Origin of the sequence: Cysteiniphilum marinum, assembly GCF_014857925.1 — a bacterium.
In the GTDB taxonomy this organism is placed as follows: Bacteria; Pseudomonadota; Gammaproteobacteria; order Francisellales; family Francisellaceae; genus Caedibacter; species Caedibacter marinus.
Map to the genome: position 1 here is coordinate 57672 of NZ_JACYVZ010000006.1, position 57671 is coordinate 115342.

General features: G+C 39.0%; 61 protein-coding genes, 4 tRNA genes and 1 riboswitch (2 of these 66 cut by a window edge). Of the genes, 22 read left to right on the forward strand and 43 right to left on the reverse strand.

All coding sequences use genetic code 11. The features are described from left to right. A protein-coding gene (locus IE867_RS05020) for an RHS repeat domain-containing protein (RefSeq protein WP_192483688.1) crosses the window boundary here: on the forward strand, positions 1-1259 show its 3' portion. 277 nt of this gene lie to the left of the window's left edge; only the last 1259 of its 1536 coding nucleotides appear in the window; its start codon lies beyond the left edge, outside the window; its stop codon occupies positions 1257-1259. Between the two features lie 98 nt (positions 1260-1357). Here the strand turns inward: IE867_RS05020 and IE867_RS05025 are convergent, their stop codons facing one another. The 5 genes from IE867_RS05025 to IE867_RS05045 all read right to left on the reverse strand — a co-directional run bounded on the left by IE867_RS05025 (position 1358) and on the right by IE867_RS05045 (position 6431). Continuing rightward, positions 1358-1708, reverse strand: a complete 351-nt coding sequence (locus IE867_RS05025) for a histidine triad nucleotide-binding protein (RefSeq protein ID WP_192483689.1) — start codon at positions 1706-1708, stop codon at positions 1358-1360. A 4-nt stretch (positions 1709-1712) separates the two neighbouring features. Further along, on the reverse strand, positions 1713-3377 hold the full coding sequence (gene ubiB, locus IE867_RS05030; protein WP_192483690.1) for a ubiquinone biosynthesis regulatory protein kinase UbiB: 1665 nt from the start codon (positions 3375-3377) through the stop codon (positions 1713-1715). Then, positions 3370-3990: an SCP2 sterol-binding domain-containing protein gene (locus tag IE867_RS05035; protein ID WP_192483691.1), complete on the reverse strand. Its 621-nt coding sequence runs from the start codon at positions 3988-3990 to the stop codon at positions 3370-3372. Before IE867_RS05035 ends, ubiB begins: the two co-directional genes overlap by 8 nt. A 9-nt stretch (positions 3991-3999) precedes the next feature. Continuing rightward, on the reverse strand, positions 4000-4758 hold the full coding sequence (ubiE, locus tag IE867_RS05040) for a bifunctional demethylmenaquinone methyltransferase/2-methoxy-6-polyprenyl-1,4-benzoquinol methylase UbiE (RefSeq protein ID WP_192483692.1): 759 nt from the start codon (positions 4756-4758) through the stop codon (positions 4000-4002). Positions 4759-4874: 116 nt separating this feature from the next. Continuing rightward, complete coding sequence (locus IE867_RS05045) at positions 4875-6431, reverse strand: ATP-binding protein (protein ID WP_192483693.1); 1557 nt, start codon at positions 6429-6431, stop codon at positions 4875-4877. 292 nt (positions 6432-6723) lie between these two features. Here IE867_RS05045 and IE867_RS05050 point away from each other — a divergent pair, with 292 nt between their 5' ends. Continuing rightward, entirely contained in the window at positions 6724-7248 is a 525-nt protein-coding gene (locus tag IE867_RS05050) for an outer membrane beta-barrel protein (protein ID WP_192483694.1), read from the forward strand. Positions 7249-7281: 33 nt separating this feature from the next. Here IE867_RS05050 and IE867_RS05055 read toward each other — a convergent pair whose 3' ends face one another. The 4 genes from IE867_RS05055 to IE867_RS05070 form a co-directional block, all read right to left on the reverse strand. Then, positions 7282-8151 carry an outer membrane protein gene (locus tag IE867_RS05055; RefSeq protein ID WP_192483695.1) on the reverse strand — a complete coding sequence of 290 codons (870 nt, stop codon included), beginning with the start codon at positions 8149-8151 and terminating at the stop codon, positions 7282-7284. A gap of 86 nt (positions 8152-8237) precedes the next feature. Further along, on the reverse strand, positions 8238-8438 hold the full coding sequence (locus IE867_RS05060; protein ID WP_192483696.1) for a DUF378 domain-containing protein: 201 nt from the start codon (positions 8436-8438) through the stop codon (positions 8238-8240). A gap of 129 nt (positions 8439-8567) precedes the next feature. Next, positions 8568-9911, reverse strand: a complete 1344-nt coding sequence (gene rimO, locus IE867_RS05065) for a 30S ribosomal protein S12 methylthiotransferase RimO (RefSeq protein WP_192483697.1) — start codon at positions 9909-9911, stop codon at positions 8568-8570. A gap of 21 nt (positions 9912-9932) precedes the next feature. Then, entirely contained in the window at positions 9933-10748 is an 816-nt protein-coding gene (locus IE867_RS05070; RefSeq protein ID WP_192483698.1) for a carbon-nitrogen hydrolase family protein, read from the reverse strand. Between the two features lie 256 nt (positions 10749-11004). On the opposite strand from IE867_RS05070, the gene IE867_RS05075 reads away from it, so the two are divergent. After that, positions 11005-11451 (forward strand): hypothetical protein, encoded by a 447-nt coding sequence (locus tag IE867_RS05075; protein WP_192483699.1) that lies wholly within the window; start codon positions 11005-11007, stop codon positions 11449-11451. On the opposite strand, the gene IE867_RS05080 is transcribed toward IE867_RS05075, so the two are convergent. From IE867_RS05080 to ubiG, 5 genes are all read right to left on the reverse strand, one after another. Further along, positions 11448-12650: an amino acid permease gene (locus IE867_RS05080; protein ID WP_192483700.1), complete on the reverse strand. Its 1203-nt coding sequence runs from the start codon at positions 12648-12650 to the stop codon at positions 11448-11450. The two genes, IE867_RS05075 and IE867_RS05080, sit on opposite strands and share 4 nt — an antisense overlap. A gap of 119 nt (positions 12651-12769) precedes the next feature. Continuing rightward, positions 12770-13714 (reverse strand): hypothetical protein, encoded by a 945-nt coding sequence (locus IE867_RS05085; RefSeq protein WP_192483701.1) that lies wholly within the window; start codon positions 13712-13714, stop codon positions 12770-12772. Positions 13715-13770: 56 nt separating this feature from the next. Further along, positions 13771-14538: a hypothetical protein gene (locus tag IE867_RS05090; protein ID WP_192483702.1), complete on the reverse strand. Its 768-nt coding sequence runs from the start codon at positions 14536-14538 to the stop codon at positions 13771-13773. Further along, positions 14514-15212: an HAD family hydrolase gene (locus IE867_RS05095; protein WP_192483703.1), complete on the reverse strand. Its 699-nt coding sequence runs from the start codon at positions 15210-15212 to the stop codon at positions 14514-14516. Before IE867_RS05095 ends, IE867_RS05090 begins: the two co-directional genes overlap by 25 nt. Continuing rightward, complete coding sequence (ubiG, locus tag IE867_RS05100; protein WP_203249919.1) at positions 15175-15876, reverse strand: bifunctional 2-polyprenyl-6-hydroxyphenol methylase/3-demethylubiquinol 3-O-methyltransferase UbiG; 702 nt, start codon at positions 15874-15876, stop codon at positions 15175-15177. Before ubiG ends, IE867_RS05095 begins: the two co-directional genes overlap by 38 nt. 341 nt (positions 15877-16217) lie before the next feature. Between ubiG and IE867_RS05105 the strand changes: the two genes are divergently transcribed. The 9 genes from IE867_RS05105 (at position 16218) to IE867_RS05145 (ending at position 27778) form a co-directional block, all read left to right on the forward strand. Further along, positions 16218-18533 (forward strand): putative bifunctional diguanylate cyclase/phosphodiesterase, encoded by a 2316-nt coding sequence (locus tag IE867_RS05105; RefSeq protein ID WP_192483705.1) that lies wholly within the window; start codon positions 16218-16220, stop codon positions 18531-18533. A gap of 59 nt (positions 18534-18592) precedes the next feature. Then, complete coding sequence (gatC, locus tag IE867_RS05110; protein ID WP_203368603.1) at positions 18593-18880, forward strand: Asp-tRNA(Asn)/Glu-tRNA(Gln) amidotransferase subunit GatC; 288 nt, start codon at positions 18593-18595, stop codon at positions 18878-18880. An 11-nt stretch (positions 18881-18891) separates the two neighbouring features. Then, a complete protein-coding gene (gatA, locus tag IE867_RS05115; protein ID WP_192483707.1) occupies positions 18892-20343 on the forward strand; it encodes an Asp-tRNA(Asn)/Glu-tRNA(Gln) amidotransferase subunit GatA in 1452 nt (483 codons plus the stop codon). Then, positions 20340-21758 carry an Asp-tRNA(Asn)/Glu-tRNA(Gln) amidotransferase subunit GatB gene (gene gatB, locus IE867_RS05120; protein ID WP_192483708.1) on the forward strand — a complete coding sequence of 473 codons (1419 nt, stop codon included), beginning with the start codon at positions 20340-20342 and terminating at the stop codon, positions 21756-21758. Before gatA ends, gatB begins: the two co-directional genes overlap by 4 nt. Before the next feature lie 85 nt (positions 21759-21843). After that, positions 21844-22434: a DUF4230 domain-containing protein gene (locus IE867_RS05125; RefSeq protein WP_192483709.1), complete on the forward strand. Its 591-nt coding sequence runs from the start codon at positions 21844-21846 to the stop codon at positions 22432-22434. Between the two features lie 6 nt (positions 22435-22440). Next, positions 22441-23259 (forward strand): SDR family NAD(P)-dependent oxidoreductase, encoded by an 819-nt coding sequence (locus IE867_RS05130; RefSeq protein ID WP_192483710.1) that lies wholly within the window; start codon positions 22441-22443, stop codon positions 23257-23259. 16 nt (positions 23260-23275) lie between these two features. Continuing rightward, complete coding sequence (locus IE867_RS05135) at positions 23276-24661, forward strand: hypothetical protein (RefSeq protein WP_192483711.1); 1386 nt, start codon at positions 23276-23278, stop codon at positions 24659-24661. Positions 24662-24728: 67 nt separating this feature from the next. Next, entirely contained in the window at positions 24729-25106 is a 378-nt protein-coding gene (locus IE867_RS05140; protein ID WP_192483712.1) for a RidA family protein, read from the forward strand. Between the two features lie 161 nt (positions 25107-25267). Then, positions 25268-27778, forward strand: coding sequence for a hypothetical protein (locus tag IE867_RS05145; protein ID WP_192483713.1), 2511 nt, complete (start codon positions 25268-25270; stop codon positions 27776-27778). Positions 27779-27896: 118 nt separating this feature from the next. On the opposite strand, the gene IE867_RS05150 is transcribed toward IE867_RS05145, so the two are convergent. Together IE867_RS05150 and IE867_RS05155 are read right to left on the reverse strand one after the other, a co-directional pair. Further along, positions 27897-29180: an AmpG family muropeptide MFS transporter gene (locus IE867_RS05150; RefSeq protein ID WP_192483714.1), complete on the reverse strand. Its 1284-nt coding sequence runs from the start codon at positions 29178-29180 to the stop codon at positions 27897-27899. After that, positions 29173-29313, reverse strand: coding sequence for a hypothetical protein (locus IE867_RS05155; RefSeq protein WP_192483715.1), 141 nt, complete (start codon positions 29311-29313; stop codon positions 29173-29175). The genes IE867_RS05150 and IE867_RS05155 overlap by 8 nt, the downstream gene beginning before the upstream one ends. Before the next feature lie 207 nt (positions 29314-29520). Here IE867_RS05155 and IE867_RS05160 point away from each other — a divergent pair, with 207 nt between their 5' ends. After that, on the forward strand, positions 29521-31221 hold the full coding sequence (locus tag IE867_RS05160; RefSeq protein WP_192483716.1) for a lytic polysaccharide monooxygenase: 1701 nt from the start codon (positions 29521-29523) through the stop codon (positions 31219-31221). Positions 31222-31247: 26 nt separating this feature from the next. On the opposite strand, the gene IE867_RS05165 is transcribed toward IE867_RS05160, so the two are convergent. Further along, the gene (locus IE867_RS05165) at positions 31248-31586 is read right to left on the reverse strand and encodes a P-II family nitrogen regulator (protein ID WP_192483717.1); all 339 of its coding nucleotides are present in this window, start codon (positions 31584-31586) and stop codon (positions 31248-31250) included. A 78-nt stretch (positions 31587-31664) separates the two neighbouring features. Between IE867_RS05165 and IE867_RS05170 the strand changes: the two genes are divergently transcribed. From IE867_RS05170 to IE867_RS05190, 5 genes are all read left to right on the forward strand, one after another. After that, positions 31665-31919, forward strand: coding sequence for an accessory factor UbiK family protein (locus tag IE867_RS05170; RefSeq protein WP_192483718.1), 255 nt, complete (start codon positions 31665-31667; stop codon positions 31917-31919). A 5-nt stretch (positions 31920-31924) separates the two neighbouring features. Beyond that, positions 31925-33433 (forward strand): YifB family Mg chelatase-like AAA ATPase, encoded by a 1509-nt coding sequence (locus tag IE867_RS05175; RefSeq protein ID WP_192483719.1) that lies wholly within the window; start codon positions 31925-31927, stop codon positions 33431-33433. Between the two features lie 21 nt (positions 33434-33454). After that, a complete protein-coding gene (locus tag IE867_RS05180) occupies positions 33455-34369 on the forward strand; it encodes a lysophospholipid acyltransferase family protein (protein ID WP_192483720.1) in 915 nt (304 codons plus the stop codon). Continuing rightward, a complete protein-coding gene (hemE, locus tag IE867_RS05185) occupies positions 34366-35406 on the forward strand; it encodes a uroporphyrinogen decarboxylase (protein WP_192483721.1) in 1041 nt (346 codons plus the stop codon). The genes IE867_RS05180 and hemE overlap by 4 nt, the downstream gene beginning before the upstream one ends. 272 nt (positions 35407-35678) lie before the next feature. Next, positions 35679-37385 (forward strand): NAD-dependent malic enzyme, encoded by a 1707-nt coding sequence (locus tag IE867_RS05190; RefSeq protein WP_225629963.1) that lies wholly within the window; start codon positions 35679-35681, stop codon positions 37383-37385. A gap of 323 nt (positions 37386-37708) precedes the next feature. Here IE867_RS05190 and IE867_RS05195 read toward each other — a convergent pair. The 7 genes from IE867_RS05195 to IE867_RS05225 all read right to left on the reverse strand — a co-directional run bounded on the left by IE867_RS05195 (position 37709) and on the right by IE867_RS05225 (position 41458). Beyond that, positions 37709-37797 (reverse strand) — tRNA-Leu (locus IE867_RS05195). A 12-nt stretch (positions 37798-37809) separates the two neighbouring features. Further along, positions 37810-37883: transfer RNA gene (locus IE867_RS05200), tRNA-Cys, on the reverse strand. Positions 37884-37886: 3 nt separating this feature from the next. After that, a tRNA-Gly gene (locus IE867_RS05205) sits at positions 37887-37961 on the reverse strand. Positions 37962-38061: 100 nt separating this feature from the next. Next, positions 38062-39411, reverse strand: coding sequence for an ATP-dependent protease ATPase subunit HslU (gene hslU / locus IE867_RS05210; protein WP_192483722.1), 1350 nt, complete (start codon positions 39409-39411; stop codon positions 38062-38064). 21 nt (positions 39412-39432) lie between these two features. Then, positions 39433-39987, reverse strand: coding sequence for an ATP-dependent protease subunit HslV (gene hslV / locus IE867_RS05215; RefSeq protein WP_192483723.1), 555 nt, complete (start codon positions 39985-39987; stop codon positions 39433-39435). A gap of 143 nt (positions 39988-40130) precedes the next feature. Further along, entirely contained in the window at positions 40131-40487 is a 357-nt protein-coding gene (locus IE867_RS05220) for a phosphomannose isomerase type II C-terminal cupin domain (protein ID WP_192483724.1), read from the reverse strand. Positions 40488-40531: 44 nt separating this feature from the next. Continuing rightward, positions 40532-41458, reverse strand: coding sequence for an ROK family protein (locus tag IE867_RS05225; RefSeq protein ID WP_192483725.1), 927 nt, complete (start codon positions 41456-41458; stop codon positions 40532-40534). A 461-nt stretch (positions 41459-41919) separates the two neighbouring features. Here IE867_RS05225 and IE867_RS05230 point away from each other — a divergent pair, with 461 nt between their 5' ends. Further along, complete coding sequence (locus tag IE867_RS05230) at positions 41920-43323, forward strand: sugar porter family MFS transporter (protein ID WP_192483726.1); 1404 nt, start codon at positions 41920-41922, stop codon at positions 43321-43323. A 7-nt stretch (positions 43324-43330) separates the two neighbouring features. On the opposite strand, the gene crcB is transcribed toward IE867_RS05230, so the two are convergent. Further along, entirely contained in the window at positions 43331-43717 is a 387-nt protein-coding gene (crcB, locus tag IE867_RS05235; protein WP_192483727.1) for a fluoride efflux transporter CrcB, read from the reverse strand. A gap of 189 nt (positions 43718-43906) precedes the next feature. Beyond that, positions 43907-44002: riboswitch (Fluoride riboswitch) on the reverse strand. 151 nt (positions 44003-44153) lie between these two features. Here crcB and IE867_RS05240 point away from each other — a divergent pair. Next, positions 44154-44852: a response regulator gene (locus IE867_RS05240; protein ID WP_192483728.1), complete on the forward strand. Its 699-nt coding sequence runs from the start codon at positions 44154-44156 to the stop codon at positions 44850-44852. A 2-nt stretch (positions 44853-44854) separates the two neighbouring features. After that, positions 44855-45868: a phosphate regulon sensor histidine kinase PhoR gene (gene phoR, locus IE867_RS05245; protein ID WP_192483729.1), complete on the forward strand. Its 1014-nt coding sequence runs from the start codon at positions 44855-44857 to the stop codon at positions 45866-45868. Here phoR and IE867_RS05250 read toward each other — a convergent pair. From IE867_RS05250 to rplM, 14 genes are all read right to left on the reverse strand, one after another. Next, entirely contained in the window at positions 45865-46203 is a 339-nt protein-coding gene (locus IE867_RS05250) for an aspartate 1-decarboxylase (RefSeq protein WP_192483730.1), read from the reverse strand. The genes phoR and IE867_RS05250 overlap by 4 nt on opposite strands. A gap of 67 nt (positions 46204-46270) precedes the next feature. Next, complete coding sequence (locus IE867_RS05255) at positions 46271-48076, reverse strand: IS1634 family transposase (protein ID WP_192483731.1); 1806 nt, start codon at positions 48074-48076, stop codon at positions 46271-46273. 175 nt (positions 48077-48251) lie between these two features. Further along, the gene (locus IE867_RS05260) at positions 48252-48374 is read right to left on the reverse strand and encodes an aspartate 1-decarboxylase (RefSeq protein WP_275403209.1); all 123 of its coding nucleotides are present in this window, start codon (positions 48372-48374) and stop codon (positions 48252-48254) included. Further along, complete coding sequence (gene panC / locus IE867_RS05265; RefSeq protein WP_192483732.1) at positions 48371-49162, reverse strand: pantoate--beta-alanine ligase; 792 nt, start codon at positions 49160-49162, stop codon at positions 48371-48373. Before panC ends, IE867_RS05260 begins: the two co-directional genes overlap by 4 nt. A 198-nt stretch (positions 49163-49360) precedes the next feature. Next, entirely contained in the window at positions 49361-49840 is a 480-nt protein-coding gene (locus IE867_RS05270) for a 3-methyl-2-oxobutanoate hydroxymethyltransferase (protein ID WP_192483733.1), read from the reverse strand. Positions 49841-49842: 2 nt separating this feature from the next. Further along, the gene (locus IE867_RS05275; protein ID WP_203250116.1) at positions 49843-51057 is read right to left on the reverse strand and encodes an RNA-guided endonuclease InsQ/TnpB family protein; all 1215 of its coding nucleotides are present in this window, start codon (positions 51055-51057) and stop codon (positions 49843-49845) included. Further along, on the reverse strand, positions 51020-51664 hold the full coding sequence (locus IE867_RS05280) for an IS607 family transposase (protein ID WP_192483734.1): 645 nt from the start codon (positions 51662-51664) through the stop codon (positions 51020-51022). The genes IE867_RS05275 and IE867_RS05280 overlap by 38 nt, the downstream gene beginning before the upstream one ends. A gap of 43 nt (positions 51665-51707) precedes the next feature. Continuing rightward, entirely contained in the window at positions 51708-52082 is a 375-nt protein-coding gene (locus IE867_RS05285; RefSeq protein ID WP_192483735.1) for a 3-methyl-2-oxobutanoate hydroxymethyltransferase, read from the reverse strand. Next, complete coding sequence (locus IE867_RS05290; protein WP_192483736.1) at positions 52060-52824, reverse strand: Rossmann-like and DUF2520 domain-containing protein; 765 nt, start codon at positions 52822-52824, stop codon at positions 52060-52062. The genes IE867_RS05285 and IE867_RS05290 overlap by 23 nt, the downstream gene beginning before the upstream one ends. 150 nt (positions 52825-52974) lie before the next feature. Next, a complete protein-coding gene (locus IE867_RS05295) occupies positions 52975-53358 on the reverse strand; it encodes a hypothetical protein (RefSeq protein ID WP_192483737.1) in 384 nt (127 codons plus the stop codon). Positions 53359-53360: 2 nt separating this feature from the next. Continuing rightward, positions 53361-53765, reverse strand: a complete 405-nt coding sequence (locus tag IE867_RS05300) for a ClpXP protease specificity-enhancing factor SspB (protein ID WP_192483738.1) — start codon at positions 53763-53765, stop codon at positions 53361-53363. An 11-nt stretch (positions 53766-53776) separates the two neighbouring features. Continuing rightward, a complete protein-coding gene (locus tag IE867_RS05305) occupies positions 53777-54385 on the reverse strand; it encodes a glutathione S-transferase N-terminal domain-containing protein (RefSeq protein WP_192483739.1) in 609 nt (202 codons plus the stop codon). Between the two features lie 161 nt (positions 54386-54546). Further along, entirely contained in the window at positions 54547-54939 is a 393-nt protein-coding gene (gene rpsI, locus IE867_RS05310) for a 30S ribosomal protein S9 (protein ID WP_192483740.1), read from the reverse strand. Positions 54940-54954: 15 nt separating this feature from the next. Continuing rightward, a complete protein-coding gene (gene rplM, locus IE867_RS05315; protein ID WP_192483741.1) occupies positions 54955-55383 on the reverse strand; it encodes a 50S ribosomal protein L13 in 429 nt (142 codons plus the stop codon). Between the two features lie 260 nt (positions 55384-55643). Between rplM and IE867_RS05320 the strand changes: the two genes are divergently transcribed. Further along, positions 55644-55731, forward strand: a tRNA-Ser gene (locus tag IE867_RS05320). An 80-nt stretch (positions 55732-55811) separates the two neighbouring features. On the opposite strand, the gene IE867_RS05325 is transcribed toward IE867_RS05320, so the two are convergent. The 4 genes from IE867_RS05325 to IE867_RS05340 form a co-directional block, all read right to left on the reverse strand. Then, positions 55812-56987 (reverse strand): low temperature requirement protein A, encoded by a 1176-nt coding sequence (locus tag IE867_RS05325; protein ID WP_192483742.1) that lies wholly within the window; start codon positions 56985-56987, stop codon positions 55812-55814. A gap of 23 nt (positions 56988-57010) precedes the next feature. Next, the gene (gene rpmG / locus IE867_RS05330; protein ID WP_117001430.1) at positions 57011-57166 is read right to left on the reverse strand and encodes a 50S ribosomal protein L33; all 156 of its coding nucleotides are present in this window, start codon (positions 57164-57166) and stop codon (positions 57011-57013) included. Positions 57167-57195: 29 nt separating this feature from the next. Next, complete coding sequence (rpmB, locus tag IE867_RS05335; RefSeq protein ID WP_192483743.1) at positions 57196-57432, reverse strand: 50S ribosomal protein L28; 237 nt, start codon at positions 57430-57432, stop codon at positions 57196-57198. Positions 57433-57638: 206 nt separating this feature from the next. After that, positions 57639-57671 carry the end of an amidohydrolase gene (locus IE867_RS05340; protein WP_192483744.1) on the reverse strand. It continues 744 nt past the right edge of the window, so the window shows 33 of its 777 coding nt (coding positions 745-777); its start codon lies beyond the right edge, outside the window; it ends in the stop codon at positions 57639-57641.

Sequence of the window (57671 nt, forward strand, 5' to 3'; positions counted from 1 at the left end):
GAAATCATTTAATCAATACTCAAGACATAAATAATAACATTCAAAGTGCTTACTTAGGCAGCGATGTGCGTTATGTTGTTAATAATTTTCAGCAACATCCATATTACTTCTCAGTCGCGTCACATGGCACGACTAATTTATTACTCACACGATCAGCAAATATAAAACAAGTTTATAATTTCTCAAGCTATGGACAAAATCGCGTGCTCTTGAAAAGTAACTCACTAAAAACAATAAATCTTGTTCAACCATTGGCATATAACCCACTAACATATGATGGTGAATATCAGGATCCAGAGACAGGGTTTGTATATTTAAGAGCGCGATTTTATAACCCGCATGAAATGCGTTTTATGCAAAGGGATAGTTATAATTTACTAAATCGTTACAATGCATTTGATGATAACCCAGTGAGCAATACGGATCCTTCAGGACATTTATCTTTAGGCAAATTATCTTTATATTCATCAGTTGCCTCTATTGGTTTGGGGGTTATTGCACCGCTTATGATTTTACCCGAAGTTTTTCCTTATATTTACAGCTTAAGTGGTGCATTAAATATATTCTCAACAGGAATAGGCCTGATGAGTAATCATGCTACATCACATCTTTTGGGAAGTGCTATGGCTATGGGAGGTATGATGCTATCAACCTTTGGTATGATGAGTTCTTCATCTAGGGTAAACTTTGGCTTAAACTTACTTGACAATACCCTTGAAGGTGGCGCAATGCCATTAATGTCGTCAGATCAAGGTAGTATAAGTGCTAAAAAAATGGGTTATAGCGTGCTAGCAGCATTGCCAACAGCGATTTTCTTGGCGGGATCTTCCGCTTACCTATATCACAGTTTGGGGACGGAGAATATTGCTGATGAGAATAGTTTATGGAAAACGCTTCTCGCACCGGATGCTGGTTTAAAAGGATCTTCCACTGAACCTAACTTACTTCTATATGCCAAGCCGATGGTATTAGGCGGTATACGTACTGCGTCAGCTGAGTATATTAGAAAAGCGACCTTTTTCCCTATTTCTCAGGCACTTGGTGAGCATTATCAATATACTAAGACATCACTTGCTACGAATATGTTGCTAGGTGCTGTCGCTGGTGGCTATATGTTTAGCTCAATGGCATTTGTAAACAGGAATATCGTTGGCTCTGAGCAACAATTTTTTGGTGAACCAAGGAATAAGTTTTTATACAATTTCCTTGCATCTGGCTGGAGTGTGCAGTTTGGTTTACCAACCTTAGAATCTATCTAAATACAATATAGAAATTTTGGTTCCTCATTCAGGTGGACTAACTGTCCAAAATTGAGGGGGTACATCAGGTTTAGAAAAATTAACATTTGCTTAGGTGCTTAAGTATGTAGTAAAGCATCCTTTTTGGTAAAGCGCCCACCTAATATATGGTAATGTAGGTGAAAGACAGTTTGCCCGCCCGCTTTACCAGTGTTTACCAAAGTCTTAAAGCCTGCTTTAAGCCCTAATGTTTGTGCAATTTTAGGGATCGCTAGATTAATTTTACCAACAAGAGGAATATCCTCATCTTCAAGATGATTTAAACTATCAATATGCTTTTTCGGGACAACGAGTACATGGGCTTCAGCCACCGGAAAAGCATCATGAAACGCCAAAATATCAGCATCTTCATAGACTTTATTTGATTTGATTTCACCATTAATTATTTTGCAAAAAATACAATCACTCATTGATCTAATCCTTTTGTTTTGAGAAAAAAGTGTATAGTAACAGTGCCACACCAACCCCAGCAACAACAGCATAATGTTTGTCAATAAACTGATGCAAGGTGTTTAATAGCTCACCTTGAAACCCAGAGATAATACCAAGTGCGGTGAGTGAAATACCAAAGCCAATCATAACACCGTGGCGTTTAGAGTACTTAACCTGTTTGCTTTGATCTGGTGATGCTAAGCTATCACGCTTAGCCTGATTAACTTGGGCATTTAATAAGTCAAATAATAGCTCAGGTACTTCAGGCAAACGTTCACTCAAATCAGGAATGCTTGCCATTGAGCGTTTGACAAAGCCTTGCCAGCCAACACGGGTTTTCATCCATTTCTCTAAGAATGGCTTAGCCGTCGCCCATAGGTTAAGCTCAGGATAGAGATCTCGTCCCAAGCCTTCGATATTTAATAAAGTTTTTTGTAATAGTACTAATTGCGGCTGCACGGACATATTAAAGCGTCTAGCTACTTGAAATAGACGCATTAAGGTATAGCCAAATGAAATATCAGCCAATGGCTTTTCAAAAATAGGCTCACACACGGTGCGGATCGCCGATTCTAACTCATCAACACGGGTATCATGCGGAACCCAACCGGATTCGATGTGAAGCTCAGCTACCTTTTTATAATCACGATTAAAAAAAGCTAGAAAATTGCCAGCAAGGTAATGCTGATCCTCACGGGTAAGCGTGCCAACAATGCCAAAATCAATCGATATATATTTAGGATCTTGAGGGGTGGTTGCGTCAATAAAGATGTTGCCTGGATGCATGTCGGCATGGAAAAAACAATCGCGGAAAACTTGCGTATAGAATATCTCAACGCCACGCTCAGCTAAGAGTTTAAGATCAGTATTAAGAGATTTTAATGTGTCAATATCAGAGACAGGAATGCCCTTTATTTTCTCAATGGTTAATAGGTTACTTCGGCAATATTGCCAATACACTTCAGGCACGTAATGGATATGACTGTCTTTGAAGTTGCGTTTCAGTTGTGAGGCATTGGCAGCCTCGCGCTGTAAATCAAGCTCATCAAGAAGATTGCGACTAATCTCAGCTACGACCTCAACGGGACGCAAGCATCGAGTTGTTGGTACATAACGTTCAAGCATATGTGCAAGGGTTTTTAATAGCTCTGTATCCTGCACTAATACTTTTTCGATATTTGGACGCAAGACTTTGACCACAACTTCTTGACCATTGGCGAGCATGGCACTATGCACCTGAGCAATCGATGCCGATGCTAAAGGGTTGATGTCAAATTGTGTAAAAGCGTCACTAATCGGTTGCTGCAATGCCTTTTCAATCACTTTACGTGCATATTCGCCCGAAAAAGGCGGTACTTTGTCTTGTAGTTTCGCAAGTTCATTCGCAAGGTCATGTGGTAATAAATCGCGACGTGTGGATAGTGCTTGCCCAAACTTGATAAAGATAGGTCCCAACGTCTCCAGTGCTAAACGTAAGCGAGTACCGCGATCAAGCTTATTGCGTGCAAACCAATAATAAGGGTTAAAGATAAGCGTGATTTTAAGTACGCGCAATAAGGGTAAATCAGCCATCATCGTGGTGACGTTATATTTATTTAGCACGTAACCAATATAGATCAGGCGTAGCCATTTTTTAAGTTTAGTCATGCTGATCACCATTGGCATTAATGTAGCGAGTTATCTTGGTAGTGATGCGCTCTAGATCCTGTTTTAACAGCTGAATGTCACTGAAGAAGTCTTCGACTTCTTCTTTACATGGGAAAAGATCTTTTTCATATTGAATATACTCTCTGAACTCATGCGGCAGGCGCTCTTTACTTGTCATCAACCATGCTTTAATGACATCAAGTGGTTTAGCTAAAAAAGAATTCAGTGACGACGTTTGACCTGAAGTTAGTGTGAAGATCAGATCAGGGCGAATCGCTTTGAAGAAGTCGCGATAACACTCAAGCACATGCATATCACCAATGAACTTTGCTTCACCTTGCTGAATATAGCTTTGTGGATGTTGGCTTAATGCCATTGCGATTAAAGTTCCTGAGGTTGCTGTCAGTAGATTGGATGAATGAGTGCTTTCAGCTAATTCAAATATCAGCTTATCTTCACTGGGCTTAAAATAAAAACATAGGTTAAGATCATTAATAGCAATATAAAGAGACTGGTTGTTCAGCTTTTCGAGCAAATAGGTTTTCTGTGGATCTAAGCTAAGTACTTTATCGAGTATGAGATTGATAGATTTAATGATCATTTGTTCATTCATTTGATCACCTTAGTATTTAATACCCATATGTAGGGCGACAACGCCACCGGTCATATTCTGATAATCCACCTTATCAAAGCCCGCATTTAGCATCATCTCTTTTAGTGTGTCTTGATCTGGGTGCTTGCGAATAGATTCCGCAAGATAGCGATAACTATCGGCATCTTGGGCAATAAGCTGTCCCATAAACGGTAGAATTTTAAAAGAGTATTGATCATAAATCTCGCTTAATAATGGCAGGATTGGCTTTGAAAACTCAAGTACCAATAAACGCCCCCCCGGTTTTAATACGCGCTGCATTGAAGCGAGTGCCGCATCTTTATCGGTGACATTTCTCAGACCAAATGAAATCGTGATGCAATCAAATGTATTATCAGCAAAGGGTAAACACTCAGCGTTGGCTTGGACGTATTCGATATTGTCAACACAACCACGATTGGTTAATTTCTCACGACCAACATTTAGCATTGACGCATTGATGTCACTTAATACTACTTTGCCATGATCACCAACTTTTTGGGTAAATTGATAAGCCAAATCACCCGTGCCACCTGCTAGATCAAGAACTTTTTGACCTGACTTGATTGAGGCTTTTTGAATGGCAATTTTCTTCCATAAACGATGCACACCAAATGACATCACGTCATTCATAATGTCATATTTTGCTGCCACCGAATGAAAGACATCGGCAACCTTTTGCTGTTTGTCTTCCCAGTTGACTTCTTCAAAGCCAAAGTGCGTGGTTTGATCGTGTGATTTTTTATGCATAAGATAAATGAGCGAAGCTTATTATTGCTAGGCAGTATATACCCATAAGAAGCTATTTTACAGCGTTTCTTGGCTTGCTGTTGTGTGCTAGGTTATTGTTCATGTCAAATCTTTGATTATCTTTCAATAACCTCAAAACCATTGATTGTCCGTAAATTAGAGTCAAATGAAATGCCTACTTGGTAGATTGGCAACTCAAGATGAGTAAACTTCAATGCATAGTTTTTATCGATAATCTGCTGTACAGCTTTTGCTGCTAAGTCCTCACCTTGACTAACTTTAAACTCAAAAATAATAACCTTTTTACCTGTGATAATAATCGACATATCAATACGACCTTCAGAAGTATGATCTTCTAGTTTAACATCATAACCAAGGGCGGCAAAATAGCTATAAATAATCGCGCAATAATAACCTTCATAGCGATGTAATGGTGTTTTGCTATAGTAATCATAAGGAATGCTACTATAAAAGCTTTGAATGGCTTTAGCGAATTGCTGCCAATCATCGCTTAATAGTGCACGGTTAATGGCAAGCTGATTGGCAGTGGCATCTTCCTGAGTAATCCCAATTTTGGTCAGTTGTCTATTTAGGGCTGTTTTCACTTCAAAATTTGGATAGCCTAAACGATACCAAAGATCTTGACCAAAATAAAACTGCTCTTTTATCGTTAGATAGCCGCTTTGCAGCATTAATGCAGCAATTGGAGTATTGTTAACATCAATGCTATTTAACGCATCAGGCGTTGCTTCATAATTTTCAAGCTCAGGAATGATGTCACGGCGTTTGCTGATGAGCTTGATTAAAAAAGTGGGTGTGCCAGTTTCAAACCAGTAACTTTGATATTGTTGATTTCTGAAAAACAGCAAGATATCAAAAGGGTTATAGACTTTTTGCTTTTCAGAACCTGCAAAATTATAGCCGTTGTACCATGCTTTGAGTTTGCCCAGATCAATATCGTGTAGATAGTCATCAAAGGTTTTTTCTAACTCCTCTTGGGTGTAGCCACATAGATCAGCAAATCGTGATTGGAAGGAAATGTCCTCCAAGTTGTTTAAACCACTAAACAGGCTGACTTTAGAAAACTTAGACACTCCAGTTAAAAAGACAAAGCGTAAACAGGCATCGTTGTCTTTGATCACACTATAAAGTCCTTTGAGAATCTCGCGATTGCGTAGTGCTTTACTAGGCTCGCTAATGACATCAAGAATAGGTTTGTCGTATTCATCAACTAAGAATACAACGCGTTGATTATATTTTTGATATAAGGTTTTAATGAGCTGATCAAGTTGCAGATCATAGTGTGTACTGGTGTCTAGTTCAACGTCATAGCGCTGAGCATTATCACTTAGCTCACGACTAATCCATTGTAGTAAGGATTCTTCAGAAAACACGGCCCTAGATCGTCCAAAGCTAAAATGAACGACAGGAAACACTTCATTAAAATCCCATTTATCTTCTATGTATAAGCCTTTAAACAGTTCATGTTTGCCAAGAAACAGCTGCTTTAAGGTGTCAATAGTTAAGCTTTTACCAAAGCGTCGTGGGCGAGATAGAAAGTAATAGGCATCTTGTTCAATTAAATTAAGTAGATGCTTGGTTTTATCAACATAAATCATATTGGGTTGACGCATTTTCTCAAGGGTTGAGTAGCCAATCGGTAATTTTTTCATGCGTTATTATGTCTTTAGGTAAAACCATTACTGACATAGAGTGTAGCAAAGAACGCGTAACTTAGAAATAGTCATAGCTTGAGTTCTCTAAAGAGTCGTTTATGACAAAACTGGATTGCTATGCATTTAAAAATGCAATGTTATAATTTTAGTAAAGCAGAACCAATAAACAGATAAAAAGATACTAATGATCAATGATATAGAACAACTGATCAATTTATCCTTGATTTAATGAGCCTTTATATGCACAATGGCGCCTGTTCTTTAAATTGATATACAAGGATAGGTTGTTATGAGTACAAAGATTTTCGCTTATGTTTTTGCTGGCGCACTAGCGGTGACAAGCTGTAGCTATGCAAATAGTCAGTCAACACAAAATGAGCAAGCAACACGTACTGGTTTCTTTTTAGCGCCTGCGGTTGGTGTGTTAACAAATAGTGGCACAGGATATAAAACATCGCCAGAGTTAACGTTTAGCTTTGGATATAGTTTTAGTCCTTACTTTTCAATTAAGGCGGGCAGTATTCTGTTTGCAGCGCGGAGTGAAGACAGTGCGCAAAGTACAAAATTTAGTACTTATACACGAGCTGATGTAGTGTTTTCAATACCAACACAAACGCTTTTTACACCTTATGTACTTTTTGGCGTTGGCAAACTTAGTATGGTGCATACTGAGTTTGCATCAAATGTTGGTGTTGGTGTGGCTTATACATTAAGTCAAAACTTTGCTTTAACCGCAAACTATCGCAATATCATCCCAGCAAAAACTAGCGGGACAATGAATCTATTTGATATTGGATTTGTGCATTATTTCTAGTGGTGTTAATGAATCCCTTGGTCCCTTGAAGCGTTAGAAAATATAAGAAATACCGACTTGTAAAGTATTGACGGATAGTACTTTTGAGTTTGAGAAAAGGTGATCATATTCCAGATTTAAACCAATACCATTGGTAAATAGATAACCAGCCTCAGCGCCAATACGCGGAGCAATACTATTGCCGATGCCGTTTGTCGCTTGGCCAGTCGGTGTTGACTGACTGTTTCTAACATAAGCAACCCCTGCCTTGCCAGTCACATTAAAGCCAGATTGGAATAGATATTTAGCTCTAAGCATTGCATTTATATTCCAACTTTTATAATCTACCGAATCTTTTGAGACTTTACCATCATAGTTAAAGCCAAGCTCAAAACCAGCTAAGAAACCTTTGGTGAAATGCCAATCATAACCAGCCTTTAATCCACCTGAGGCTGAGTTGCCTTTGCTGCCAATATTGGACATCCCAACTGTGGCACCCATAAAGAATCCGGCAAACTCATAAGGCAAAATTCTTGGTGAAGGTGGTACTTTGCTATAGTTAAACTGATCAGGGAAAGTTAGATCATAAATAAGTTTCTTCGTGCGCGGGTTATAGATCTTAACATGCGTTGATGGCTGATTAATAACAACATAGCCTTGATCCCAGGAAATAATCGGTGCATCACCATCACCTAGCTGATCGACTAGAATCAACGGCATATTATGGTTTGTTACCGTTGGTGGAAATTTAATATAGGTTTTACCTTGATCGACAAAACCCAACATTGGTTTATAGGTCGAGTCTGAGGAGACCGTTTTGACATCAAAATTAAAATTTGTCGAAGGCAGAGAGACATCATCCGCCAACGCCGCACCCAAGCACGAAGTCACTAATAGTGAAGTAACAATGCTTTTTTTCCACATAATAAGATAGCTTCCATATCGCATAATTTTCTAGAGTATAGACACAATAGATAACGAGCTCAAACGGATTATGCCGAATTTCTGGATTATTTGGTTTTATAAATTTGTTTTAATAAGCTTAAGCAGTACAGTGATGCAAGGCCAATAATCACATAAGCGATTTTTTGCCAAGTTGGTGAGCTATGGAAAATGCTAGTAATCATATTGAAGTTAAAAACCGATGAAGTAAACCAGTTGAAGCCGCCGATAATCGTCAGTAGCATCAGTAATGTGTTTAAAAAGCGCATAATATCTCCTTATGGCGTTTATTAATAAAAAACAAACAGGTTTTTGTTTTGGAAACAACCTAACCTGTTTGCGATTTTAATTTAATTAATATATAAAAAACAGTGCTTCATTGCTTTAGCTATAGAAGTTTATTGCGAATTCGCCTTCAATCTTGCAAATAGATCATGCTCATTAGCAGCAAAAATCTCAACGTTTACGAACACACCTTTGGCAATACCTTTGTGATGATTAACATCTTCAATAATGACAACACCATCAACTTCTGGTGCATCGTATTGTGTGCGTGCTAATGCAATATTCTCATCATGACGAATCTCATCGATGATAACTTTCTGAATAGTTCCAATATGACGTTGCAACCGTTTAGCACTGATTTTTGATTGCACTGTCATAAAGCGTTCAAGGCGCTGTTGTTTAACCTCTTCTGGAACTAAATCAGGTAAATCGTTGGCTTTAGCACCTTCAACTTCAGAATAAGTAAAGCAACCCACGCGATCAAGTTCAGCTTCTTCTAGGAAGTTTAATAGCGTCATAAAGTCTTCTTCGGTTTCTCCTGGAAAGCCGACGATAAATGTACTGCGAATGGTAAGCTCAGGACAAATCGCACGCCAACGCTTAATCGCTTCAAGCGTGTTTGTCGCATTTGCAGGACGCTTCATCAGCTTTAAAATACGTGGCGAGGCATGTTGAAAAGGAATATCCAAATAAGGTGCGATTTTACCTTCAGCCATTAAGGAAATCACTTTATCAACATGTGGATAAGGATAGACATAATGCATGCGAATCCAAACACCTAAGGTTGATAAGGCACGCGCTAAATCGATAAAACGACTTTGGTAGATTTCATCATTCCATTTAGCCTCAGCATATTTGATATCAACACCATAAGCACTAGTATCTTGTGAGATGACCAAGAGCTCTTTGACACCTGCGTTAACAAGGCGTTTTGCTTCAAGCATGACATCATCAAGTTTACGTGAGCTTAGCTTGCCGCGAATATCGGGAATAATGCAGAAAGTGCAGCTATTATTACATCCTTCAGAGATCTTAAGATACGCATAGTGCCTTGGTGTAAGTTTTATACCCTGAGCAGGGACCAGTGAAGTAAAGGCATGATGTTCAATCGGCAGATTATCATGTACGGCTTTGACAAGGTTCTCATAATCTTGAGGACCTGAAATACCCAAAACATTAGGGTACTTCTCACGAATCATGTCTGATTTTTTGCCCAAGCAACCAGTCACTAAGACTTTGCCATTTTCATCAAGGGCTTCACCTATCGCCTCAAGCGACTCTTCAATAGCCGAGTTTAGAAAACCGCAGGTGTTTACAACGACCAAATCGGCATGGCTATAATCAGCAGCGATCTCATAACCGTCGGTTTTTAATTTTGTAATAATACGTTCAGAATCAACTAAATTTTTAGGACAGCCTAAGCTGACAAAGCCAATTTTTGGCATGGTTACCTGCATATAAATACCTTGAGCTTAATTTTATCTGCGGTATTGTAACTGGAATGGATTTTGATCAAAACAAATATTTTTAAAATATTTTGTATCAATCTCGGCATAGAGTAATTGCTCTCCCATTTCGATGCGCTGCGCAAGTTGTCCATTGTGATCAATAACCATACTATTGCCATGAAAAAGCAAATCTGCATCCTCATGAATGCCACTTTGATTAGCAGCAAGAATCATACTACTGTTTTCAAGCGCACGTGCTTTAAGAAGTGTCATCCAAGCATGCGCGCCCATATCTTGAGTAAATGCCGCACTCACTGCGAATATATCGGCACCTTGTTTCTTCAAGTAGCGAAAAACTTCAGGCAAAAATAAATCGTAAGTGGAAATCAAACCAATATTGGCAAACGGTGTTTTAATCACTTTAACCATTTCACCATATTCTTGATCTTGTAGTAAGCTATGCGTCCATTGAAAGGCACAAGGCAGGGTGGGCGCCAAATGATAATAGACTTCATATAAATCACCAGTACTATTATAAACGACACTTGCTAAATAGTATTTTTCTTTGCTGTACTCTGACACAATGGGGATGCCGCTGGCGATAATCCAAATATTATTATCATGACTTAATTTCTGTAGATAATCTTGAATACGTCCTTCGCCGAGAATCTCTTTATTGATTTCATAGTCTGATGAGTTCATTGACAACAGTGCACAGCGATCAGGAAAGATAATCAGTTTAGCACCACTATCAGCTGCGCGCTCAATCATCCGTTTCAAGCAAAGCAAGTTAACGCCAACTGCCATACATGCATTGATTTGAGCGATTGCAATCTTTGTCATCATATCCCTGCTGTCCTTAAAGCTATGGGGGTAGTATATAACTCAATCAAGCAACAATAAAGCAGTAGTTAAGCGCGCATTAAGATATTTTTTTGTAAAAAAGCAAAAAAGATAAAAAAGATAAAAAAGATAAAAAAGGGGGTTGCGTATTTTAATATGCTGCTATACTAAGGATAGGTAAGGTGTTAGCTGCGCTGGAAGCATAGGGCTAACAGGCGGCGCAGGGCCATGCGGCTAACCAACAATAGGAGGATGCGCTATGACTACGTCAATCGATCAATTGTTTACCAAGCAACAACGCATTCATTTCGACAGTTGCTGTCAGTATTTTGAATTAGCTTTATCTTATTTCGGCTATAACGTACAAGCGCAATGCTGCATTGATGACAAGAAAAAAGTTGTCCTTTATGCGGTGAATGTCTTTTACCAAGGGCAACAACGTCAGGTGTTTACCGCATTAACACTCGATGAATTCTACAAAAAAATGGAGTTAGTCTACCAGCTATATATGTATGCCAAAGATCATCAAACCGATTTTGATGAAGCTTTGGATTATTACCTTGACGAATATCAACAGTTTATTGCGGTTCAAGGTGAAATCGATGATTTACTTAACTGGCAAGACTTCATTGATGAAGAACTCGGAAAAACCAATAGCTATAGTTACGATATGGTCTTGAGTAGTGAGAACAGAACGTTGCATTAGAGTGTTGGTAATACATTAAATAACGTTAATATTTCAAGCAGAATCATCGCGCCAGCGATTAGTAAAATAATCCCAAGATAAGTTTTGCTTAGGAGGTGGTTTTTATTTTGACGCGTACGAATAACCCAAGTCATTGCAGCGGGCAATCCAATTAATAGAATTGCAACAAAAATGCTGGCGTAGCCTAATGCAATAATAAAGCCTTGAGGATAAAAAACAGCAAATAAAAATGGAGGCAAGAACGTAATCACGAAAACAGCTATTTTATTGATATGTGTTGGTCGTTGTAGCCGATATGTATCACGGTTAAAATCAAACAGTCCCAAAGTGACACCCAAAAAGGAGGTGGTTATTGCAACTGATTCAAATAAATAGGCAAAGCTACCAATATGTGTACTGTGGTAGCTGCCAACAATCCCTGCCGAGGTATTGCCACTTTGAATGATACTTTGGAAGCTTTCAGAGCCATAGATAGGAATCGATCCAAGTGTGCATAAGACCCATAGAAGATAAATGACTAAGGGAATAAAACTGCCAAAAATAATGGCTTTACGTAAAGTTGCACGATCAGAATTAACGTAACTGCGCAGTGTTGGAATGATATGATGAAAACCAAAGGAGGTGATTAAAATCGGGAATGTAATCCAGATAAAATTGAATGAACGTGTTTCAACATCAAGCAAAGTCTGCTGAATGCTTGGCACGATCGCAACAACAAAGGCGAAGAATGCCAGAAATTTAATAAGCATTAATGCCTTATTGGCATGATCAACGGCACGCGTGCCAATATAGACAAAAAAACCAAGAATCAAAATAAAAATCGCACTATTTACTGCATTAGGTAAATATAGTCCTACTCTATTTAAACCACTGGCAACAAGGTTGCCGCCACCTGCACTATAAGCTGCTGTTAACGAATAAAGTAATAATAGGTATGAAACCCATGTAATAAGTTGTCCTGTTTTGCCTAAAGTTGCATGTGCCATACGGCTAAAGTTCGTGCCATTTGACATGGCAAGATTAACTTCAGCTAACAGCAAAGCGGTGAGCATCATAACAAACCAAACAACGATCAAGAGCAAACTTGCTAACCAAAAGCCACAAGCAGCAACTGTAGCAGGAATGGCAAGCATCCCCGCACCAACACTTGTGCCAGTGATGATCATAGCAGAGCCAAATCCGCGTGAAGATAACGACATAATTATTTCTAATGGATAATCTAAGGTTCAGGCATTGTAACGATGAATCAAAGCTTCAGCAATGTTGTTAGTCATTGATTAATGGTTTCGTTGTTTAAGGGTAACCATATTGCTTACAATTACACGCCTACACTCACTGTATTAGTAATTGAACAGCTTAAATTAGCATTTGCATCACTTTGTGCAGTGCAATTAATCGGAAAGGATATTGTAGAGGTTCTTTTGCTATTAGCATTATTAGTGTTAGTCAACTGAACATATAAATTGGCAATGTAATATTTACTACCACTTGGCTGACCGGAGATTGTTTGGGGTGTGTAGCTGATATTAGTAATCGTTGATTTATCAGTAATTGTTACGGGTAGACTAAATGTTTGGTTACAATCACTAAAGCTGCTTGAAGTGCAAAATGAAATGCGGTTATAGGTTGATAAATTATAACTAATCTTAATGCTATTGCTGCTTGATGCTTCATTAAATGGGGAAATTCCATCGGCATTATTATTGATGTTAGCAATGGTATAAGTATAGCTTTCCTGTTGTGGGCTAAATTGTAATAGTGGGTTGCTTGTTGAAGTAGATGGGTAATAACCACCAGAGTAATTGTTATAAGGGTTGTTATAATTGGATGAGCTACTACTCGTACTGTCATTATTTTGATTTTTTGTTTGCGCAGCATCATCTGCAGATTTATCTTTATTGTCTTGTGTGCTTGGTTGTTGTTGCTTTTGTTGATCTTTATATCGATTTTTATACCCTTCCGGCATTGGTGCGCCACCGGGTAAGAAAATCGGACTATTCATCGCTTCACGATCCATTGGTGAATCAGTTTTCTCCACTTTTTTGGGGGTGTTTGGCACATCTTTTTGCCTTGTCTTTTGCAATGCTTGCACCTCACTCATCAGGTGGTTAAGCGTTTGTTGGTTTTGCATAAGTAAATCTTTAAGCAAAGGTTTAACCGGCAAGGGATCATTCTTATCTAACGACTTGGATGGATTAGCGTTAGCAAATACACCATGGCTAGCCACTAAGCTCAGCAATAAGATTAAATGTTTTCTATTCATAGCAGCAATGCAACAGATTTAAATTACATATGATTGTATAAGAAAAACACCACAGGTTAAAGTTTTGATGCAGATACACTTGTAAATAATAATGCAAACGACGAAACATAAATACTCTCGGTAAAAGGATTATCCACTTTTTTGATAAACTTTTTAACGCATAGCATTTGCTGTTTATGCAATGCAATCAAAGGTTTAAGTTGTTTCATTTGCGCCGCTGTAAGATTTAAATTTTGTTTCAACGTATGAATATATTGCATGAATTTATCCATTACTTGCTGAAAGTTTTCTTTCGTAATTTGTGGCGTGAGTGTATCGTTCAAGATAATATTGCGTGAAAAATGTTTGCCTATCATCAATATGTGACGCAATAACTCATCGATATGATTTAATGTTTTGATTTGCTCTAGTTCATTAAGCTGAAGTGCATGTGCTTTAAGTTTAGCAATACCAAGGAAGCTTTCACTTAGATCAAGGGAGTCTTGATAATTGCGACCTTCAGCAATCGTTTGTAAGGCATAATCCAAGTCACTTGATAAACATTCTTGTAATGTATCAAACTCAAAACTCTGATACAAAATAGTCAATAACGGATGGTCACGACGATCCTTTAGATTGGTTAAAGTCTGTTGCCACCATTGCAGTTTTTGCAGACTAGGATAGGGTTCTGAATATAGCTCAGATGCTTTCAGCCATTGATATTTTAACTGATCCAAGGCATAAAGAACTTTTGTTTTATCTTCCGAGCAATGGCGATAAGCATAGTAATAAATAGACCCTGCTTCTGGGGTGTTTTTGCTTAGACAAGCGTAGAGATAATCCACTGGCGTAATTGCTCCAAGTTTGAGATTTTCAAATCATAGTCATCATCATTCATCGCATTTGCTTCATAACCATAATCAGCAAAAATGCGATAGCAATGTGCGTGTTTGGCAGCTAACATATCTGGTTTGGTATCGCCGATATAAGCTGAATACTGTGGCATTTTATCAAGCGTTTTAAGTGCATGTATGATTGGCATAGGATGCGGCTTTTTATAAGATAAATCATCCGCGCAAATCACGATCTTAGCATTCTGATATTGTGGTACTTTAGCAATTACAGCTTCAGTTAGTTTACGCGTCTTACTGGTAACAATTCCCCAGTTAATCCGTTGCTCATGTAAAGTATTCATTAATTCATGCGCACCAATAAAGGGGTGCGTCATATCTGCTGCATGCTGTTGATAATGCATAAACGCATCATGCTTTAAGGTATTCAATTGCTCACGAGTAAGCTGCTCATTAATTTTTTTTAATAGAAACTCAACACCGCGACCGGCATGCTGCCTTAGCATGTCAGCATTAAAGTCAATCTCTAGATTATGATAGATAAAGGCATGCTTAATCGCATCAAAAATGCCATCTGATGAGTCAAGTAAGGTGCCATCAAGATCAAATAATAATAAATCAAGTGGGTATTTAGGACTCCTTGGTAAATGCGGCGATGTAGTTAACATCAGCATTACCTCCTAAAGATAGGTTTTTAGTTAATGGGTTATAATGTACACCTTTGATTTTAGTGGCTCGAAGTCCATATTTCCTGGCAGTATTAATCAGCTCCAGTGGTTTAATATACTTGTTATATTCATGCGTGCCTTTAGGGATAAGCCCCATGACATATTCCGCCATGACAATGGATAACGCAAAAGATTTTAGATTGCGATTTAACGTCGAGAAAAACACCCAACCACCTGTTTTACAGAGCTCTGCACATGAGCGAATCACACTCTCAGGGTCAGGCACATGTTCAAGCATTTCCATGCAGGTGACAATATCAAAGCTTTGCGGCTCCTCTTGTGCTAGATTTTCAACTGAGTCTTTTAAATAGCGAATGGCAAGCTTTGACTCTAATAGATGAAGTTTGGCAACACTCAAAGAGGCTTCAGCAAGATCCAAACCCGTAACGTTTGCATTTTTCTGAGCCATTGCTTCTGTCAAAATGCCACCGCCACAACCAATATCGGCAATACTTAATTGCGCCAAGTCGCCTGCACATTCTTCAATAAACTGCACACGCAAGGGATTGACTTGATGTAATGTGCGAAACTCACCATCCTCACACCACCATTGGTGCGCCAATGCACTAAATTTATTAATTTCAGCTTGATCAACATTCATGATAATTTATTGCTTCTAGGTTGCTGTGTTAGAACTTACGTCATCATAACAAACCGCGCTATTGTTGTGATATAAAAAATTACCAAATCACCAAATAGCTTACAACGAGGAAATTAGCTATGTAGATGATAAAAAATAAAGTGAGCTTCAATTGCCCCTCACCCGCGCAGCTTAAGCTGCACGACCTCTCCCGCATGGGGAGAGGTAATCGTTGCTGCAACTTAATTTTTCGATTATTAGTATATATGAAATGTTTAGCTGATTGCTCGAAAAATAAATTATTAGCGCAATACTGGGAAAACGATACAAGTAATGGTAACTGGCAGCGACAAGGATGATGGATTTTGAAGATATTTGAAAAACTTACAAAGCCAAAAAAAGCTAAAAGAATCAATGAAGAACGCAAGATCAATAAACTCATTGGTAAAAAAATTTTTTGGCGTGTCTTGATCAGCGCTATTGTTTTGCTTATCTTGGCATCTTTAACTGTTTTTGTTTTATCATTTTATCCTTTTTATCAGCAAACACAGCGCACAATTAATCATTATTATGAGGAAGTGTTAGACGGCTATGAAACAGAAGTTCAACTGTCTTTGTCAGAAGCACGAAGCGTTGCATTACAAATAAGTAGTCGAACACAAGCGGCATGGCTTACCGAGGAAATCCAGCGCAAATATCAATATGGTGATGCGATTATCGACGAGGTTAATGCCTTAAGACAAATTTTGGCATCTGCCCTTGTCTCGAGTGTTGCGTTACAATCAATACAACGCTTTGAAAGCAATGGACACTTACTGGTTGAAGTAGGTACCAAGCAACATCAAAGATTTGATAAGAAGGCACTTACGTTTGTCATTGGCAATGATGAGCTAACTGCAATCCTAACAAGTCCAGTTTACACACAAACTGGACAAGATCGAAAAATTATTGGTTACGATCGACTTTATTTCGACTTAAGTAAGCTATTGAATAAGTTTGAGTCTGAAAATCTGACACAGAAGCGTGATTTTTATTGGTTTATCAAGATTGGTGGCTCATGGCAGGCAGTAAGCTCAGGCTTTGCCAACAACCTCACAACATTGCCAAATGAAGTATTAACACAATTAAAAACACAAAAACATTCCAACCTCTTGATCCAAGATAAAAAATACTACTTTGAGCGCATTAATGGGCAGCAAGTATTGGCGTTGGGTGTCAACAAAAAAACAGTTGCCTCAAGTGTCTGGCGAAATTTATCACATATCCCATTGACAGTTCTTGGGTTCGTTGTTGTTTTCATTTTATTGTTATATCTTTTATTGCGCCCGATGCTCAATAAGGTCATTGTTGAGAACAGTCGATTTTATCAGTTGTTAAATGAAGATGAGCATACCTCCTTACCAAGTCGTAGGCATTTTGAAAGCGTATTTGAAAAAATCCTTATAGACGAGACAGCTAATAATAAGAAAGTTGCCTTACTACATATTGATATAGATCATTTTAAAAACATCAATGACAGCTTTGGCTACTATTTCGGTAATGTTGTATTACGTGAGATTGCCACACGCTTAAAGTCCAGTGTGCGCAAAAGTGACTTTGTTGCGCGCATTGGCGGTGACGAGTTTGTTGTTGTGCTTAAAGATATTCGCACACTTGATGACGTCAAATTAGTAATCAATCACCTGTTTGCAGTTGTTCACCAGTCAATTTTAGTCAACGATTACCCGATTAGCCTTAAAGCAAGCATAGGTGCAGCAATATCGCCAGAGCATGCGAGTGATCGTGAGACATTAATGCAATATACCGATATGGCAATCAGACACTGTAAAAAAGCCGGTGGCAACAGTTATTGTATCTTTAATGAAAGTATGGGTGCACGTTATTTCCGTCAACTTGAACTGGGTAAGCACTTAGCTAATGCGATAAAAAACAATGAATTTTACCTTATGTTTCAACCCATCATTCATTTAAATGATAAACAACAAATGCATTTTGAAGTATTGCTTCGCTGGCATAATCGTTATTTGGGTGAGGTGTCACCAGGTGAATTCATCCCTGTTGCCGAGGAGCTTAAGCTGATTGTTGAGCTAGGTGCATGGGTAATTCGCCAAGCATTTTACCAACTTTATCAGTGGCATGAAGATGAAACAATCACTCACAAACCAAGCATTTCAATCAATCTCTCAGCCGTACAAATCAATAACCCTTCCGTTTTGTTGGCATTTTTAGAGCACTTGATGGCGCAAATGCCTATCCCCAGTGAATATGTTACATTTGAAGTCACCGAAACGGTGATTATGGAAAATTTAGATAATACATCGCAAGTGTTAAATACCCTTAAAAATATGGGATTTAAAATATCCATCGATGATTTTGGTACGGGGTTTTGTTCGTTAAGTTATTTGATTCATGCACAGATTGATAACATTAAAATTGATAAAATTTTTATTGATGACATGTTAACCAATATCAATAGCAAGCTTATTGTCGAAAGCATTATCGATTTGAGTCAACGTTTAGGGAGTACTGTGGTTGCTGAAGGGGTTGAAACCATTGAGCAATATCAATTACTAAAGAAATTGCATTGTGACTATATTCAAGGCTACTATTTCAGCATGCCATTGTCAGCCTATGATGCAACTCACTTTATCGAGCACAAACCGCATCATCAATTGTTTTAGTTATCATTTAACGATGATATGATAAGCCTCATAACAAAAATCGCTTTGGAAACCAGTAAATGGCAATCTCGCAGCAGGAATTAAAGCACATTCTTATGCTTTCAAAACTCAGCGCCAAGCCGGAAGAGTTGGCACAATTTGAATATGATCTAAATAATATTTTTAATCTATTTGATCATCTTAAGTTAGTGGATACGCATGATATCAAACCCATGATTTCACCATTGCTAAGTCATTATCCAGAGCGTGATGATACGCCTCAAATGCAAAATCATACAGCAGACTTTGAGCGTATAGCTCCTGAGTTTACTAACCAGCATTTCATCGTGCCCAAAGTCATTGAATAAGAGGAAGTTTCGTGAGTATTTTAAAAACATTGCGTCAAAAGCTTGATGACAAAAGTGTAAGTGCTGTTGAGTTAACAACAACGTATTTAAAAGAGATAAAACATAAAAACAACTCATTAAGCGCCTTTATATCAGTCAATGAAACTAAGGCTTTAGCATATGCCAAAGAAATGGATGATTTAATTATCAAGGGCAAGGCAACACTGTTAACTGGAATTCCTATCGCACACAAAGATAATCTGTGCACTGATATTATGACTACCACTTGTGGATCAAAGATATTAAGCAATTATCAATCTCCTTTTAATGCCACAATAGTCGATAAGCTTAAAAATCAGGGTATGACACTGCTTGGTAAAACGAATATGGATGAATTTGGTATGGGCTCAACCAATGAGCATAGCTTTTTTGGTGCTGCTAAAAACCCTTATGATTTACATCATGTCCCAGGTGGTTCTTCTGGTGGTTCAGCCGCCGCCGTTGCCGCAGGACTCACCCCCTTTGCCACAGGCAGTGATACTGGCGGATCAGTAAGACAACCTGCTAGCTTCTGTGGTATTACAGGAATAAAGCCAAGCTATGGTACTTTATCACGCTATGGCTTGGTGGCTTACGGTTCGTCTTTTGATCAGGTTGGTGTGTTGGCGCATTATGCTGAGGATTGTGCTTATTTGTTACAAGCGATGTCCGGTAAGGATGAAAAAGATGGCACGAGTATTGCAACCGATCCGGATTTTTTTACTCAATCATTACAGCAAGATTTGACCAACCTAACCATTGGTGTTGATGAGCAATTATTATCAAAGCTCTCAGCTGAGGCACAAGCACTATTTCAGGAATGTATTGCCATTTACCAAAAGCAGGGTGCGAAGATCAAAGACATCCAACTGCCTGATTTACAAGCTGCTGTGTCAAGCTATTATGTGTTGGCACCGGCAGAAGCTGCCACAAACTTAGCACGCTTTGACGGGGTGCGTTATGGCTATCGCAGCGAGCATGCAAACACATTAGATGAACTATACATTAATAGTCGCACAGAAGGTTTTGGTGCCGAGGTCAAACGTCGCATTGTCATTGGTAATTATGTATTAGCAGCCAGTCAATACGATGCTTACTATCACAAAGCCCAGCAGGTGCGTGCTAAATTAAAACAAGATGTTGATATGATCTATCAAGATGTTGATATGATTCTTCTGCCAACAGCAGCAACGACCGCACCAAAACTAGGTGCACAAAAAGATCCTGTAACGACCTATTTGTCGGATATGTATACATTAATTGCTAATTTAACAGGAGCACCTGCGATTTCATTTCCTATTGGACAGATTGGGCATATGCCATTTGGTGCGCAACTGATGGCCAATAATTTCCAAGATCATTTATTATTGCAAGCAGTCTGTGCATTTCAACGTCAAACAGAATTTCACTTACCGCAGCAATTATTACAAGGAGTTGGTGTATGAGTTATGAAATGGTCATTGGGCTTGAGGTGCATGTTCAGCTTAAAACACAAGCCAAAATCTTCTCAAATGCGGCGACCCTTTATGGTCAAGAGCCAAATACACAGGTGAGCTTTCTTGATATCGCCTTACCAGGAACGCTGCCTGTTGTTAATAAGCAAGCTATCGATATGGCAGTGATGTTTGGTTTAGCGGTTGATGCAACAATTTCAAAAAACAGCTTTTTTGCACGCAAAAATTATTTCTATCCTGACTTGCCCAAAGGCTATCAAATCAGTCAATCTAATAATCCAATTGTGCAAAATGGTCAGCTTGAGATTACAACAAATAAGGGCATTAAAACCATTCGTATTGAGCGCGCCCACCTTGAGGAGGATGCGGGCAAATCAGTGCATGACTTTATTGGCGATCAAACCGGTTTAGATTATAACCGTGCTGGCACGCCACTATTGGAGATTGTGACACACCCTGATTTTCGTAGTGCCGAGGAGGTGATCTGTTATCTTAAAGATCTTCATCAACTGGTGCAGCATCTTGGGATTTGCGATGGCAATATGCAAGAAGGATCATTTCGCTGTGATGTTAATTTATCGATTCGTAAACCAGATGACAATCTTGGCACAAGAGCTGAGCTTAAGAATATTAATTCTTTCCGCTTTATCGAAAGTGCCATTCATTATGAGTATCAGCGTCAAGTCAATGTCCTTGATAAAGGTGGCATAATCACGCAAGAAACAAGGCTTTATGATCCGGATAATAATGAAACGCGCAGCATGCGCAGCAAGGAAAATGCTTTTGATTATCGCTATTTCCCTGATCCTGATTTATTACCTATTATTTTATCTAATGAAGAAATTGAAAGCATACATTCACATATGCCACTATTGCCAAAAGTGCGCCGTGAAACTTATGCTAAGATGCTTAATGCCGATGAGATCAACTTCTTAATGGATAACCCGCTCGTTGCGGATTACTATGATGCATTGGCAAAAAGTATTTCAGCAAAAACCGCATATAACTGGGTTGCTGTTGAGCTGCAAGCTGTGTTTAATCGCGCACAAAGCGCGTTTGATGCAAAGCGCGTGCCTGTTGAAATATTACTTGAGCTTATCGCATGTGTTGATAAGGACGAGATTTCTTTAAAGTCCGCCAAGACTGTACTACAAAACTATTATGATCAACCGCAGGCGATACAAACTATTATTGATCAGCTCGGTGTGCGCCAAAGCAATGATCTAGAATTCGTTGAAAGCTTGGTTGACGAGATACTTGCGCAAAACCCACAACAGGTGCAAGATTATCTCGCCGGTAACAAGAAGCTCTTGAGCTTCTTTGTCGGTCAGATTATGAAAAACAGTAGAGGCAAAGCAAATCCTAAGCAAGTGAACGAAATATTAAATAAGAAGTTGAATGAATAACTTCAGTATTTAAGGATATAAATGTGCGTATAAAACACTTGATACTATTAATCTTAACCATCATTTTATTTGTGGTATTGGTGCTATGATGCGTATTTTTTCTAAACTTACCTTAATTGTGATCTGTATTGCATTAGGTGCTAGTGGCGCTTGGTTTTATCAGCATTATAATGCGAGTGATAATGCAAAATTCTACCCAAGTATCGCCCAAGTCAAAACGATTAGCCAACTGGCAAGTCTGAGATTAGAACTTAGCCAAATTGAGCAGTTTGAAGATAAAGGTTGGTTTGTTGATACTCGAGCATCTTATTATATTTATGCTGCGGTTTTATTGGGTGCTGATCTTGAACATCTGCAAATCAATATCGATAAAACACGCAAAATACTGACAATCAAACTACCTTTACCAACTGTGTTGAGTATTGAGATTAACCATCAACGCTCACACTTGATTACCAAACAAGACTACACCTTTGGTGTCATTCCACGTTTAGGGGTGATCAATACCGATCCTAAAGATCAAGTGCCAGATAAGGCTTATTTGCTGGCACAGCAATCGATGCGTCAATTGGCAATGGGTGCTCAATATATCGCACAAGCACAAGTGCAAATCACACAAATACTACAAGAAATGTATCGACCATTTGACTGGAAAGTTAAAATTAATTGGAGTTAATTTATAATGGACAAACAAACGATATTGATTACTGGTTGCTCACATGGCGGCATTGGTTACGCTACGGCGAAATACTTAAAAACACAAGGTTATCGCGTTTTTGCCTCAGCAAGAAAGCAAGAGGATGTTGAAAAACTCACAGCCGAAGGCTTTGAAACTTACTTGATTGATGTGTTAGATGATGCGCAAATAGATGCTGCATTGGCCGATATTCTGCACAAAACCGGCGGCACATTAGATGTGTTATTTAATAATGCTGGTTTCTCACAAGCAGGTGCCCTAGAGGATATTCCAACAAAATACGTTAAAGAGCAGTTTAATACTAACTTCTTCGCACTTCATAATATCACATGCAAAGCGCTCAAAATTATGCGTAAGCAAGGTCATGGTAAGATTATTCAGCATGGCTCTGTCTTAGGGTTGGTATCACTTAAATATCGAGGGGCATATAATGCGAGTAAATATGCCATTGAAGGCTTGGTCGATACGATGCGTCAAGAATTAAGAGGCTCTAATATTCACATGACCATACTTAATACTGGGCCAGTTACCAGTAAAATCCGAGAAAACTCGATGAAAACCGTTAAAAATATTGAGCTTAAAAACTCGGTGCATTTAAGTGATTATAAAAAATTGATGTCAGGTAATCATAAACCCGTACCATTTAACGAAGAGGCCATTTCCGTAGCCAGGATTGTTGAGAAGATCCTTAAAGCGAAAAATCCCGCACCACGTTATAGCATCACCAAATTTACTAGTATTGCTAAACTCTTGAAATGGATGTTATCCAGTCGCGCACTTGAAAGCGTGTTAAGCAGATTTTAATAAAGGAATGCCATCGATGTCACCACAACGCGCTTTTTTGCTTAACTGTATACGTCACCCGAGTATTTTATATTTCTGTATTTTGCCGGTATATGTCCCTATTCGCGCATTAGCAGAAAGCATCTCAAGCTTTAACCAAGTTTTTAAAGATAACTTTGAACGTTTATATTTCTTCTCGGATATGTTGATTATTGGTGCGATTTTAGGACTCATTACTTGGCTTACCGTTATGCTGACAGAAAAGCTTGTCAAAGACGTCAAACAAAAATCAGATGCCTTAACAATGGTTGGATTTTTCTGCCCATTTCTATTGATGTTAACCACTTATATTTTACTCTCTGGACGCTTTGGCGGTGGTGTACTGTACATGACGATGGGGGTGCATTTCTTTTTACTATCGTATCTTGGTAATCAAGTTGTATTACATACTAAACGTTATCAACTTGTCGCAGAAAATTCACTTTCTAATGAGATCAAAAACAACCTGATGTCATTTATCGTCAATACCCTTGGGATTATCGTCACCATTTTATTTGTTGGCTTTTCCTTTTTAAATCTGCTGTTACCTTTCACCTTGGCAACTTCAATTTGTGGTGCTGTTTTTTACTACTTCCGTTTTGTGCGTGGCATTGAGTCCTTCAATATACAGGTGTTTTTAAAATGCCTACTATCCTTTGCGATAGGCGCATTATTAGCACTGTTGTGTGGTGCGTTAATGTACCGCTGGCATAATATCGCTGACGCGCTTGTCATTGTGATTATTGTTTTTCTAAGTATTGCCATTGCGATCAAAACCAAACCACGCTATGTCATGCTCTGTGTCAATGGTGCAAGTCAATACAGCATTGTTGTTTATGTGCTGATGTCATCGGTGTTGTTATTTTTGTTCAACGATCAACTTGCACAAATTTATCAAGCGGTTTATCCATTAGAGCCTGTATTTTCATTAATTGTCGTAATCATCGGATTGCGTCTTATTTTGCGCAAGAAAAGCCAAACAACTGATGCAACCATACGCCAGAATATCTTTTTATTTGGCATGTTGATGTTGCCGCTATTGTGGTGTTTTTACACCATTGGTTCAGCCAATATAGCTTGGGTATTACTTGCCGTTATCGTATTTTTTATTATTTATGCAATTGTCGAATATGTCGTCATGTTTAACCTAAGGCAAATCATCTTTACCAATCAATATTCAAATCAAACAAATACCCTATTAAGCACATATCTTAATATCTTGTATCAAGGATTTATTCCGGTGATTTATTTAAGCATTGCCTCGCTGCTACATCGCTACTCAATGATGACTTTTAAAGAGGTGTTGTTGTCTAGTTTGCTTATTCTTGTGCTATTGGTGATTATATTTAATTTCATCACACAGCTCACGTTACGAAAGTGCTAGTGCACGCGTTGACAATACGCTTGATTTAGACAAAATGAAATTGCTCTTAAAAACCTAAGGAATATTTATGAAAGAAGTCGTACAAACGAATAACGCACCACAAGCGATAGGTCCTTATGTGCAAGCAGTTAAGATCAATGGTATGCTCTACACCTCAGGGCAAATTGCCCTAAAGGCAAATGGTGAATTAGTTCGAGGTGATGTTACACTCCAAGCAATGCAAGTCATGCAAAATTTAAAAGCCGTTGTCGAAGCCGCCGGTAGCAGCATGGGCAAAGTGATTAAAACCACTTGTTTTATTAAAAACATGGATGATTTTGTTGCTTTTAACGAGGTTTATTCATCATTTTTTCGAGGGGTAACACCACCGGCACGCTCATGTGTTGAGGTCGCACGCTTACCCAAAGATGTATTAATTGAAGTTGAGGCGATTGCTGAGGTTTAATCAATTAAGTTTCTTTTTACTCCACTAAATCCATCTAATATTCAATTAAAGTTACTCATACTCTAGAATGCATTACAATCAATATCACGTATTTATTACGCGTTATTTGCTATTTGTTATACTCTATACTGCCCATGGAAACATCAAGATAGGACCTAAATATGACAAATATAACGCCACAACCAAAATCACTTGCCTTAAGTATTCTCTTAAGCTTAGGTGCTTTTAGCTATGCAATGAGTACCCCGCAGCCAATTGACTGTATTAGCGCCAATATCAACATTGATCAACCCAATGTAGCTACATATTATAAAGCTGTTGAGATTCAATTTACCAACCACTGCAGTCAGCCAGTTAATCTTAAAGATGCGTTGGTACAGTTTAAAGCTAATAGCACAGTGCAAAATGTTTGGGGTACTTGGAATTTTGTAAACTCCGATTCAAACCCACCAAGTAATCATAATGGCTTAGTAAGTTTTACCATTGCTAAAAACAAAGATGAAACCTTAAATATTAATCAATCATTTTCTGTTCAATTTGGATTGAACTTCCCATTAGCTGAATTAGCTAAAATCACTGACGCACAGATTTTTAGCAATGACGCTCCAGTAAGTGAAAATGGGAAAATAAGGTTTACCTTTAAATCCAACGCCCAACTTCAAGGTGCATCCAAAGTGACGCTTAGCCTTGCTGGAGAGCCGATCAGAACGCTAAATAATAGCAATTGGACAGCCGATCAAACCAGCTTAATTGATCATCTAGATTATGGTAACTATACCTTGAATGCCAACAAGATTGGCAATTGCACCGCCGTATTCTCACCAAGCAATGCTTTAACCATTAATAATGACAATATCAACTCGCTAAGTTTAAGTTATCAATGTACAACGCCTAGCGAACAAGGGAGCATCAAAGTTTCCCTACCGTCAGCTCCTTTAAGCGGCATTGGCAATCATACAACAGTAACGCTTACACACGATGGGCAAGCACAAACTAAAGTGCTTAACTGGAATAGTAGTTATACTTTTCAATCGCTAAGTTATGGTGATTACACATTACAATTTCAGTCTGTTAGCGATGGTAAAAACGTTGCCAATGCGACTGATCAATATGTTAGTATTAGCCAAAATCAGCAGCAGGTTAGCGTGACACCTCACTACCAAGTTTCACCACTTGTTACAGTTATTACACCTTTTACGGTTACTAGCGATCATGAAACCACCTTAGCACTCACGCTAAAAGATAATAACTACAAAACCACATTCAATTTCACGCGTCAAATCCCATCAGGCAACTCCACACAAATCCTTGAGCTTCCTGCCAATGACAGTTTCACTTTGTCAGTTAATGCCACAAGTGGTAGCGCTAGCGTTGATAAAACCCAGTTCAACACCTCTTCGGGCACCCAACAAAATGCCTTTAATGTCAATATTGTCAATCAACAGTCAAACTACGGAAAAATCACTTATCACGTTGGTTTTCCGGTGAGTGATTATGCGCATAGTGCAGAATCAATTGATCTTAGCGACTCTAAATTTGCACCACTGATATTATCTAATTATGTTGCGGGAGAGTTGCTAAATTATATGATAAAAGCACGTTATCCAGAGTGGTCTATTGATAAGGACTATATCGCTGGATCTTTATTTGCACAACTTCTGCAGGAGAATATCAGTACTAGTAACTATCCCGGTGGATTGTTTATCAATAATGAAACAGCGCGAAAACAATTACTTAACGCAGGCCAAGGCGGACCATATCAACTCAATGACTACTCTAAACGCCTACCCAGCGTTGATGTTCCTGGATCCCTTGGACTCATTAACTATACAGTTCTACAGAAATCTTTAGGCTATAACATTGCATCGCAGGACAATGGTGCGCAAACTGGCTCAACAGGACCTGAAACACTTGATAATATTTATTTTGGACCGCTTGCTGCGGCTTATTTTCATTTAAATGATATTAATCGCATCGAGGTTAATAATAGCCCAACGTGGGGGCCGCAAGTACATAGTTGGAAAAAATGTGTGCAATCATTAAATACCAATCAATTTGCCTATTTTGATATGATTCTTAATGCTGCGTATAATGCAGGGACTTACTCTGATATTCTAGGCACGCTCATTGATCTTTGTGCGTATCCGCAAGAATTAAGCCAGTATTTGCCAAACTTGGCAAACTTCAGCTTAAATGACAGCGCGTATATCAATGCTTTTCAGCTACCTACGCTAGCGGATGGCTATAAACCAAAGAGCCTACCGCAGTGGTATAAGGGCACGACATTCATTCTTTATCCGCGACAAGTGCAATACTATATTGATCAACTAACTAACAACAATCAAACGCTGGCACAATATGGCTTGCAAGTTAACAACTCTTTCGCTTTTAGTATTGCACAATTACAAAAAGTCTTTGCGGAAAGTATGCACACATTAGCCTATGGTAAAACGGCGAGTGACTATCAATTTATCAGTATTGACAGTGCCAATGCAGCATTTACAAAAAGCATAGAGCAGAATGGGTTATCAAGTGCCATGATTCTGAACTTAAACAACAGCAATGATCGCCAGCAAATGTATCAGCTGCTGCATGATGCTTTTGCCTCATTAGAGCAAACACTAGGGTTTAAGTTTAATGCCACAACTGAAGAAAACTTTAACCAAGTGTGATAATTCGCTCGCTACGTAATGACCTATAAAAAAGCATCTCTCCCCTTGTGGGATTGCTCGTGCAGCTTAAGCTGCGCGGGTGAGGGGGATTAAAGTACGACTTACTCTTGATTCATGATTATGCATGCAGATTCGCCATTGAAATAATTTGCTTGCGTGCAAGCCATATACCAAGGGTGACAATACAGCCAAGAATAAAACTTAATAAAAACAATATTTCCCAACCGTAGCCTGCTTGAACATTACCTGCTAATGGTCCTACCAATACACGTCCTAATGAATCAATTGAGCTTAATACTGCAAATTGTGTTGCGGAAAAGCTTTTATTCACAAGACTCATAATCATTGCCACCAATACGGCAGTGCCCATCGCGCCGACCATATATTCAACTGCAACAGAGATGACCATTAAATAATAATTCTTCCCTTCAAATGCTAGCCACATATACATCAAGTTTGCCGCTGCCATCATAAAGCTAAATACTAAAAACGTGCGAAACAAACCAAACCCTTTGGCTAACATGCCACCTAATACTAGACCAATGAAGGTAAATATTAAGGCATTGGTTTTATACGATACGGCAATCGTGACCTTATCAAAGCCAAGCTCGGCAAAGAATACGGTATTAAGTGAAAATGCCAGTGCATCACTAAACTTGTAGAAAATAATAATCAATAGCACAACAACAGCTACTGCAAAGCCGCGACGGGTAAAGAAATCATAAAATGGCAAAACAACCGCATCGGCAAATGTTTTCGGGCGATTATCTACCGAGGCTTCTTTCGCTAAAAAAGTGCCGATCATTGCCGCTGCAAAAAATGGAATCAATGCAAATATACCGGTTTGCCAATTGTTATCAAAGTATTTAACCATGATTAATAGAAAAGCACCCGTGACCATCATCGCCACACGATAGCCTAATACTGAGATAGAGCTACCTAATGCACGTTCATCTTCATCTAACACTTCTGTTTGGTAGGCATTAATCGCAATATCTTGCGTTGCCGAGAAAAAGCAAATTGCCAAGGCAATGCCCGCGATAATTAATGGTGATTGTGCAGGTGAGAATTGACTCAATAAAAACACACAGACAATTAATAATAATTGCATTAAGAAAATCCAACTCTTGCGTCTGCCAAGAAATTTAAGGTTTACCTGATCAATCACAGGCGACCATAGATACTTTACAGTATATGGCAACGCCACTAACGTTAATAAGCCAATATCTTTAATGCTAATCCCTGCTTCGTGATACCAATAAGTAAGAGATGATGCTGTAAGCATTAACGGCAATCCTGACGAGTAGCCTAAAATAAACATCACTAACATTTTGCGACTTTTAAATAAACCGGCAATACTGTCTATGGTTGCGGCTTTTAGTTGTTGTGAAAAGCTACTCATTTGCTATCCAACCATTACTTAAAAGCATTGCGTTATTTTGAGTATGACCAAACTTTGTTTGACCTTGCTCCAAAAATTCAAGTATAACGTTATATGTCAATATAGGTGAAAAATTAAGCCATTTTATCATCATGCTCATATCCTTTGCTTATTCCACTTTAAATAATATATCGAAACTACTCGGTAAAAGATACTGTTAGAAGGTATTAGGATGCTTTTGATTTTCAGATTTCGCAAAGCTTGAAAATAAATATCCCTTATATCGCTATTAGTTCTTTCAATTTCACAGGATAGTTCTAATTTTATACAATTATGCTAAATTATTTTCTAGGAGTTACATATGAAATTACGTTCTATTTTTTTAGTGTCAAGTTTGGTGTTAAGTTCAGGTGCAGTGTTTGGGCATGGTGCTTTGTCCTTTCCAGAGAGTAGACAATGGCTTTGTACAAACGCTAATGGTGGTAATTGGAATGGTAAAAGTGGAGTAGCAGTCTGTAATCCAAATTTGTTTCCACTTGTGGGTGATCCAGAAGATGGTGATCAAAGTACTACTTGGCATTGGGTTTATTCTGATTGGAGTGGTGTTGCGCAAGGTGCCGCAGCGGGCTGGTCCGATGATGCGTCATATGCCGATGACCCAAGGGCGAAACATATCGCTATAATGGGAGGTGAAACAGCACCTATTTGTTCAGCAAACAAACATGAGTACAGAGCATTAGATGAAATATTATGGGCGCAAGACCAAGGTGATAATGTTTATCCTGTCAATATAAGCTCGGGTGACAATACATTCACTTATGCGGTAAGCGCGCCGCACAAAACATATGGCAAGGGCTATATTGATATTTATATTACCAAAGATAGTTGGAACCCAAATAAAGCATTAACTTGGCAAGATTTGGAGCCAAAGCCAATTTGTCACCATGTGCCGCCGACAGCTAATACGCCTTTGCAAGTTACATCCATACCTGGAGGCATTGGATATGAGGACTTCCATTGCCCTATTCCAGAATCTAAATCAGGTCAACATGTCTTGTATGCCGTGTGGCAAAGAGATGACAGTGCTGAAGCTTTTTATTCATGTTCAGATGTGGTCATTGATGCGAGCATGCCTCCTGCTCCAGAAAAAAAATGGGAAGTAATAGGAAGTGAATCAGATGAGACAAGATTACCCAATCTCAATGTGTCCATTGATGATACACTATCTTTAGAGGTGTGTGTTGACGATATGCACAATCATTGTGCCGTGACTACATTTAAGCCAAACGAAGCAGTTTTGGCTCATAATTGGCAGCAAGAACTAGCCAAAATATTTAATCGTGATAATGATTATAAGCATGATGTACAGATAGGTATACTAAGTGCAGATGGTGAAAATGTCGAAACAACATCACCGTCAGGCTACTATGTATATCAATTAAAATCTTCATCAGTAAACTATCAATGGCGTATTCAACATCATGCGGTAACGCCAGAACCAATTGAAAGTGTGTGGACCCCACTTTTAGGTAATGAGGGTAGTGCTGTTTTTGGTGCTCAATCAGAAAGTAGTTATAAACTAAATGATCAGCTTAACTTTAGATTATGGCGCAGTGATATCTTTGATTCTGGGCGCTTAGGCGGTTACAAAGAAGCGATTGAAGTGCCAATGGTGATTGATAACTTAGCAACATGGAAGTCACAGTATATTACTAAATTAAATAATGAATTACAGGCATATGGTGTTGTGATTGGTGTCTTACAAGATGATGATACGGTTAAGCCGGTTGAAGGTGGCGCTAATATGGTTTATATCAATACGGAGATTGAGCAGAGTAATCATATTGAGTACACTTGGCTTTTGGAGAATAAAGGACAAGTTTCACCTGAGCCAACACCGGATTTGCCAGAATGGCCAAATGGTATTGGCAGCTATCAGATGGGCAGTAAAGTCATTAGAAATGGTGTAACCTATACCTGTACTGGGCATGAAGGATGGTGTAATCAAAATGCTTATGATCCAGCAGGAGTATTTGGCGATGGCACCTGGGCTAAAGATTGATTAAATAAGATTTTAAATGTTTACATCTAAACTGCCTCAGTATTAGTTTCGCCGGTACGAATACGAATAACCTCCTCAAGATGGGTGATGGTGATTTTGCCGGCACCAATTTTATTTGCTTGATTTATTTTGATAATCCATTCGACAAAATCTTCTTTTTGCTCATCTTTGCAAATAACTTCTATTTTAATCTTTGGCAAAAAATCAACAGCATATTCAGCCCCACGGTAAAGCTCAGTATGACCCAGTTGACGTCCAAAGCCTTTAATTTCAGTGATAGTAATGCCCGTTGCACCAATCCTTAATAGGGCTTCGCGTGTGCGATCAAGTAAATGTGGTTTGATATAGGCTGTAATTAGCTTCATGCTCGAATTGATTTGTCAATTTAGCTGTCTATGCTACATTATGCACTATCTATTAGTAAAGCATTTAAGTGATTGAGCATGAAACTAAACAATAAAATAATCGATGATGTTGCCAGTAAGATTTCCAATGGCATTCCAAGTGGCTTAAAAACAGTGGCGAGTGAGTTTGAAAACAACTGCAAAAATGTTTTAAAAGCAAGCTTTGAGAAGTTGGATCTCGTCACGCGTGAGGAGTTGGATATTCAAAAAGAAGTGTTAGCAAAAACACGTTTAAAGCTTGAGGTGCTTGAGAAAAAAGTTGATGAGCTTATTGCTAAGCAAGGAAATAAGTAGCTGTTATGTCACTAGCTACGGTCTTTAGCCGCGCACAGTTGGGGGTGAATGCACCACAAGTAACTGTGGAAGTGCATTTATCGCATGGATTGCCGAGTTTGTCGATCGTAGGTTTACCTGAAGCCGCTGTTAAAGAGAGTAAAGATCGCGTTAGAAGTGCGATTATTAATTCAGGATTTCAATTTCCAAGTAAACGCATTACCATTAATCTCGCCCCTGCCGATTTGCCCAAGGAAGGTGGGCGCTACGATTTACCGATTGCTATTGGTATTTTAATTGCGTCTCAACAAGTTATAGCACCTGATATTGAGGATTATGAATTTGCTGCTGAGCTATCATTAAGTGGTAAATTAAGACCCGTAAAAGGGATCTTGCCGTTCGCCATTCAGAGCCTAAAGCATCAACGTAATCTTATCATTGCGGTCAAAAATGAAAGTGAAGTTGCCTTGTTACCAGATCTTCATGCTTATGCAGCTAATAGTTTGATGGATGTTGTTTTGCACTTATCAAAAACACAATTTATCAAAGAGGCACAACAAGCAGAAGATGTGCTGCCAAATAATGTATTTGAATTGGACTTGAGCGATGTTAAAGGTCAGTTTCAAGCTAAGCGTGCATTAGAGATTGCCGCAGCAGGTGGGCATAATCTCTTGTTTGTTGGGCCACCTGGTACAGGCAAGACGATGCTCGCATCGCGCTTTAATACCATCTTACCCAAACTTTCGATGGATGAAGCTTTAGCAACAGCAATGGTCGCGTCTATTAAAGGCGCTAGAGATGTTGCAGAGCATTTCTATCAGCGCCCATTTCGCGCCCCTCATCATACATCATCGGCAGTTTCTCTTGTTGGTGGTGGATCAAACCCAAAGCCTGGAGAAATCTCTTTAGCACATAATGGTGTGTTGTTTTTAGATGAGCTGCCAGAGTTTGACCGTAAAGTATTAGAGGTTTTACGTGAGCCACTTGAATCTGGCAAGATTGTAATCTCAAGGGCGAGTGCACAAGTTGAATATCCGGCTAAATTTCAATTAATTGCAGCAATGAACCCTTGCCCTTGTGGGTTTTTAGGTTCTCAACGTAAAGCATGCAAAGATACAGATATGCAAATAAAACGTTATCAACAAAAGCTCTCAGGTCCCTTATTAGATCGCATTGATCTGCAAGTTGAGGTGCTTGAGGTTGAGCATGATGATTTGGTTGCGGGTGCACAAGGCGAGCCAAGTCACGATGTCAAAGCGCGCGTGATTAACGCACGTGATCTACAAATCAAGCGTCAAGGGAAAATTAATGCCGAACTTCAAGGCAAGGAAATTGATCAATTTTGCATTTTAGGGGATAATGAGCGGCTGTTGTTGGCAGACGCCATTGAAAAGCTCGGTTTATCGGCAAGAGCATATCACCGAGTGGTTAAAATTGCGCGGACGATTGCTGATTTGGCAGCACAAGAGATGATTGCGAAGCATCATATTCAAGAGGCATTAAGCTATCGTAAATTTGAACGCTTTCAGCAATAAAATAAAAAACGGTAAAATGCGATGAAGAAAATAGGTGCTCAAGCCCTGATATTAATATTGTTTCTGTGGGGAAAGTTAAGTTTTAAAACAGCGCAGCGTATTGGTGCAATGATTGGGGTGTTACTTTATTTTTGTAAAAGCGATATGCGTCGAATAGCACGTATTAATATTGATAAATGTTTTCCTGAGCTCAGTAACTATCATAAGCGCAAGTTGGTTAAGAAAACTTTGCAACAAACCTGTATGACAGGAGCTGAAATGCCGGGAATTTTATTCAAAAACCCGCAAAAACTATTGAAACAAATTCAAGTGGTGCATGGCGGGGATGTCTCACAGCGTTTGTATGAAGAAGGGCGTGGCGTCATGGTTGTCGCACCTCATTTAGGCAGTTATGAAATTGCTTCGATGTATTATTCAAGTAAATATCCTTCGGCGATGCTATACACACCACCTAAGATAAAAACACTGGATAAGCTTATTCTGCGTGCGCGTTCGCGCTTATGTGAAAATATGTCACCTGCCAATCAAAAAGGTGTGAAAATGCTATTTAAAGCCATAGCAAAAAAGGAAGTGATTGCGATGCTAACCGATCAAGTACCGGTTGATGCGGGTGGTACCTATGTTGATTTTTTTGGTAACCCTGCCAAGACGATGAATTTCGCTGGAAAATTATATGAGCGTTACAAGCCTGCGGTTGTGTTAAGCTATGCCGTTAGAAATGCTGATGGCAAAGGCTTGACACTGTTTAATGAGGACTTAGAGCCTTTGATTAAGCACTATCAAGCAATTGATGGCGTTGAAGATCCAGTAGCTTATGCTTTTACCAAGCGATTTGAGGAAATTATTCGCCAATATCCAGAGCAATATCAGTGGACATATAAGCGATTTAAATATCACCCTGACGGGATTGATTATTATAAAAAGGATAAAAAATGAGAACATTATTTTTAGATGCCTTACAAGGCAAGCCTGTGACACAAACACCGATGTGGATTATGCGTCAAGCTGGACGCTATTTGCCAGAGTATCGCCAGACACGCGCCAAATTTAGTGACTTTATGCAGATGTGTCGCCATGCTGAGGCTTGTTGTGAAGTGGCTTTGCAACCTTTAGATCGTTATGATTTAGATGCATCTATCGTATTTTCAGATATATTAACCATTCCAGAAGCCATGGGGATGGATCTTAAGTTTGTCAGTGGTAAGGGACCAATCTTTTCCGCGCCATTGACAACTTTAACAGATGTTGAGGGCTTAGATGTTGAAGGTGCTATTGATAAATTGCATTATGTGTTTAATGCAGTTTCAACCACTAAAAAGGCGATTAAAGATCGTGTGCCTTTAATTGGCTTTAGTGGTAGTCCTTGGACGTTAGCTGCTTACATGGTTGAAGGGCAGGGTTCAAAACAGTTTACGCAATTGCGTAAGATGCTCTATAGCGCGCCAGAGCTTTTGCATAAGCTATTGTCTGATCTAAGTATTGTGATTATTAACTATCTGGATGAACAAGTAAAAGCAGGCGCTGATGCATTGATGATCTTTGATACGTGGGGTGGCATGTTAGCAGAAGGCAACTATGCAGCCTTTTCATTAAATTATATGCAAACGATCACAGCTGAGCTTAAAAAACGTCATCCGCATGTGCCAGTGACACTTTTTACTAAGGGCGGTGGATTATGGTTAGACCAGTTGATTAAAACCGACTGCGATGGTATCGGTATTGATTGGAGTATTGATGTAGCACGTGCAAGACAAGCCGTTGGCAATGAGTTTGCGCTGCAAGGCAACTTAGATCCTGCGGCACTTTATGGTAGTGATCAAAGTATTATTGACTCGGTAAAAAGCATTGTTATAAGTCAGGCACCATATAGTCGCTTTGTCTTTAATTTAGGACATGGCGTATATCCAGATATTTCACCGGATAAAGTTAAGGTAATGGTTGATGTTGTGCGTGAGTTTGGTGCTAAAGGCTAAGTGAATTAGCAATTAGAAATTTAAGTTAGAAAGATAGGCTATGACCATATTCCTGCTCCCTTTGATTGTGTAAGCGTTGGCTGAGCGTAAGTCGAAGCCTCTATGAAGTGTGATTTTCCAAGCTTCTCACACTTCGGCTGACGCTTAGTGCACCGCTTCGATTGATGCTCAGTGCATCGCTTCGACTTACGCTCAAGGTAGGGTGAGCACTTGTGGGTGAAATTTAGTCTCAGCCGAAAGATATAAATATAAAAAATAACTATAGAAGCATAATGATGAAGAAGATAAAAAGATTTGAATTTAAACGCAATCCTGAAAGCAATGAAATGTGGGTTGAAACTGATTTGCATGGTAAGAGTTTATTAACACTTGCATCTTTAAATAAGGGTACGGCCTTTAGCGAGCGTGAGCGTGAAGAATTTGGCTTATTAGGTAAATTGCCTTTCCAGATCGAATCTTTAGAAGAGCAAAAAACGCGTGCCTATCAGCAGTATAAATCTTTTAGAAGCAACATTGGGCGCTATAGTTTTTTAAAGAACTTGCACAATATCAACGAGACGTTGTTTTATCGATTAGTGCGCGATAATCTCAATGAAATGCTGCCAATTATCTACACACCAACAGTTGGTGAAGCGGTGATGCGCTATAGCGAGCAGTTCCTATCACCTCGAGGACTTTATATTGCTTATCCAGATCGCTACAAGATGCGTGAGATATTACGTAATCGCACTAACTCAGATATTGATATTCTTGTAGTTAGTGATGCGGAAGGCGTGTTAGGAATTGGTGATCAAGGTGTTGGTGGTATTGAAATACCAGTTGCTAAGCTTATGGTTTATACGCTGTGTGCGGGCATTAATCCTGGGCGTTATTTGCCGGTGTTTTTAGATGCAGGCACTAATAATAAAAAGTTGTTAGAAGATCCGTTGTATCTTGGTTGGCGTCATGAGCGTGTGCGTGGTGAGCAATATGATGAAATGGTGCAGTTATTTATTGAGGCAGTTCAAGAAGAAATGCCGGAGACATTTCTGCATTGGGAAGACTTTGGTCGTGACAATGCACGTAAAAATTTAGTGAAATATCAAAATGAAATCTGCAGCTTTAATGATGATATGCAAGGAACTGCGGCGGTCGCTTTAGCAGGTTTGATTTCAGCATCTAAACGCTCAGGCTTGAAGTTTAATCGTCAGAAATTTGTGATCTTTGGTGCGGGAACGGCAGGATTGGGTATTGCCGATGAGATTGTTGCAGCGCTTGTGCATTCGGGTTTGACAAAAGAAGAAGCTTATCAGCACTTCTGGTGTATTGATAAAGATGGGTTATTGATTGATGATCAGGATATGATGGACTTTCAACGCCCTTATGCTTGTACACGTGAATCAGTTAAAGGATGGGCTACGGATGACCAGGGACGAATTGTGTTGACAGAAGTGGTCAGGCAAGCGAAACCAACGACTTTAATTGGTTGCTCCGGTGTTGCTGGTGCATTTACGGATGATGTTGTTTTATCTATGGCTAAGAATAATGATCGCCCAATTATCTTTACCCTATCTAATCCAACGAGTCGTTGTGAGCGTGTGCCGCAGGATATCATTCGTTTAACGGAAGGGCGCGCACTTATCGCTACAGGTAGCCCATTTGATGATGTTGGTTATAAAGGTAAAGTTTATCGTATTGCACAGTCAAACAATGCCTTAGTTTTCCCTGGTATTGGCTTAGGCATCGTTGCGATTGCTGCGAAGCGCTTTACGGATAATATGTTATGGGCGGCATGTAAGGCACTAGCAAATTACTCAACCCAAGATGATGCATTATTACCAAAACTAAGTGAGGCATACAGTGTCAGTCGTCAGGTGGCATTTGCTGTAGCACGTCAGGCAATTGAGGATGGTGTTGCTGAAGATGTTGATGATATTTGGCGCAAGATAGATCAAGTGATTTGGGAGCCAAAGTATTATCCGTATTACTTTAAGTCGTAGTTTCTTTAAAGATTTCTTGCTTTGTATTTTTCGTGCTTTTGGCAAGTTGAATTTTGATAATAGCGAATGCGTTAAGAAACAATGAATAGTTTCATTGTTTTAGCAAATGAGCGCCCAAAGACTCTGTTAAGGGCAGATATTACCTGCAATTCAACTTGCCAAAATCTTCACAAACTACTTTGCAAGCAAACACCGCAAAACAACTTACGATGGGTATAGAGTTAACAGTGATTGTTACAATTTCAATATCTCTCGATGAGATCATGATTTAAATATGCGCAAAAATGTTTTGATTTTTAATATTTTGCATTGGGAAAATTTTATGGTGCCCGGGGCCGGAGTCGAACCGGCACGAGAGTTAAGTCTCGAGGGATTTTAAGTCCCTTGTGTCTACCAATTTCACCACCCGGGCAAAGACTTGTTCTGGAGGCTGAGACCGGAATCGAACCGGTGTCCAAGGCTTTGCAGGCCTCTGCATAACCACTTTGCTACCCAGCCAACTGGAGCGGGAAACGAGGTTCGAACTCGCGACCCCAACCTTGGCAAGGTTGTGCTCTACCACTGAGCTATTCCCGCAGAACAGGATCAGATTATAAGGGCTAAACCCCTAATGTCAATTGTATTTTTTGAGTTTTCATACGTTTATTGACGAATTTTTCTTAAGTGTGCAAATGCGCTACAGAATGTACTGACTTAGGTCGCGGTCTTTGACTAAACTTCCTAGTTTTTCATTGACGTAATCGCTGGTGACGCTAAAAGTTTTTTCAGTGCGATCAGAGGCATCAAAGGATACTTCTTCTAATAAGCGCTCAAGTACTGTGTGCAGGCGTCGTGCGCCGATGTTTTCAACTTCTTCATTAACGCGGAATGAAATCTCAGCAATGCGTCTAATAGCATCTTCTTCAAAGATGATCTTCACATCTTCAGTGCCTAATAGAGCAACATACTGTTTAATCAATGAATAATCAGGCTCTGTGAGAATGCGTACAAAGTCTTCAACTTCAAGTGACCTTAGCTCAACACGGATCGGCAAGCGTCCTTGTAGCTCAGGAATTAAATCTGATGGCTTGGCAACATGGAAAGCGCCTGAGGCGATAAACAAAATATGATCTGTTTTGATCATACCATACTTTGTGCTGACGGTTGAGCCTTCGACTAATGGTAATAAATCACGCTGAACACCTTCACGTGAAACATCACCTCCACGCTGATCTGACTTTTTACAGACCTTGTCAATTTCATCAATAAAGACAATCCCGTTTTGCTCAACGGCTTCGATTGCCTTAAGCTTAATATCATCTTCATTAACTAACTTGCCGGCTTCCTCATCTTGTAGTAATTTCAAGGCATCTTTAACTTTGATTTTGCGACGTTTCTTACGTTCATCACCCATCGATGAGAATAAACTTTGTAACTGATTGGTCATATCCTCCATGCCAGGAGGTCCCATGATGTTCATTTGAGGTGCTGCCATGGCGATGTCGATCTCAATTTCTTTGTCGTTAAGCTCACCTGCAGCAAGTTTTTTTCTAAAAAGTTGGCGGGTTGTATTTTCAGTTTTTTGTTCGACTTCAACTGGTTCATTGGCAAAGCCTACTTTGCTCTCACGTGCTGCCGGTAACAAGGCATCTAGTATACGTTCTTTTGCGAGCTCTTCAGCGCGTGCTGCGACTTTGGTTTTCTCTTGCTCACGATACATCTTGATGGAGATGTCTGCTAAATCGCGAATGATAGAGTCAACATCTTTACCAACATAACCTACCTCGGTAAATTTAGTCGCTTCAATTTTGATAAATGGTGCATTGGCAAGCTTTGCCAAGCGTCGTGCGATCTCTGTTTTACCAACGCCAGTTGGTCCAATCATTAAAATATTTTTAGGTGTAACTTCTTGGCGCATGCCATCTTCAAGTTGCATTCTGCGCCAGCGGTTTCTAAGCGCTATGGCAACTGCCTTTTTTGCATCTTTTTGACCGATGATAAAACGGTCTAATTCACTGACAATTTCTTTAGGTGTCATTTGCGACATGATTTCTATCCCCTTAGTAAATTATACGGCTGCTTTATTAGCAAGCTTTTCAATGGTTAAGTTGTGGTTAGTATAAATACAGATATCTGCGGCAATGTTGAGACTTTTCTTAACGATATCAGATGCCGAAAGATCTGTATTATCGACCAAGGCGTGTGCCGCAGCTTTGGCAAAAGCAGAACCTGAACCAATTGATAAAATACCTTTTTCATCAGCCGCCATAACATCACCAACACCTGAGATTAGAAGAGATTTGTTCTCATCAGCGACAATAATCATCGCTTCAAGCTTGCTCATCATGCGATCTAGGCGCCATTCACGTACCATCTCAACGGATGCACGCTCAAGGTTCCCTTGGTAAAAATCAAGCTTTTGCTCAAATTTTTCAAACAAGGTAAAAGCATCTGCTGTTGATCCAGCAAACCCTGTTAATACTTTACCGTTACTTAATTTACGTACTTTGATGATATTATCTTTTGCAACCGTATTGCCTAGTGTTGCTTGACCATCGCCGCCAATGACAACTTCATCGCCACGACGTACACATAAAATCGTAGTACCTTTCATTTCTAACATAGTTTCCCCGCTTAAATGATTGGGTTTATAAAAACATGATCGCTATAGATTGCGCTTAAGAAAAAAATTACAAGTTTTTATTTAAAAAGATTTAGCTGTATTTGAGAGGTTGGGCATTTGTCTTTGGTATCACTTAGTGCTAACTAACGGTTATAAATATCTTCCAATCGAACAATATCATCTTCGCCAAGATAATTTCCGATCTGTACTTCGACGATTTCACATGGAGAATCCGTTGTATTTTCCATGCGGTGGATTTCCTCTTTCTCAATATACACATGATCATTGGCGTGATACATTTTTTTGTTCTCACCAATGGTAAAAGTTGGTGAACCTTTAACAACGACCCAATGCTCAGCGCGTTTGAAATGTTTTTGCAAAGATAGTTGCCCGCCAGAGTTAACAGTAATAATTTTTACCTGATAGCCGCTTGCTAATTCAATTGTGCGATATGTGCCCCAAGGACGTTCATATACTTTACCTACTTCATTTATATCCATTTTAAAACCTTAATAATTACTTTATTCTGTATGTATGTGATTGATTATTCGACCTCAAGTGGTTTTTCTGCTCGCGTGACGCCTATGGCGGTACTAGCTAAAGCCAAAGCACCCATAATGCCAGCGTTATCTGCCAAAGCCGGCGGCACAATAATCGATGGGATACTATCACAATAGTCTTGATTCAGATAGCCATTGATTTTTGCTTTTACTTTAGTATGAATCTTCTCAAATAAGTGTGTCTGCTTCATGACACCTCCTCCTAAGATAATGCGCTTAGGCACAAAACACATCATATAGTTTACAAGTGCATATGATAGGTATTCGGCTTCTAGCTCCCAAGCGATATGATCATCTGCAAGATCTAGCGCTGAATCAACTTGCCAGCGTGTTTTCAAAGCAGGGCCTGATGCTAAGCCTTCTAAACAACGCTCATGATATGGGCAAATGCCTTTGAAATCATCCTGTGTTAAATCAACAGGGATATAAATATGTCCCATCTCAGGGTGAGCACTGCCGTGTGCTAACTGATTGTTGACGATAGCACCTCCACCAACGCCAGTGCCTACAGTTAGATAAATCAAATCACTGATTCCTTTGCCTACTCCCCAGCGATGTTCACCTAGTGCCGCTGCATTGACGTCCGTATCAAATACAACAGGTATTTGTAACGCATCTTCTAGTGTTTTAACGATATTATAATCTCGCCATGGCAGCTTGGGCGTATGTGTGATATGGCCATATGTTCTAGAGTTGATATCAGGGTCAATGGGACCAAAAGACCCACAACCAATCGCTTTAAGTGGGTATTTTTTCATATGCTCACGAAAAAAACCAATAACTTCGGGCATGGTCTCTTCAGGTGTGCTTGTTTTAATGCGAATGCGTTGTAGAATTTCTCCGCCATCAGTACCGACTGCACAGACAAACTTAGTGCCTCCAGCTTCAATAGCGCCTAAAAAATTATGCATAACTTGGTTACCTTTTTCTTTTTTACGTTGTGTTTGCAGAAAATTTACTCATGGCAAATATATCGCACTTTGAGTGCAGTTAACAAGCAAAGAACAGCCAAATAATCAGGAGAATGGCTTGGGGATAAAGGGTGTAAAGCAATCGTTAGAGATGGCAGCTTATGACAAATGATGGCTAATTATCGGGCTATGACCATATTACTGCCCACTTTGATTTTGTAAACGTTGGCTGAGCGTAAGTCGAAGCCTCTATGAAGTGTGATTTTTCCAAGCTTACCCTTCGACTTACGCTCAGGGTACGGTGAGCACTTGTGGGTGAATATTTAGTCTTAGCCAATTATCTTATGTAATAAATAAGTAATATATTGACAAAGTATGTAATTATTGATGCAATGCTGCGTTAACATATTTTTATCATTTATTACTTATCTCAACAAATGTTAAAAAACGGGGAGAATCCAATGACAGCTAATGTCAATGCAAAAAAAGAGTATCAAAAGCTCGTCTATATGATCTGCTTAATCGGCGCATTAGGCGGTTTACTATTTGGTTTAGACCAAGGGTTTATAGCCAACTCATTATCAACCATTGACCATGTTTATGGTTTAACGACACAGCAAGGCGAGCATTATTCAGCCGTTTTGGCATGGGGTGGGATTCTGGGCGCTTTGCTTAGTGGATTATTTGCGCGCGCTCTAGGGCGCAAGAGAGTGCTGGTTTTAGCAGGATTTCTATTCACTGCTTTTTCATTGATTTCAGCGTTTTTACCACCATTGTTCGTGCTTACAGCGTGTCGCTTTGGTTTAGGGTTTGCGGTCGGTATTGCCTCATTTACTGTGCCACTATATTTATCTGAGACTGCACCAAAAGCAATTCGTGGCGGTATGGCGACACTTTTTCAGTTAATGATTACCATTGGTATATTTTTAATTGCGGTCACAAATGTGTTTATTGCCAAGGCGTTAGGACATGTTGAGATCTCATTGTCTTTGATGTTTGGTGTGATTGTTGTATTTGCATTTGTCATGTTTCTAGGAAGTGTGTTCCTGCCGGAAAGCCCGCGTTGGCTATTGCTAAAAGGCAAAGAAGCACAAGCTGTTTCGGTGCTAAAGCGTGTACGCGCATCACAACAAGAAATTGATGACGAGGTTAATGAAATCAAAGAAAGCATTTCGGTCAATAAAGGTGTTGGCTTTAATATGCTTTCTAAAGGTTTCTTTTGGAAAGTGCTTATTGTTGGTGTGGTATTGCAGATGTTCCAACAGCTCGTTGGTATTAACATGATGATTTACTATGCGCCCACCATATTTGGCTATGCAGGTATGACGGGGATCATAGCGCTTCTTGCTATTCCAACGGTTAATATGATTTTCACTTTTCCAGCAATTAAATGGATTGAAAAGTGGGGGCGTAAGAAATTGCTTTATGTTGGTGCTGTTGTGATGATGGTGTCAATGTTTGCAGCAGGCTTTGCTTTTTTATCAATGGCAGGCAATGCATCACCTAGCGGACTATCAAAAACTGTTTTATTATTGTCAGCCGTTGTTTATATTTTTGGTTTTGCCTGTTCTTGGGGACCTGTTGCTTGGGTGATTTGTGCCGAGATTTTCCCATTAAAGGGACGTGAAATTGGCATGACCGTAACAACAATGGTTAACTGGACATTTGCAGGCGTTGTAATGGCAAATGCCTTAAGCTTTATGAAGTTTTATGGTAATGCCTCGATATTCTTTGTATTTGGTGGCTTTTGTATTTTAGCAATGATCTTCTTGAAGTTCTTTGTGCCAGAGACAAAAGGTGTCAGTCTTGAGCATATTGAAAAGAATTTAGAAAATGGTGTCCCACTTAAAAAACTGGGTGAATAAATAAAACCTAGTATTTCTCAACCAAATAAAAGCCGACAAAAACGGCAATCATCGAAATAAGAACACTCAGCATAATGTAAATAATGGCCTTTGACCATTCACCTTTTTGTAGGAGTGTTAAGGCATCTAGACTAAAACTTGAGAAAGTTGTAAATCCACCTAAGAAGCCGGTGATTAACAAGGCTCTAAAATGCGGTGTGAGAAAATGCTCAAGCAAGCGCTCTTTCTGAAAAAATGCTGCCAATGCACCAATGATAAGACATCCAAGGATGTTGACAATCAAAATGCCATGCGGAAAGGATTTGCCAAACACCTTGTAAATGAATTCAGATAAACCAAAGCGGCTGATTGAGCCTAAACCGCCACCTAAACCAACTAATAATAACGTTAACATCGTTGTAATTCTCCTTTAAGTTTGTATCATACCGCCCATAAGCCATTTTACAGCATTTCTGTCATTGAATTTTGTGCCCTTTTGGGTGATAGAGTCTTGCCAATAGTTCTAGCTATTCCCTGCAACTCTATCACCCAAAAGCATCAAAAACTTCTTCGACACCTAACACCGCAAAATGATTTACGAGCGGTATGTATAGACGTCATCAATCTTAAAGGATGGTTTAAGTGTTTGATTGAGATAATCATTTATACACTTTGGAAGAACGTCATTTCCTTGGCGTCAAACTATAACATAATAAACAATGAAATCAACATGCGTCAAAATGCTAATCCGTAAACCTATCCAGTATAATTTATCATAATAATATCACTGGAATCTATAGCATAGATACGTTAGCATTTTATGGTGAATCTAAGTAAGGCTTGATGATCATATGGCAAAAATACTAATTGTGGATGATGAACCACCTATACGGCAGTTATTGCAGTTGACATTAACTCGTCAACGATATGAAGTTGTGATGGTTGAAAATGGCGTGCAAGCGTTAGAAAGACTGATGAGTGATTCAAGTATTGATTTGGTTTTATTGGATTGGATGTTGCCAGATACCAGTGGCATCAAGCTCTTAGCGCAAATCAGACAAACGAAGCCACTTGAGAGCTTGCCTGTGATTATGCTAACAGCAAAAGCTGAAGAGGGTGATGTGTTAAGAGGGTTTGGCATGGGGGTTGATGATTATGTGACTAAGCCATTTTCGCCTAAAGAACTTATTATGCGCATTCAAGCCTTGTTAAAGCGGACAAAAGGGGTAAGTGATGATAAATCAAAACTTGTTTTTCGTGAGCTTAATGCTGATTTACAAAGTCATGTATTGAGTTATAAAGGCAAACTAATCAAATGTGGGCGACTTGAGTTTAAGCTAATAACCTATTTGATGCAGCATGCAGGGAAAACATTATCACGATCACGTATTTTAGATCATGTTTGGAGTGCGGATAAAGATATTACTGAGCGCACAGTGGATGTACATATTGCTCGAGTTAGAAAACTCTTAGCTCCTTTTCATTATGATATTTATTTGCGTGCAATTCGTGGTGAAGGTTATCAGCTAATTGATCAAGAGTTGGTGTGAAAATGATAGATGAGCATAATAAAATCGGGTTATTTTGGGCAAAGACCTTTGCGCAAGGTATTACTGATGCGGTTGTTATTGTTGATCAAGAAGGATCAGTGCAATGGTTTAATCAACCAGCTAAGAACTTCTTTCAATTATCAAAAGCACAATTAGCGCAAAATATCGCTGAGGTTTTTGAATTTCCTACTTTGTTGACCTATCTGCGGCAGAAAAATATGAGTACCTTCGAGTTGCCGTTACCCAAAACACCGGATCAAATATTATCTGTGGTGCTCATCCCCTATGATCAGCATTTTCTGCTTATTACTCAAGATGCCGGTTTTCGTCATCATATTGAGCGTATGCGTCAGGACTTTGTCGCCAATGTATCACATGAAATGCGCACACCATTGACGGTTATTCGTGGTTATTTAGAATTGATGCAGCCAGATGTTGCTGAGCATTTAAATGAATGGCTACCTTATTTTGAACAAATGCAGCAACAAATGATGCGAATTGAGTGGCTTATTGAGGATTTGTTATTGTTATCTAAAGTCCAAAGTCATCAGGTGCAAAAAGGTGAACTGGAAACTTTGAGTGTGGCGCCCATGCTCATTGAAATTATTGAATCGGCAAAAACACTAGGCACGGATAAGCATGAGTTTGTCATAGACATTGATGAAAGATTGTCACTTCAAGGCAATGAAAAGGAGATCAATAGCTGCTTTAGTAATTTGATTATCAATGCGGTGCGTTACTCCCCAAATGGTGGAAGCATTACGATTGCTTGGTATCAGGATAAACATGGCAAGCACTTTTATGTCAAAGATGAAGGCTTAGGTATTGAGCAAAAGCATATCCCGCGTTTAACTGAGCGTTTTTACCGTGTTGATAAAGGGCGCTCCCCAGAAACAGGAGGAGCTGGCCTTGGCTTAGCAATTGTCAAACACGTGCTTATTCGTCATAAAGCCTCATTAAGCATTCAAAGTGACCTTGGCAAGGGCAGCATGTTTCGTTGTGATTTCCCTAACTAATGATTAATGGATGAATCCAAATAACGTTTAATTTCAATCACATCATTTTGCTTATCAACAAAGACAAGGTGTGGGTTGTGATCTTTTAATTCATGCGCCTCATATTCAGCATAAGATGCAATAATAACGGTGTCTCCTGTAGCGACATGACGTGCTGCGGCACCATTTAAGCAAATCTCACCTTGACCACCTAAGATGACGTAGGTGGCAAAGCGTGCACCATTGTTACAGTTATAGATTTCAACACGTTCAAAAGGAATGAGATTTGCTTCTTTACCCAACTTGGTAAGCAGAATTTCTGAAACGTATACGGTATAAGGCTTTGCGCCATACATAAAGGTGAGTTAAGGCACTACGGATTTTTTGTGTTTTTTGATTTTTTGTGAAGATGTGATCGATGCGTTATAGCGTTTTGATGATCGGCTTTAATGGAATAGCTGGGGCATTACAAGCTTTATAAATCTTAGCCTGCTCGTGATTGGGCTTAGCTGACTTACGAATATGTAAGGTTTTCCCTTCTTTGGTTTGCATCGTTGTTGTGACGCGATAATGCGTGCTTAACTTTAACAAAACAGTCTCCCAACTATCGTGAATATCAACTTTCTTCAGCTGAAAGCGAATACAATGCAAAATATGATAGGCAAGTATACTAATAAAAATATGACCACTGATACGTGCTGTGGTTTGATGATAAACCGGACGCATCCCTAAGTCACTTTTTAATATTCTAAAGGCGGCTTCAATGTCATTGAGCGTGCGATAAGTTTGCCATATTTGTTGATTAGTTAAATGCGTTTGGTTGGTGCGAATGCAATAAATTCCTTTGTTTTTATTCGCTTTAGTTTCTTTGTCATGCCATGTCAATGATAAGGCATTTTCTTTGTTCGTATCTGCTATGAGCTCGAGCTCAAAATGACTTGCTACTTTGCTGTATTTTTCTTTTAACCTACCCAGTTTCTCGCAGACTTTATCATATTTCTTCGTACAACCTTTTTTACTTAACCCCGCTTTTACCTTTTCTAATTCTTCAATAAAACGTTGTTTAAATTTCTCATACATCGCACTGCCTTTGTTCTCCATCCCCTGCGAATGGCAATACAATTCCACTTCATTGCTCTCTGACGGCTTAACTAAATAGGTGGTGACTTGATTATCCGGATCTTCTTTGACAACAACGCCTGAAATGTCCTCTGGTAAGATCAAATTACGCTTACGTGATATCACCAAATACTTGTAACCATGCTCTGTCAACCATTGGATATTATCCTCTGTGGCAATACCTGCATCCATCACCACAATAGCCTCCTTGCTACAAGGTTTAACCATTTCCTCTAATGTCTTAGGTTCAGAAACATTTCCCTTAAACAACTGACTTTTTTTGATAAATCCAGAACCATCCAACACTAATGCTAAAGTCACCAGCATACAATCACTGCGCTTTTCTTTTGAACGTCCTAAAGCACTTAGCTCATTATCCAGTGATTGACCTTCAAAATAGGTGTTGGTTAAATCATAAAGCGTCACTATTTCTTCAAACTCAAACCATGTCCTCTCTCTTTGGTATAAGCCTTCTTCAATGGCATCTTTAGACTTTAACAGCACATCTGAAATACGATACAGACGATTTTTATGTAATGTGCTGAAATCGGTTTGTAGCACCTCATCTAGCGCACTTTTAGTTTTTAAAACTTCACAAGTCCTCACCTCGCTAGCAGGGTACAATGTGCGCGCTAGAATCGTTGCCAGTGCATCTTGGCATTCGCTATTGGATAAGCCACATGTGCTTAGAATCTGTGGCAAATGCAGATCTTGTGCTGCCTTGTGGACAAGGCTTTCGGCACCAATGCTTTTAATATCAGAGGATTCAACAGAGGAAATATCCACTTGCTCATAGTGTGACTCTACAGGTGATGTGTTAAATAATGCTTCACCATGTTTTTTAATGACAAGAGCGCTTAGACGACGTGCTTCTGCTTCGATATGATCATCAACATTCAATAGCGCGTGCTCAGCGCCATGCAATAAGTCTTTGATGCGATCAGTCAATAATGCCCATTCTGATTCATCAATAGTGGTATAGCTGCTGCCTAGATTTAGGAGTGTGATTTGGCGTACCTTACCATTTGCCATGCGCATTGTTTCAACTAGACGATAACTGTAATAGGTGACATCAGCGATAGTGCGTGTTTTTGTTTTGCGTATGTACATAAATCATGCAGTGCTATTTTGTGTTGAAGTGACTCTATCAGAGTTTGTAGGCATAAGCAATAGTAAATACAAATATTATGGCACTACAAAAGTGATTTTGGCATAAAATGAACGTAGGAATAGGGGTTTGATAATCTTAAAATTGCAAAAAAAGTTTAGTTTGGATGCATAATAATCAAAAATTTACCAACTTGGGTTTACAAAGCGCGCGATCAATACTGATTGAGCCGTAATAATTAAGGTTTGCTTCCGTGACGGTTGCCATATGGATTTTAGATTTTAATAGCGTGCGTTTCATATATGTTCCTTAGTCAGTTGGGTGATTTCAGCAAGTGGGAAATTATCAATAAAACGAATATCGTCAATCATCACTGCGGCAAAGCGGCGATTATCAATATCCTCTAGATAGTCAATGATAATGTGGTTGGCAATAAGTGTGTTTTTCACTTGCTCAATATCGTAATTCTGGCGAATCGTTTGGGCAAAATAGCCTGCCTTGTTGCGAGCGCTTTCATCTAGACGTAAATTTCTTGAGCTAAAAGCTAGTCCATCTTCTTCACGAATAATTGGGCAGCTAACGATGTTGGTTGTGATAAAGAAAGCTTGCGCCATGCCTTTGATCAGCCGATATTGTTGGTAATCTTTTTCGCCAAAGTAAGCATTATTTGCTTGGGCAATATTTAACAGCTTCATGACAATGGTCAGCATACCCTCAAAATGCCCAGGACGTGAGGTACCACAGAGTATTTGGCTTAAACTTTTCTCATTAATCTGATAGTTATAATTATCAGGGTAAAGCATCTCTTTGTCTGGCGATAATAGAAAGTCAACACCTTCCATCGTTAGTAAATCAACGTCTTGTTGCCATGTGTTTGGGTAATTGTCAAAGTCGTTTGGATTATTAAACTGTGTCGGATTGACAAAAATTGTCACCAATGTGTAATCATTATCTTGCTGGCTTTGCTTAATTAAACTCAAATGCCCTTTGTGCAGCGCGCCCATGGTCATTACAACACCTAGGGTTTTATCCGTTGCGATTTGTTGGCGTGCTGTTTGCCAAGAAGCGATATCATTAAAAATCTTCATTGGATTTCCTTAAGTTATTGGCGTTACGGACTTTTTCTATTTCAACACCCCGCCTCGTAAACTCGGCACCCCTCTTGCAAAGAGGGGAATATAAAATTACCGTTGCCTAATTCCCCTCTTTGCAAGAGGGACGGCAGTCGCAGGCTGACGAGGTGTTTATAAAGTCATAGTTTTCCTAAAGTGCGAAACTCCAGTAAGTTATGCAATTTTAATATCGTAACTTTCTTGCTTGTTAGGGTAGTCACCGCTTTGTACCGCATGATGATAAGCGTCAAATGCTGCTTTGATATCATTAAAGCCATTGAGAAAGTGACGCACAAATTTTGGTTGCAGGTTGCTGTTTAAGCCAAGCATATCTTGTAGCACAAGTACCTGACCATCAACATCATTGCCTGCCCCAATACCAATTACTGGAATGCTCAGCATTTGACTGATTTCCTTGGCAAGTTCATTAGGGACACACTCCATGACTAGACTAAAGCAGCCAATCTCTTGCAGTTGCAGCGCTTGTGCTTTTAAACTCTTGGCAGCTTCTTGATCTTTGCCTTGTACTTTATAACCTAAGCTATGTACTGATTGTGGCGTTAATCCAATATGCCCCATCACGGGGATGCCAGATTCAATAATATGAGCAATAACCTCTTGATGACCATTAACCGCTCCTATAAACTTACTCATACCTAACCATTATTATCTAAAGTTGAGCATGATGTTATATTCTTGCTTCGACATGGCATAGTTTCACTTATCACTACTGATAAGCCAGAGCTTTCCACTCCACAAGCTTGAGTTTCGGTCGAGCTGACCGTACATAGTAATTCTAAATTCTTAGCAGCATTATAATCACGATCATGCAAGGTGTTGCACTGCGGGCATATCCACTCTCTGACGCTTAATGTAAGATTATCATTCTTCCAATTGCATACATGACAGAGCTTACTTGACGGAAAGAACCTGTCAGCTACCGTGATTTCTGAGCCATACATTTGTGATTTATATTCTAACTGCCGCTTGAACTCATAGAATGATTGGTCGAGTATATGTCTTGCTAATTTTCGATTGGCTGACATACCTTTAATATTCAAATCTTCAAGCCCAATTTGATTATAATTTAGAACCGTCTCTGTTGTTGTCTTATGTAGGTAATCTTTTCTCAAATTAGATATTTGCAAATGAAGCTTTGCCAACTTCATTGATGCCTTTTTAAAGTTGTTGCTACCTTTCTTTTTCCTAGACAACTGTCGAGACAATCTTTTAAGTCTTGATAGCTTTTGTGTATGAGCCTTAACACCAGTATATGACTCACCTTTTGAGAAAGTTGCTAAGCTCTTAATACCTAGATCAATACCAACTGCACCGTGGTTTTTGCGTACATGGGGTAATTGTTCTGTATCAATGGTAAAAGAAGCAAACCAACGATCTGCTTTACGCGATATAACTAAAGACTTTATTTGACCTTGAAATCTTACTTCCTCAGTCATATTAACCCAGCCAAGATTTGGCACCTTAACTTTTTTGGCTAAAACTTTAACAGCATTCGGATTGGCAGCATCAGTGCCATTATCCACCCTAAACGAGTCTCTAACGCCTTTTTTCTTAAATCTTGGATAACCTGAACCTTGCTTAAAGAACCTTTTAAATGCCGTACCCAAGTCTTTAATTGCTTGTTGTGGCGCATTTTTAGTAACCTCAAGCATCCAAGGGTATTCTGATTTTTTAATCGAATTTAATTGTTTACGTAATGCTGTTTCAGATGGTTTGCCACCATCTCCGTATTGCTTCTTCCACTGATCAAGCGCCCAATTATAAGCAAAACGAGCGACACCACAGGCTTTCGCAAAGTGAGTCGATTGCTTATTATTTGGTTTCAGTTCGATCTGGTGCGCTAACAGCATCCGCAACGTCCTTTAAATTCTCAATTAACTTTTTGTTTTTCTTGCTTCTTGAGCCATAAAGACGCGCTGAAAATACTGTAATAATTTCCAACACATCCTTTGCCAAATCTTCTTCAAAGCTAGGCTCATCTCCTTGGTTGACAATGACAACTTCAACATTTTTCATTTCACAGATTGAAAAAACAAGCTCTGCACCAAACCTTAGCAACCGATCTTTGTGCGTTATCACTAAACGACCAATCTCACCAGTAAGGATTTTTTGAATAAGCTTTTTCAATCCCTTTTTGTTGTAGTTCATGCCACTGCCTAAATCAGCAAGTAGTTCAAATGTCCAACCTTTAGAGGCACAATACATTTCAAGCAGTTGCTTTTGTCTTTCTAAATCAGATTTCTGGTCATGACTTGAAACTCTAGCATAAGCAACAGTAAGCTTTGTTTGTGATTCACTTTTCTTGAGGTTTGGTTCAAGCACAGATATAGGGTAACGTCTTTGCCCACCTTTAGTGCGCTCAGATGTTATCTTGCCTTCTTTTTCCCACCTTCTTAAGGTGCTTACGGAAACACCGAGGTAATTTGCCGCTTCGCCTATGCTGTAAAACTTATCCATATTGGATAAGTATACACACTTTTAGGCAGGTTTGAAAGAGCTGTTAACTTACCCCTTCGATTTTAATAGCATTAGCACCACATTTAATGAGTCTATCGGCACAGTATATGGCATGAGCTATGCCTTGGCGTTGTGCCAGAAATGGCATATCAGCAATGATAAATTTATTAGGAGCACCTTTAACAACTGCTTGCGTCATAAAACACATCATATCAATTGTTGCATGGGTTGTGTCGGGGTACCCTAATTGCGTCATAACACCACTATCACCAACAAGCAACATGTCAATGGCCGTTTCATTTATGATTTGCGCGAAGGTGAAATCATAACAAGTCAGCATTGAGAGCTTTTGTTGTTTTTGCTTCTTGCTTTGCAGGTTATTAATGCCCGGTTTTTTAATTAGATTGTGCGTGCTCATATTTTTCTCCCATTTCGTTATCTAAATTTGTTTGATAGACGTCGACAAATGCTTGGTAAATTTTGACAAAAGCATCCTCTTCAAGTGCATCTAAGTTATGCTTAATTGTCTGTAAGTCTTGACGCTTTAAGGGGCCTGTTAGGGCATTGCTATAATCGCTGTCGATATTAAGCAGTGTTTGCTTAAGATAGGGTTTAAGGTCATTTAGTGATGCATTAAAGACCGTTGTCATTTCATTAAAAAACTTTTGCCATAAGAGAGTGGTAAAGTTATTTGCCATCACACAAAGTGCGTGATAATAGGCTTTTTTTGCTTGGGGGATTTGAATACATGGATTGGTTAATTGTGGGAAAATGGTGCTAAATGTTGGTGCATTATCCTCGCCAACAAACAACAAATTTTGGTAAAAATCAAGATCTTGAAACTCTGATGAAAATGTCATCAAAGGGTGATATGACAGGGCATGTTGGCTAACTAAAGCACCTGAGAAGTGCACGCATAACTTATCATTTAATCGGGGGTGATCATCCAAAAATGCATCTATCGCATCGTCACTAATTGCCAGAAGAATGATGTTGCTTTGATTTAATACATCTTCAGGAGAATCTGATTGCTGGCGATGCCATAGCGTGTGCGGGATATTTTTGAGCTTAAAATAAAATTGTATATGTCGCGCAAGTCGACCGTTGCCAATAATGCCATAGCTAGGATTGGCGCCTAATGAATGAGATACCTGTCGCATTGGATCAAGTTCCTTGTTGTCTGTGTTTTTATGTTTTATCAGTTTAAGTTGTTGCCGTTTGTATTTTCCCAATAAAGAGTAAAATCGCACGTTTAAAACTTAGGTGTTATTCTAGGATAACATTATGCTTGAAGCAATGGAGGTAGTAAGTTAGCTAGGTTTTTTCCAACGAAATGGGTCGTTATAATCTTTTTCCAGTTGATCGATATTTTTTTGCAAACGATCAAGGCAAAATTGCATGCTTTCTGGACGTGATAAGTTACGATTTGCAAGGCCACGGATCGTAATGCCAGCTTTTTCAATTGCCGGCATATTAAGTCCTTCAAGCAAAGTGTCTTCAATTTCTTTGTTTAATAAGCCATTGCGTTGTAGATTGGCGCTGGCAACGAGCTTTTCAGTGACTGAGGTTAAAGCAAATAAACGTTGTTCGCGTTGCATTAGAATGATCTTAAACTGTTTGCGCAAGCGAAATATGGTATAAAAGCAGATAATACTGCCAATGCCAAGTCCGATAAGAAAGCTATAATCTAACATGATTAAACCAGATGCAGCCCACCATTTCCTTTTTGTGCACTATTTTTTGAAGGGTTAACGTCATTATCATCACCCTCATTAACATCAATGCCATAACCAAACTCACGAGCATAAAGACCCTGTGCTGTCTCTCCAGCATAGAGCTCAAGAACTGCTTCAACAGGGATTTGCAATGACATCACTTCACCATCAAATGTCGCATCAAAGCGAATAAACTGATCATCACAGTCAAAACGCTCAATTGCCTCAGGGGCAATATTAAGCAATATTTTACCATCTTCATCGATATGACTTTCGGGCAGAACTACACCTTCATATTCGGTATCAACAAGTAAATAGGGCGTTAAATCATGATCGATCATCCAATCATAGGTTGCTTCAACTAGGTAAGCGCGTAACATTGCCATGGTGATATTCCTTATTGAGTTTTAATACTTTTTCTAAATGAATTGCGAGCAAATAAACGTTTTGCATACTTGATGAGCGGCATTGCTTTTTCAGGCAAGCGGATATCTAACTTAGGTAGGTTATATAGGATCACGGCGAGTGAGCAATCTGCAATGGTGAAGTCATCACCAAGTAAATAAGATTGTCGACTCAGGGTCGGAATCAATGAAAAAAGCGCCTTAAGTAGCGCAATCTTGTTGGCTTGTCGAATGTCTTCATTATCAGCATTTAACGCATTGATGAGATAAGGCATCCATTCGTTGTCAATTTTCTTGCATAACATACGTGCTTGGGCGCGTTCAAGTGGAAAGACAGACAATAAAGGAGGGTAGGGGAAGCGTTCTTCAAGATACTCAAATATGATGTTTGGCTCATATACAATTAGATCTTTTGTCATTAATGTTGGCACGCCACCATAAGGGTTAAGCTCATAAAGCTCTTCTAACTTACCTTCAGCAACAACATCAATAATATCTGCACTAATGTCTTTTTCTGCAAGAATCATTTTAGTGCGATGACAAAAAGGGTCATTACCGTTGGTATATAAAGTCATTGATGATCGTTTGTTTTGAGCAGACATTTATCCCAATTTTCCTTATTCAATATTAGCTTCAACATTATATACTACTGATCAGCCATTTTGCATCATAGAAGTCGTAGTAATAACAAAAAAGCCCCGCTGAGACTTCAGTTGGGCTTTTATAAATAAAATATATAAAAAGTAGAAAGTAAACGTGTTGATTAACGCTTAGAGAATTGACGTTTTCTACGTGCTTTTCTAAAGCCAACTTTCTTACGCTCAACTTTACGTGGATCACGCGTGATAAAGCCAGCATGGCGTAGTTCAGGCTTTAAGTTCTCATCAAAGTCAACTAAAGCGCGAGCAATACCTAAACGGATTGCGCCAGATTGACCCGTTTCACCACCGCCATGAACGTTGATTTTGAAGTCAAAGCTTTCTAGGTTGTTAGTTAAGTCAAGTGGCTGACGCACAACCATGCTTGCAGTCTTACGACCGAAGTAATCATCTAGTGGCAAACCGTTAACAACAATGTTGCCAGTGCCTTTTTTCATAAATACACGAGCAACTGAGCTCTTGCGACGACCAGTACCGTAATTGTATGCTTGAGTCATTTTCCTATCCTATTCTTATATTTCTAAAACAAGTGGTTGTTGCGCTGTATGCGGATGTGATTCACCTGCATAAACTTTTAACTTTTTGTACATCGCACGACCTAAAGGATTTTTAGGAAGCATGCCTTTAACAGCAGATTCGATCGCACGCTCTGGGTGTTGCGCGATTAGTTTCCCGAAAGAAACAGATTTAAGACCACCGATATAACCCGTGTGGTGGTAGTAAATTTTGTCTTTTTGCTTGTTACCAGTTACGGCAACTTTTTCAGCATTGATCACAACAATATAGTCACCTGTGTCTACGTGAGGTGTGTATTCAGCTTTATGCTTGCCACGAAGACGTCTTGCAATTTCAGTTGCAAGGCGACCTAAAGTTTTACCATTTGCATCGATCAAAAGCCATTCTCTTTTGACTTCATCACTCTTAGCGCTAAACGTTTTCATCTTTGTTACCTTAATATTTATTATTAACTACTCAGTTTTGCTAATTTCTGTGTGGGTTGTTACCAATCCCTAAAAATTTAAGCGTGGCGATTCTATCATAATGATTGGTTAAAAAGAAGTGCTAAGTTTGTGTTTTAGCTGTTTCCGGCATCTTTTTGAGTGAAAAATAGACGTTTAAATGATGTGAGTTAAAATTTTTCTAAAAAAACAAAAACACCTCTTTCTATTTGCAAAAATGCCGTTATAATTAGCCCTCGTTCGGAGAGATGGCTGAGTGGTCGAAAGCGGCGGTCTTGAAAACCGTTGACTGTAACAGGTCCGGGGGTTCGAATCCCTCTCTCTCCGCCATAAGTTTTTATATAATGCTCAAATATCTTACTCATCAATAAATTTAGGTTTTTAAGTATAAAACGTACCATCAATAATGGCTATAATTTATATGCACTCCCTATAAGATCGTTCTCGCTAATTAAATATTGATCAATATTATATTTCGGGATAAGCCAATAGACGTTTAGTATAATATAGATAAATAATCCTATGGACATGATTGCAAGAGAATATTCTATTCTAGAACATAACGAAGCGATTGCTGTAATAGATATGCATACCAGACTATTAAAAGCAATGCCAATTCTATACGGAGGGAACGCAATGATATATGGAATCTGTTTCCCTATATAAAATAAGGTCATCCCCACAATGCCCATTAATGCAAATGTTTTTTGATCTAAATCTCCTGTAATGGCATGGTGTATTAAAGTTGCCAAGAAGATAAGGCCGATATAGAAAGGCAAATGAGATAAAATCATGGTGTAGCCTGTTTTAAGCATATGTGCTTTCTCTAATCTGTGCAATGACCCAAAGAATATCCACCAAATTTGAGCAATCAAAATAAAGCAAATGGTAGCAGTTATGATTCGAGTCATACTGAATATATTTATATTTGAAAAAGAGTTGATAATACTAATGATGGATTCACCTAATATGATGAGTGCAAGTAAGCCTATTCTTTCTGCAATATGTTTTCGGTGTGCAAAAAATAAAGTGGATTCCTTTCTTAATCTAAGATGCAAGAAAATTTCAACAAGAATTCCAGAGTATAAAATAATAATTCTAAATGAACCATTGGCAAAAATAGATAACCCACTTATCACAGTGCCAAGTAGTATAATTTTTGAGATTTTATTTGCATATCTGCTTTGAAAATGAGTCTTACGTGATGATATAAAATATGCGCAACAAATGACCAGCCTCATCAAGAGATAGAAAATAAGAAAATAGGCAAAGTGTTTATTAAGGGCATCCTTAGTAAAATACATTTGCGAAATAACTAAACCCATTAATATGAGTGTGAGGATTTTTTGCCAATTAGCTTCTTGATCATAGCGATTAGAATAAAGTGTATAAGATGCCCATACCCACCATAAAGGGACAAATACAAGGAAAAAGAAAAAAAGTTGCTGAATTGATATATGGTTATGATCTGTGTGTGATAAGGAGTGGGATACAACTCCTATAACAGCAACAAAAACTAGATCAAAGAAAAGCTCTAGCCATGTGCTTTGCCGATTTTTAGCAAAGTAAAGTAGATTGGGTAACACGCAGATATAGAGGAGGGTAAAAATTATTTGATTTTAGCTTCTTTATAAAGAACATGTTGACGAACAACTGGATCAAACTTTTTGATTTCCATTTTATTTGGCATAGTACGCTTGTTTTTAGTCGTTGTATAAAAATGACCAGTGCCAGCGCTTGAAACTAATTTGATTTTATCACGCATATTAAATTACTCCTGAAGTATCTGGTGAATTAGAATTTTACGTTACGTGCACGTAAATCAGCTAACACAGAATCGATACCTTTCTTATCGATAATGCGCATACCTTTTGAGCTCACGCGTAAGCGAACATAGCGGTTCTCACTCTCAACCCAAAAACGGTGTGAGTGCAAGTTAGGTAAAAAACGACGCTTAGTTTTGTTCTGCGCGTGTGATACGTTGTTGCCAGTCATTGGGCGCTTGCCTGTAACTATACAAACTCTAGACATGTTATCCTCCAGTCAATTGCTGTAAATTAAATAGTTATAATTATTAAATTCTCAAGGGGCAACTTTATAGCAAAAAAATGACGCAAAGGCAATCAGAATTTATAACATACTTTCAATAAGCTGCCAGATCATGACAATTTGACGCGCATTCTATCATTGTCATTAGCGCCTTACAATTGCCAAGTGCTGGATATTTTAATTTGTGGTCAAAAGTTTAAGCTGAATTTATCTTGCGATGT

Excerpts from the sequence above, each read along its gene's own strand:
- rimO (WP_192483697.1), bottom strand. The coding sequence starts at position 9,911 with ATGCAGGTAACCATGCCAAAAATTGGCTTTGTCAGCTTAGGCTGTCCT.
- IE867_RS05145 (WP_192483713.1), top strand. The coding sequence starts at position 25,268 with ATGACAAATATAACGCCACAACCAAAATCACTTGCCTTAAGTATTCTC.
- rpmG (WP_117001430.1), bottom strand. The coding sequence starts at position 57,166 with ATGCGTGATAAAATCAAATTAGTTTCAAGCGCTGGCACTGGTCATTTT.
- IE867_RS05080 (WP_192483700.1), bottom strand. The coding sequence starts at position 12,650 with ATGTCGTTATCTTCACGCGGATTTGGCTCTGCTATGATCATCACTGGC.
- crcB (WP_192483727.1), bottom strand. The coding sequence starts at position 43,717 with ATGTTAACGTTATTATTAGTTGGTTTAGGTGGCGGTTTAGGCTCAATC.
- IE867_RS05160 (WP_192483716.1), top strand. The coding sequence starts at position 29,521 with ATGAAATTACGTTCTATTTTTTTAGTGTCAAGTTTGGTGTTAAGTTCA.
- IE867_RS05050 (WP_192483694.1), top strand. The coding sequence starts at position 6,724 with ATGAGTACAAAGATTTTCGCTTATGTTTTTGCTGGCGCACTAGCGGTG.
- panC (WP_192483732.1), bottom strand. The coding sequence starts at position 49,162 with ATGAAGATTTTTAATGATATCGCTTCTTGGCAAACAGCACGCCAACAA.
- IE867_RS05300 (WP_192483738.1), bottom strand. The coding sequence starts at position 53,765 with ATGGCAATGTTACGCGCTTACCTAGTTGAAGCAACCTATGATTGGATG.
- IE867_RS05190 (WP_225629963.1), top strand. The coding sequence starts at position 35,679 with ATGATGAAGAAGATAAAAAGATTTGAATTTAAACGCAATCCTGAAAGC.
- IE867_RS05180 (WP_192483720.1), top strand. The coding sequence starts at position 33,455 with ATGAAGAAAATAGGTGCTCAAGCCCTGATATTAATATTGTTTCTGTGG.
- IE867_RS05220 (WP_192483724.1), bottom strand. The coding sequence starts at position 40,487 with ATGGATATAAATGAAGTAGGTAAAGTATATGAACGTCCTTGGGGCACA.
- IE867_RS05170 (WP_192483718.1), top strand. The coding sequence starts at position 31,665 with ATGAAACTAAACAATAAAATAATCGATGATGTTGCCAGTAAGATTTCC.
- IE867_RS05045 (WP_192483693.1), bottom strand. The coding sequence starts at position 6,431 with ATGAAAAAATTACCGATTGGCTACTCAACCCTTGAGAAAATGCGTCAA.
- ubiE (WP_192483692.1), bottom strand. The coding sequence starts at position 4,758 with ATGCATAAAAAATCACACGATCAAACCACGCACTTTGGCTTTGAAGAA.
- IE867_RS05135 (WP_192483711.1), top strand. The coding sequence starts at position 23,276 with ATGTCACCACAACGCGCTTTTTTGCTTAACTGTATACGTCACCCGAGT.
- IE867_RS05085 (WP_192483701.1), bottom strand. The coding sequence starts at position 13,714 with ATGAATAGAAAACATTTAATCTTATTGCTGAGCTTAGTGGCTAGCCAT.
- IE867_RS05150 (WP_192483714.1), bottom strand. The coding sequence starts at position 29,180 with ATGAGTAGCTTTTCACAACAACTAAAAGCCGCAACCATAGACAGTATT.
- IE867_RS05165 (WP_192483717.1), bottom strand. The coding sequence starts at position 31,586 with ATGAAGCTAATTACAGCCTATATCAAACCACATTTACTTGATCGCACA.
- IE867_RS05270 (WP_192483733.1), bottom strand. The coding sequence starts at position 49,840 with ATGAGTAAGTTTATAGGAGCGGTTAATGGTCATCAAGAGGTTATTGCT.
- IE867_RS05290 (WP_192483736.1), bottom strand. The coding sequence starts at position 52,824 with ATGCGACAGGTATCTCATTCATTAGGCGCCAATCCTAGCTATGGCATT.
- IE867_RS05275 (WP_203250116.1), bottom strand. The coding sequence starts at position 51,057 with ATGCTGTTAGCGCACCAGATCGAACTGAAACCAAATAATAAGCAATCG.
- IE867_RS05305 (WP_192483739.1), bottom strand. The coding sequence starts at position 54,385 with ATGTCTGCTCAAAACAAACGATCATCAATGACTTTATATACCAACGGT.
- IE867_RS05130 (WP_192483710.1), top strand. The coding sequence starts at position 22,441 with ATGGACAAACAAACGATATTGATTACTGGTTGCTCACATGGCGGCATT.
- IE867_RS05240 (WP_192483728.1), top strand. The coding sequence starts at position 44,154 with ATGGCAAAAATACTAATTGTGGATGATGAACCACCTATACGGCAGTTA.
- hslU (WP_192483722.1), bottom strand. The coding sequence starts at position 39,411 with ATGTCGCAAATGACACCTAAAGAAATTGTCAGTGAATTAGACCGTTTT.
- IE867_RS05060 (WP_192483696.1), bottom strand. The coding sequence starts at position 8,438 with ATGCGCTTTTTAAACACATTACTGATGCTACTGACGATTATCGGCGGC.
- IE867_RS05035 (WP_192483691.1), bottom strand. The coding sequence starts at position 3,990 with ATGAATGAACAAATGATCATTAAATCTATCAATCTCATACTCGATAAA.
- IE867_RS05255 (WP_192483731.1), bottom strand. The coding sequence starts at position 48,076 with ATGTACATACGCAAAACAAAAACACGCACTATCGCTGATGTCACCTAT.
- IE867_RS05230 (WP_192483726.1), top strand. The coding sequence starts at position 41,920 with ATGACAGCTAATGTCAATGCAAAAAAAGAGTATCAAAAGCTCGTCTAT.
- IE867_RS05075 (WP_192483699.1), top strand. The coding sequence starts at position 11,005 with ATGACTACGTCAATCGATCAATTGTTTACCAAGCAACAACGCATTCAT.
- IE867_RS05295 (WP_192483737.1), bottom strand. The coding sequence starts at position 53,358 with ATGTTAGATTATAGCTTTCTTATCGGACTTGGCATTGGCAGTATTATC.
- IE867_RS05155 (WP_192483715.1), bottom strand. The coding sequence starts at position 29,313 with ATGATGATAAAATGGCTTAATTTTTCACCTATATTGACATATAACGTT.
- IE867_RS05225 (WP_192483725.1), bottom strand. The coding sequence starts at position 41,458 with ATGCATAATTTTTTAGGCGCTATTGAAGCTGGAGGCACTAAGTTTGTC.
- IE867_RS05025 (WP_192483689.1), bottom strand. The coding sequence starts at position 1,708 with ATGAGTGATTGTATTTTTTGCAAAATAATTAATGGTGAAATCAAATCA.
- ubiB (WP_192483690.1), bottom strand. The coding sequence starts at position 3,377 with ATGACTAAACTTAAAAAATGGCTACGCCTGATCTATATTGGTTACGTG.
- IE867_RS05125 (WP_192483709.1), top strand. The coding sequence starts at position 21,844 with ATGATGCGTATTTTTTCTAAACTTACCTTAATTGTGATCTGTATTGCA.
- IE867_RS05070 (WP_192483698.1), bottom strand. The coding sequence starts at position 10,748 with ATGATGACAAAGATTGCAATCGCTCAAATCAATGCATGTATGGCAGTT.
- hslV (WP_192483723.1), bottom strand. The coding sequence starts at position 39,987 with ATGTTAGAAATGAAAGGTACTACGATTTTATGTGTACGTCGTGGCGAT.
- phoR (WP_192483729.1), top strand. The coding sequence starts at position 44,855 with ATGATAGATGAGCATAATAAAATCGGGTTATTTTGGGCAAAGACCTTT.
- IE867_RS05260 (WP_275403209.1), bottom strand. The coding sequence starts at position 48,374 with ATGAAACGCACGCTATTAAAATCTAAAATCCATATGGCAACCGTCACG.
- IE867_RS05140 (WP_192483712.1), top strand. The coding sequence starts at position 24,729 with ATGAAAGAAGTCGTACAAACGAATAACGCACCACAAGCGATAGGTCCT.
- IE867_RS05055 (WP_192483695.1), bottom strand. The coding sequence starts at position 8,151 with ATGTGGAAAAAAAGCATTGTTACTTCACTATTAGTGACTTCGTGCTTG.
- IE867_RS05175 (WP_192483719.1), top strand. The coding sequence starts at position 31,925 with ATGTCACTAGCTACGGTCTTTAGCCGCGCACAGTTGGGGGTGAATGCA.
- IE867_RS05280 (WP_192483734.1), bottom strand. The coding sequence starts at position 51,664 with ATGGATAAGTTTTACAGCATAGGCGAAGCGGCAAATTACCTCGGTGTT.
- IE867_RS05095 (WP_192483703.1), bottom strand. The coding sequence starts at position 15,212 with ATGTTAACTACATCGCCGCATTTACCAAGGAGTCCTAAATACCCACTT.
- hemE (WP_192483721.1), top strand. The coding sequence starts at position 34,366 with ATGAGAACATTATTTTTAGATGCCTTACAAGGCAAGCCTGTGACACAA.
- gatB (WP_192483708.1), top strand. The coding sequence starts at position 20,340 with ATGAGTTATGAAATGGTCATTGGGCTTGAGGTGCATGTTCAGCTTAAA.
- IE867_RS05250 (WP_192483730.1), bottom strand. The coding sequence starts at position 46,203 with ATGTATGGCGCAAAGCCTTATACCGTATACGTTTCAGAAATTCTGCTT.
- IE867_RS05285 (WP_192483735.1), bottom strand. The coding sequence starts at position 52,082 with ATGAGCACGCACAATCTAATTAAAAAACCGGGCATTAATAACCTGCAA.
- rplM (WP_192483741.1), bottom strand. The coding sequence starts at position 55,383 with ATGAAAACGTTTAGCGCTAAGAGTGATGAAGTCAAAAGAGAATGGCTT.
- gatC (WP_203368603.1), top strand. The coding sequence starts at position 18,593 with ATGGCAATCTCGCAGCAGGAATTAAAGCACATTCTTATGCTTTCAAAA.
- rpmB (WP_192483743.1), bottom strand. The coding sequence starts at position 57,432 with ATGTCTAGAGTTTGTATAGTTACAGGCAAGCGCCCAATGACTGGCAAC.
- rpsI (WP_192483740.1), bottom strand. The coding sequence starts at position 54,939 with ATGACTCAAGCATACAATTACGGTACTGGTCGTCGCAAGAGCTCAGTT.